This window comes from Mycobacterium sp. 4D054 (assembly GCF_052245755.1).
Lineage (GTDB): Bacteria > Actinomycetota > Actinomycetes > Mycobacteriales > Mycobacteriaceae > Mycobacterium.
Genome location: NZ_JBQQCF010000037.1, coordinates 1 through 53,171 on the forward strand (window position 1 = coordinate 1; position 53,171 = coordinate 53,171).

Below are 53,171 nucleotides of genomic sequence, written 5' to 3' on the forward strand. Positions count from 1 at the left end.
GGCCGGGCGGCCAGTCCTTTCAAGCCGCACCACCAGGGCCGGCTACGACCATGCAGCCTCACCCGACCCACCCGGGTCACAGCCCAACGTAACAACACGAAGTAACTGCAACTACGAACTTAAGGACGACTGTTCATGGGACGCGTTCAAGGCAAGGTCGCCTTCATCACAGGGGCGGCACGCGGTCAAGGCCGCAGCCACGCCGTACGGCTCGCCGAAGAGGGCGCCGACATCATCGCGGTCGATCTCTGCGAGAACGTCGACACCATCGGGTATCCGATGGCCACGCCCGAAGATCTGGAAGAGACCGCGGCGTTCGTCGAGAAGACCGGGCAGCGCATCGTCGCCGCGAAGGCCGACGTGCGTGATGCCGCACAGCTGAAGAAGGCCCTCGAGGACGGTATCGCCCAATTGGGCGGTGTGGACATCGTCATCGCCCAGGCCGGCATCGCCGGCATGAAGGGAACCCCGCCCATGCAGGCGTGGACCGACGTGATCAACACCAACCTGGTCGGCACCATCAACGCCATCCAGGTCGCGTTGCCGCACCTGAAGGAGGGCGCATCGATCGTGGCAACCGGCTCGACCGCGGCGCTGATGGATGCGCACAACAAGCCCAATCCGGGCAACGATCCCGGCGGCATGGCTTACATGACCTCGAAACGTCTTCTCTCGCAATACGTGCATGATCTCGCGACTGAGCTCGCCGTCCGCGGTATCCGCGCCAATGTCGTACATCCGACCAACTGCAACACCGACATGCTGCAGAGCCCGCCGATGTACAAGTCGTTCCGGCCGGACCTGGAGAACCCTACCCGGGCCGACGCCGAGCCGGTCTTCGGTGTGCAGCAGGCGATGAAGGTCAATTTCATCGAACCGGAGGACATCAGCAACGCGATCCTGTGGCTGGTGTCGGACGAGGCCAGGTACGTCACCGGAATGCAGTTGCGCGTCGACGCCGGCGGCTATCTGAAGTGGTACGACTACCACGCGTGAGCGGCACCATCGAAGTTGAGGAGGCGAGGCCGTGAAGGTTTGGGTTGATTCGGGACGGTGCCAGGGGCACACGCTGTGTTCGATGATCGCACCGGATTCCTTTGAACTCAGCGACATCGACGGTACCGCCTCGCCGGTCAACGAGATCGTCCCGGCCGACCAGGAGGACGCCGTGCGGGAGGCCGTGCAGTCCTGCCCGGAACAGGCGATCTCGATCGAAGAGTGACTGTGACCGCAGTCCTCCAGCCGGAATACACAGGGAGAGCAGACCTTTGAGTGTCGACGACGTCGTGAGCGGCACCGCCGACGACAACCGCAAGAAGAACACGTACTACTTCGACAGGCACACCCCGGAGTACCGGCTGCAGTTCGAGAAGATCACCGAGGAGATGCACGCCAAGTGCCCGATGGCGTGGTCGGAGACCTACAACGGGCACTGGGTGGCCGCCGACAGCAAGCACGTGTTCGAACTCGCACGCTGTCCTGCGGTGTCGAATCACCACGACATCTCCGGTGAGACGCCGTTCCAAGGCATCACGATCCCGAAAGCAAGTCGTGCCACTGTGGTTCGCGGGGGCATTCTGGAGATGGACGAGCCGGAGCACAGCGCCTACCGCGGTGCGCTGAACCCTTACCTGTCCCCCGCCGCGATCAAGCGCTGGGAACCGTTCATCGACGAGATCACCCGCGCCGCACTGGATGAGCACATCGAGTCGGGCCGAATCGACTTCGTCGACGATCTGGCCAATGTGGTGCCCGCGGTGTTCACCCTGGCGATGATGGGCATCCGGCTCGACAAGTGGAACGTCTACAGCGAGCCGACACACGCGTCGGTGTACACGCCCGAGCATGCGCCCGAACGCGAGAAGATCAACGAGCAGCATCGCGAGATGGGCATCGATCTCATCAACAACATGATGGAGATCCGCGAGAACCCGCGTCCGGGTCTGGTGAATGCGCTACTGCAGTTACGGATCGACGGCGAGCCGGCACCGGACATGGAGATCCTGGGCAATCTCGGGTTGATCATCGGCGGCGGGTTCGACACCACCACCGCGCTGACGGCGCACGCCCTGGATTGGCTCGGCGAGCATCCGCAGGAGAGGGAACGTCTCAGCAAGGAGCGGGCCACGCTGCTGCATCCGGCCACCGAGGAGTTCCTGCGGTTCTTCACCCCTGCCCCCGGGGACGGCCGCACCTTCTCCGAGGATGTCGAGGTCGAGGGTCACCAGTTCAAACGATATGAGCGGCTGTGGCTGTCTTGGGCGATGGCCAACCGGGACCCGTCGGTGTTCGAGCGCCCCCACGAGGTGGTGCTGGACCGCAAAGGTAACCGCCACTTCAGTTTCGGGATCGGTGTACATCGCTGCGTCGGCTCCAACGTCGCACGCACGGTATTCAAGTCGATGCTCACCGCGGTGCTGGACCGCATGCCCGATTATGTGTGCGACCCCGAGGGTACGGTGCACTACGACACCATCGGTGTCATCCAGGGCATGCGCAAGCTTCCGGCCACGTTCACCCCGGGCAAGCCGCTGGGTCCCGGCCTCGAAGAGACCCTGGTCAAGCTCCAGCGGATCTGCGACGAGCAGGAGCTCGCCCGACCGATCACCGAGCGTAAAGAAGCGGCCGTCATCGACTAATCGGCCCCGGATGTCACGCCGGAATGGTTCGATGAGTGACGGCGAAAGCTGGGAGGACAGCGATGAAGTTCCGCATGATCGCGACGATGGTTGCCGCATTGATGTCGGTGGCGACGCTTCTCGCACCGCCGTCGTCGGCAAGCTTTGCCATCGGCAACTACGACCTGCTGACCAACAGGTACACCCGCGCGTCATGGTTCTGGTTCGTGTCGCTGTGCATCCCGGAGAAGGACCCGAACTGCCTCAACGTCGCCGCGCGACCGCGGTTGGCGTACTACCAGTACTACGAGAGCAAGGTCTGGCTCGACAACGGCCGCTATACGTTCACTGTCGATGTGCCCGACGGGCTCCAGTGCCCCGGGCATGTGATGCCGACCCGCGAGACCTACTCGTGGGATGCCCAGACACTACTGGGAACCATCGACTCGAAGTACGACGTCGGGTGCTTCAACGGCCCTCCGGGCACCCAGTTCTGGACATTCGCCCTGCAGCGCTTGTAGTTCTTCTCCGCGACCGTGCGTGTCTGCGGGCGACATGCCGCACCCAACCGCAATTTCGCGCACTCTCGCCGCGTCTTACCGCAGGGAATGCCGCCGCGGCGCAGCAGTGAAACCGCAGCGCATCCGGGGCGGGCACCCCGGGCGGGGCCTCCTACCGGGGCCCGCATCGCTTACCGCCGCGGCAGCCCCAGCACCTGCTGGGCGATGATGTTGCGCTGGATCTCCGAGGTGCCGCCGGCGATCGTGCCGCCGAAGCTGCGGCAGTAGCGCTCGAACCAGCTGGCGAAGTAGTGGTCGAGGTTCAGGTGCTCATAGGGTCCCGAGGTGGCGGGGTGTACCAGCCCGTCAGGTCCGGCGGCCTCCAGGGCGAGGCCCTCGATCCGCTGTTCGGCCTCGGCGCCGAGCAGCTTCGGGATGGACACCGAGGCCACATCCACCTCGCCGCGCGCCGCCTTGGCGATCCCCACCGATCCGAGCAGGCGTAGCGCCTGGTAGTCCATGATGCTGGTGGCCAGCGCGTCGCGCTCAAGCGGGTTCTTCGGCTGGAAGTCGGCGATGCAGTTGGCGATCCGGTCGGCGAAACCCAGCCACATCATCGTGCGCTCGTGTCCCAGTGAGCCGTTGGCCACGCCCCATCCGCCGTTGAGCGGGCCGACCAGGTTCTCGACCGGGACCCGGACGTCGGTGAAAAACACCTCATTGAAGTCGAGGTTGTCGATGCCGGTCATGTCGGCGAACGGCCGGCACACCACCCCGTCGAGGTCGGTGGGGATCAGCAGCACGCTGATTCCCTTGTGCTTGGGCGCATCAGGGTCGGTGCGCACGAACGTCAGCAGGAAATCGGCGTCATGCGCCCCCGACGTCCACACCTTTTGACCGTTGACCACGAATACATCACCGTCGCGAACCGCTTTGGTGCGCAACGACGCAAGGTCGGAACCGGCGCTGGGCTCGCTCATGCCCAGCGATGCGGTGCGTTCGCCGCGCAGCACCGGGACCGCCCACTGGTGTTTCTGCTCGTCGGTGCCGAACGTCAGCAGGGAGGCGGCGATGATGTTGACGCCCTGCGGGTTGAAACTGTGGTAGATCCGGCGCCGGCACAGTTCCTCGGCGTGCACGAAGGTCTGCAGCACCGACGCGTTGCGGCCACCGAATTCGGGCGGCTGCGCAGGAAGCAGCCACCCGTTGTCGAACAACAGCCGCTGCCAGTCCCTGGCCCATTGCGGCATGTGTGAGACCGAGCGTGGACGCTCCAAAGTCTCTGCCGCAGACGGCGTGTGCTCGTCGAGGAAGGCGGAGAACTCGGCGCGGAAATCCTCCACATCGGAATCAAAGGTCAGCTGCATCAAATTCCTCCGCGATCATCGCCCGGTGCTCGGCGGCCCCGCCGAGCATCAACTCGCCCGCCTTGGCCCGCTTCAGCGCGAACTGAAGGTCGTTCTCCCATGTAAAGCCCATGGCCCCGAACAGCTGCACGCCATGCCGGAACACCAGCGACTGGCACTCGCCCGCCGACGCCTTGGCCATCGCGGCCGCCAGCCGCCGGCGCGGGTCGTCGGCGGCGATGGTCAGCGCCGCGAAGTACGACAGCGCGCGGGCTCGTTCGATCGCGACGAACATGTCGGTTGCCTTGTGCTGGACCGCCTGGAACGTGCCGATCGCGACGCCGAACTGCTGACGGCTCTTGGCGTGTTCGAGCACCAGGTCGAGGATGCGCTGGCACGCGCCGACCATCGTGATCGCCATCCCCATCAGCGCCACGTGGCGCGCGCGCTCGGTGTTGACGACCAGCCGGTCCGAATCGGAGACCTGGGCGCCGACGAACGACACCTCGGCGACGTGCAGCACGGGGTCGAACACGTCGACGCGCCGGGTGGTGACATTGACGGAGTCGGCCCGCGGATCGACACAGAAGACACCAGCGGGCGTCACCACGGCAAGCCGGTCGGCGCGGTCGCCGTCCAGAACGAAGCGGTCGGTCCCGGAGAGCACCCAGCCCCGCGCGTCGCGGTTGGCGGTGACACCCGAGTACACGGCGGTGCCCGCTCCGCTGGGGTCGTAACGGTCGCCGACGAGCGGCGCGAACTGCGTGAGGGTGGCCAGGAACGGCGTCGGGTCGGTGACCCGCCCGAGTTCTTCGAGCACGATCGCCAACTCGACCGCGTTCTCCGAATCGGTCAGCTCGGTCCATCCGGCGTCGAGGTAGCTGTTCCACAGCGGCGTCGGGTCGACACCGTTCTCTGCGATATCCCGGATCAGCGACGCCGGGCACTGTTTGGACACCGCGTCACGCACGGTCTCCTGCCACAACCTCTGATCAGCATCGAACTCAAGTAACACCCGCACGCCTCCTGACGACCGACCAGACCGGAGAATAACATTCTCGAAGATGATCCAGCCATTCTCCTGCCGCGGGTATCCATTCTCGCCCAATGTCAGCTGAGCACCCGACCAGCAACGCGTCCTACCTGCACGAATATTAAGCGGTACGCTGGAGAACAGAATTCTTGCTAATGAAGAACAACGATCTACACTGAAGCTGTTGACGGCCGCGCCCTCGGCCGCGGAAGTGAAGGACAGAATTCGGTGAAGGTTCTCAGTGACGGCTTTACCGGCGCCACGGACGCGCAGGTGAAGGTGCCCGTCATCGATGCCAGCGTGCACATCTTCTGCCAGTCCAACAAGGACCTGCGCCAGAACTTCCTGCAGGAGCCCTTTCGCAGCCGAGGTTTCCCCGACTACGAGATGGACTGGTACGGAGCGCCCGGCGGCGAATACGCCGACAGGTCAACCGGTCCGGACGGTCAGTATCCGGGTTCCGACCCGGAGGTGGTGGCAAGACATCTGTTCACCGACAGAGGTGTCGACATCGCCGTTCTGCATCCGATGACGCGCGGCATCATGCCCGACCGCCACCTCGGCACGGCGCTCGCCGCCGCACACAACGAGATGATGGTGACCCGCTGGCTGGACCATCCCCAGCTGGGCGAGAAGTTCCGCGGCACGTTGCGGGTGAACCCCGACGACGTCGCGGGCGCATTGCGCGAGATCGACAAGTATCGGAACCATCCGCGCATCGTGCAGCTGGGCATCCCGCTGCAGTCGCGCGAGCTGTACGGCAAACCGCAGTACTGGCCGCTGTGGGAGGCGGCCGTGGACGCCGGGTGGCCGGTGGCCGTCCACTTCGAGGTGGGGTCGGGGATTCAACTTCCGCCCACCCCGTCCGGCGTCACCCGCACCTACGAGCAGTTCGTGGGCTTCACCGCGCTGAATTTCCTGTACCACCTGATGAACATGATCGCCGAGGGGGTGTTCGAGAGGATGCCGGCGCTCAAGTTCGTCTGGGCCGACGGCGCCGCCGACCTGCTGACCCCGTTCATCTGGCGGATGGACTGCTTCGGCCGCCCGCACCTGGAGCAGACGCCCTGGGCGCCGCGGATGCCCAGCGACTACCTGCCCGGCCACGTCTATTTCGTGCAGGGCGCGTTGGACGGGCCCGGAGACGTCGACTTCGCCGGCGAATGGGCCGGTTTCACCGGCAAGGACGACATGGTGATGTACGGGTCGAGTTATCCGCACTGGCAGCTCAACGAGTTGTCGGTGCCCGGCGCCTACACCCCCGAGCAGCGCGACAAGCTGTGCTGGCGAAACGCCGCGCAGTTGTACGGCATCGAAAGTGCCGACATTGCCTCCGTCACGGCGACGGCTGCGGCACAGTAGAGGTTTGAGAGGAGCGCACCATGACCGTCACCGCGAACCCCCGGGTACCTGCGGCCGAGCGCATCGCCGTTCGGTGCGTCGACTCCGACGTCCACCCGTCCCCCCGGCGTGGAGAACTGGTCGATTACATCCCGGAGCCGTGGCGCAGCAAGTACTTCCTGACCCGCAAGGTGGGCGACCAGATTTACTACGACGCACCCGACTACGCGCACTCGTATGCGATGCGCGTCGACGCCTTCCCGTCCGATGGCGAATTCGCCTGTAGCGACCCCGATCTGGCGTTCAAGCAGCTGATCATGGAAGCCGGGGCAGACCTCGCGATCCTCGAGCCCGCGGCCTACCCCGCCCGACTTCCCGAGGCAGAGCATGCGATGGCATACGCGCTCAACGACTGGCAGGCCAACCACTGGCTGGACAGCCACAACAACTGGCACGAGCGCTGGCGCGGCTCCATTTGCGTCGCGATCCAGCAACCCGAGGAGAGCGTCGCCGAGATCGAACGCTGGGCCGGACACCCCTACATGGCGCAGATCCTGATCAAGGCCGAGCCGCGCCCCTCGTGGGGCAACCCGAAGTACGACCCGATCTGGGCCGCGGCAACCAAGCACGACATCACGGTGAGCTGCCACCTGTCGCGCAGCCACTACGACGAGCTGCCGATGCCGCCGGTCGGTATGCCCAGCTACAACCACGACTTCATGGTCACGTACTCGCTGCTGGCGGCCAACCAGGTGATGAGCCTGATCTTCGACGGCACCTTCGATCGCCATCCCAACCTGCGCATCGTGTTCGTCGAGCACGCGTTCACCTGGATCCTGCCGCTGATGTGGCGCATGGACGCGCTCTACAAGGCCCGCAAGTCGTGGCTGGACATCAAGCGCAAGCCGAGCGAGTACGTCAAGGACCACATCAAGTTCACCACCCAGCCGCTGGACTACCCCGAGGACAAGACTGAGCTCAGCCGGGCTTTCGAGTGGATGGAGTGCGAGAAGATCCTGCTGTTCTCCAGCGACTACCCGCACTGGACGTTCGACGACCCGCGCTGGCTGGTCAAGCACCTGCCCGAGCATGCCCGGGAGGCCGTGATGTTCAAGAACGGCATCGAGACGTACAAGTTGCCGGACACCGTGCCTGCGCTCGAGGGCCAGGTACGGGTTTTCTGAGGACATGGACAAGGACAAGACGCCCCGGTTGGCGCAGGGGCGCGAGCACGTCGTTGCCACAGTGGACGAAATCCCGCCGGGCACACACAAATTGGTGCCCATCGGCCGGCACGGTGTCGGCGTCTACAACGTCAACGGCACGTTCTACGCGATCGCCAACTACTGCCCGCACGAAGGCGGCCCGCTGTGTTCGGGCCGCGCCAGGGGACGCAACATCGTCGACGAGACCGTTCCCGGTGACGCGGTGATGGTCCGCGACATGGAGTACATCTTCTGCCCGTGGCACCAGTGGGGGTTCGAACTCGCGACCGGGACCACCGCGGTCAAGCCCGAGTGGAGTATCCGCACCTATCCCGTCCGGGTCGTCGGCAACGACGTCCTGGTACAGGCCTAGAACCCACTCGAGCCCCTGAAATCGGAGAGAAGTTGCCCAACAAGTCAATCGAGATCAACGGCGGCAACGTCGTCTACGAAATCCTCGGCAAATCGGGGGATTTCATCGTCCTGACCCCGGGCGGCCGGTTCAGCAAGGACATTCCCGGCCTCAAGCCGCTGGCCAAGAAACTGGTCGAGGGCGGCTACCGGGTGCTGTTGTGGGACCGGCCGAACTGCGGGCAGTCCGACGTCCAGTTCTACGGCCAGAGCGAATCGCACATGCGCGCCGAGACGCTGGCCCAGTTGATCACCAAGCTCGAGATCGGGCCGTGCATCATCGCAGGCGGATCCGGCGGGGCCCGCGACTCGATGCTGACCACGATGCTCCACCCCGAACTCGTCACCAAGCTGGTGGTGTGGAACATCGTCGGCGGCGTCTACGGCTCGTTCGTGCTGGGGTCCTACTACATCGTGCCAAGCATCCTGGCCGTCCGCGGAGCGGGGATGGAGGCGGTGGCGAAGGTCGCCGAATGGCAGGAGCGCATCGCGGAGAACCCGGACAACGAGGCCCGGATTCTGGCCCAGGACCCCGATGCGTTTCTCAAGCTGATGTTGCGCTGGCTCAACGCGTTCGTGCCCAAGCCCGGCCAGACCATCCCCGGCGTCGAGGACGAGATGTTCGACAACATCACCGTGCCCACGCTGATCATCCGCGGCGGTGAGAACGACCTCGACCATCCGAAGCGGACCTCGCTGGAGATCAGCTGCCTGATCAAGAACTCGACCCTGATCGACCCCCCGTGGCCCGAGGATGCGTGGGAGCGCGCGGGTGAGGCGCGTGCCTCGGGGAAAGTCAAGCGGTTCAACATGTTCGACACGTGGGTGCAGGCGGCGCCGGCGATTCTGGACTTCCTGAGGCGCTGATGGCTGCCGTGCTGCACTCCCCCGTCTCAGCTCTCCGCTCAGCCGGTCACGACGATACGGACCTCGCAGTTGGTGGACGCCTCCAGCGCCGTGTGGATGCGACTCTCCGGGATGCGCTGCAAGTCGGCCTTGGCCAGGGTCACCGTGATGATGTCCCAACCGGCGTCGCCTGCCGCCCGCTCGACCACGCCGGTGAGTCCGAAGCCCGCGAGCACGCCGTACGCATCGTCGTCGGTGCCGTGGCTGACGAACGTCAACACGCCGAGCACCGGGTCGGTCGGAAACGCTTTGGCGCACAGCCCGATACCCGCGGACTGCAGGGCCTCCGGGTCGTCGCCGCGCATCAGCAGCTCGACCTCCCGACGCTTGGGCGGCAGCGCGGCGAGGTTGTTGTCGATCAGCTCGGCCCCCGCCTCGGCAGCCAGCCGCCCCAGTTCGGCCATACCGGTCGCCAGCTGGTCGGCGGTCAGCTCGCCGGCCAGGTCCACGCCGACGCGTACCACCGCTGTTCGCATGCACGGAAGGGTAGCCGGAAATGAGTACGGCGATGAACACCGAACTGACCGTCGCGGCATGGCCCGGGATGACACCGCGACTGCTCCGGTCCGAACCAGGCACCGAATCGGCGGCGCAGTACCGTGATGCGGGGGGTTACCTGCCGTTGGCCGACGTCGACGCGCTGCACGACGCGATCGCGCATGCGGGCGTGTTGGGACGCGGTGGTGCGGCCTTTCCCGTGGCGGTGAAGCTGTCCACCGTGCGCCAGGCTGCCCAGCGCGGTGCCGACACCGTGCTGGTGGCCAACGGCGAAGAGGGCGAACCGGCTTCGGTCAAGGATCGCTGGTTGCTGCGGCACCGGCCGCATTTGGTGCTCGACGGCTTGCGGCTGGCGGCCCGGATCGTCGGCGCCCGCCACGCGCACGTGTACATCTCGGACGAGCGGGCCGCTGCCGCCGTACGCACAGCGCTCGACGAGTTGACCGCCGACGCGCTCGACGGGGTCACCGTCAGCATGCTCAGGGTCGATCCGGCGTATGTCGCAGGCGAGGAGACCGCGGCGGTGCGCGCCATCAACGGTGGGCCGGCGAAACCGACCGACAAGCCGCCGCGCCCCTACGAAGAAGGGGTGGGGGGCCTGCCCACCGTGGTCAGCAATGTCGAGACGTTGGCCAATCTGCCCTATGTCCACCGGCGTGGTGCACCCGCCTACCGGGAGCTGGGCACCGATCGTTCACCCGGGACGTTCCTGGCGACCCTCACCGGCGGCGGCCGCGCCCCGGGCCTCTACGAAGTCCCGTTCGGTGTGTCGGTCGCGGAACTGGTTGCGTTGCACGGGGTCGACGCCGGACGGGTCCGCGGCGCGCTGATGGGCGGGTACTTCGCCGGACTGCTGGACCGGCGTGTCCTGGACGGTGCGCTGGACCACGACTCGCTGCGCAGCGCGGGCAGCGGGCTGGGATGCGGCGCGGTGTCGCTGATCACCGACGAATGCCCTGTGGCGGTCGGTGCGTCGGTGCTGGCCTACTACGACCACGAGAACGCCGGCCAGTGCGGTTCCTGCTTCAATGGCACCGCGGCGATGGCCGCCGCGGCCACCGCCCTGCGGGACGGGATCGCCGGCGCCGACGATTTGGCCCGCCTGCAGCGGTGGTCGGTCGTCCTGCGGGGCCGCGGTGCGTGCGCCACCCTGGATGCCGCCTGCAACATCGCTGCGAGCCTGCTCGCCATGTTCCCCGACGACGTCGCACGTCATCTGAACGCAGAGTGCGCGCAGTGCAGCGCAGGCGCTTTCACTGCCACGCGCCCATTCGAAGTGGAGTCATCGTGACCGACAAGATGCGGATCAAGCTCGACCGCACGCTCTGTGACGGCTTCGGGATCTGCGCCAAGCATGCCCCGGGATACTTCTCGCTGGACGATTGGGGATACGCCGTTCTCGTCGGCGACGGCAACATTCCGGACGAGGACAGGGACGCCGTGCAGCGCGCGCTGCTGGACTGCCCGGTCCACGCCATCTTGGAGATCGGTGAGCGCCGGCCGGATGAAACTCCGATGCAGCCCCTTCGGGAGCCCGACCTGGAGAACCTGAAGACCGAGGACAACGAGGCCGAATGGGGGTTTTCCCGATGAGCGCTTGCGCGAAGAAAGATGGGAAGCGATGAGCCGACTTCCACTGCCGCAGTTGACATTCGACAACGAGTTCTTCTGGACATCGGGCGCCGACGGGGTGCTGCGCATCCAGGAGTGCGGAGACTGCAAAGCGTTGATCCATCCACCGCAGCCGGTGTGCCGCTACTGCCGCAGCCACAACATGGGCCCTCGCGAGGTGTCCGGCCGCGCCGTGTTGTCGGCGTTCACCGTCAACCACCGGTTCTCCATCCCGGGGCTTCCTGCCCCGTATGTGGTGGCGCAGGTGGCGATCGAGGAGGACCCGCGGGTTCGCCTGACCACCAACATCGTCGACTGCGACCCCGACGAACTCGAGTTGGGCCGCGTCGTCGAGGTGGTCTTCGAGCAGAACGACGACGTGTGGTTGCCGCTGTTCCGGCCGACCCCCGAGCCGGAGACGGCGCCCCTGCCCGACGACGAGATCGCGCCGCAGGACTTCCCGAAATTCGTCCGGCCGATGCTGACGACCGAGAAGTTCGAGGACGCGGCCGCGATCACCGGCATCGGCGCCTCGAAGATGGGGCGGCGCCTGATGGTGTCGCCGTTGTCGCTGACCCTGCAGGCGTGTGAAGCGGCGATCGCCGACGCCGGGCTGACCCTGGCCGACATCGACGGGCTGTCCACCTATCCGGCGATGGACGCGATGGGCATGGGCGAAGGCGGCGTCACCGCGCTGGAGGGGGCGCTGGGCATCCGGCCGACCTGGATCAACGGCGGCATGGACACCTTCGGCCCCGGAGGATCGGTGATCGCGGCGGTCATGGCGGTCGCGACGGGGATGGCCCGGCACGTGCTGTGTTTCCGCACGCTGTGGGAGGCCACGTTCAACCAGCTGATGAAGGAAGGCAAGGTCTCACCGCCGGGTGGCGCCAGGGTGAACAACTGGCAGGCGCCGTTCGGCGCCACCTCGGCAGCTCACACACTGGCGCTCAATGCGCAGCGGCACTTTCACCGCTACGGCACCACGAAGGAGACCCTCGGCTGGATCGCGCTGAACCAGCGCGCCAACGCGGCGCTCAACCCGACCGCCATCTATCGCGACCCGATGACGATGCAGGACTACCTCAACGCACGGCTGATCACCACCCCGTTCGGCCTCTACGACTGCGATGTGCCGTGTGACGGTGCCGTCGCGGTCGTCGTCTCCGCCGTCGACGCCGCCGCCGACGCCCCCAAGACGCCGGTGTACTTCGAGGCGGTCGGCACCCAGATCATCGAGCGCACCGACTGGGATCAGACGACGCTCACCCACGAGCCGCAGGTGCTCGGGCAGGCCGCGCACCTCTGGACACGGACATCGCTGCGGCCTGGCGATGTCGACGTCGCCGAGCTGTACGACGGGTTCACGTTCAACTGCCTGTCCTGGCTGGAGGCGCTGGGATTCTGCGGTATCGGGGAGTCCAAGGACTTCCTCGACGGCGGCACCGCGATCGCCCGGGACGGGGTGATCCCGCTCAACACCCACGGCGGCCAGCTGTCCCATGGCCGTACGCACGGCATGGGCCTGGTCCACGAGGCCGTGTCTCAGCTGAGGGGCGAGGCAGGCGACCGGCAGGTCGCCGATGCCCGGGTGGCCGTCGTGAGCAGCGGCGGGCTGACGCCGAGCGGTGTCATGCTGCTGCGGACCGGTACCTGACCGTGGCTCCACGTCCACGGGTCGTCCTGATAGACGGGATCCCGATGTCGGCTCTCGTCGCGCAGGCGCCGGATCCCCGCGCGGTGATCGTCGCCGTGCACGGAGGCGCGACCTCTTCGGCGTACTTCGACTGCCCCGGCCACCCGGAGCTGTCGCTGTTACAGCACGCTGCCGCCGCCGGTTTCACCGCGCTCGCGTTGGACCGCCCCGGTTACGGCACCTCGGCGGTCTATGCCCGCGAGTTCACCGATCCGGCCCGCCGGGTCGCCGCCACTTCCGCCGCGGTGGACAAGATTCTCACCGGGACCGGTTGCGGCGCCGGGGTGTTCGTGCTCGGGCACTCGGCAGGCTGTGAGCTCGCGCTGCGGCTTGCGACCACTCGCGACGACGTCCTCGGCGTCGAGTTGTCCGGCACCGGCCTGCGGTACAGCGACGCGGCCAAGGACATCATCGCCTCGGCGACGGTGACGAACCGGCCCGCCGGCCTGCGCGATCTGCTGTGGGAACCGGCTGACCTCTACCCCGCCGAGGTGCTCACCGGCGCACTGTCCTCGCCCGGGGTGGCCTACGAGGGAGAGGTGACGGCGCACTGGGCCCGACGGGATTTTCCCGCGATCGCCGCCGAGGTGCGCGTGCCCGTGCAGTTCAGCATCGCCGAGCACGAGAAGGTCTGGCAGACCGATTCGCAGGCTGTCGCGGCCATTACTGAATTGTTCGCCGCCGCGCCGCGGGTGAAGGTCAACGAGATGCCGGGCAGCGGGCACAACCTGTCCGTCGGGCTGACCGCCGGCGAGTATCACCGAAAAGTGTTGTCGTTCATCGAAGAGTGCATCGCGGACATACAGGACCGCGATCGAGATCACGTGGAGGCGAGCTGATGCGGGTCGGATTCATCGGGCTGGGCAGCCAGGGAGGTCCCATGGCGCGTCGGATCGCCGAGGGAGGGTTCGAGACGACACTGTGGGCACGGCGGCCCGCCAGCCTGCAACCGTATGCCGACACGCCCGCCAGGACGGTCGCCACGCCGGCCGACCTCGGCGCCGCCAGCGACCTGGTGTGCCTGTGTGTGGTGGGTGACGACGACGTCCGCGAGGTGCTCTACGGGGATACCGGCGTGCTGGCCGGGCTCGCCGAGGGCGGGATCATCGCGATCCACAGCACCGTCCATCCCGACACGTGCCGCGAGATCGCGGACAAGGCAGCCGCGCAGGGTGTTTCGGTGATCGACGCCCCGGTCAGCGGTGGCGGGCCCGCGGTCGAGCAGGGCACGCTGCTGGTCATGGTGGGCGGTGACGAAGACGTCGCCGAGCGGTGCCGGCCGGTGTTCGCGACGTACGCCGACCCGATCGTGCACCTGGGTCCGCTCGGCAGCGGTCAGAACACCAAGATCCTCAACAACCTGCTGTTCAGTGCGAACCTGGGGAGCGCCGTGAGCACCCTGGAGCTCGGTGAGTCACTGGGTATCCCCCGCGACAAGCTCGTCGAGGTGCTCAATCGGGGTTCGGCGACGAGCAAGGCGGTGGGCAGCATCTCGGTGTTCGGTGGCACCCTCGACGGGTTGGCGCCGATCGCCGGGGCGCTGCTGCAGAAGGACGTCAGGCACGCCGCCAGCCTGGCGGCGGCGGCAAAAGCGCCGGAGGGAGCGGTGTTCACGGCGGCCGACGCGGCGCTGGAGGCAATGGATCACCGGCGATGAGCGCTTGCGCCGCGACGAGCGGTCGAGCGAAGAGCGGAGAGCCGCGATGAGCACCGTCGGATTCGTCGGCGCGGGCCGCATGGGCGCTCCGATGGTCGAGCGGCTGGTCCAGGCCGGCCACGCCGTGCGGGTGCTGGGCAGGACACCCCAAAAACGTGCCGACATCGAGGAGTTGGGCGCTTCGCCGGTGGCCGGGGTGACGGCGTTGGCCGAGGACGCCGACGTGGTTGTGGTGTGCGTGTTCACCGACGAGCAGGTGCGCGAGGTGTGCGTGGACGACGGCCTGCTCGCCGCCATGCCGGCGGGTTCGGTGCTGGTCGTCCACACCACTGGGAGCCCGACCACCGCCGGGCTGCTGGCCGCCCGGGCGCCTGAGGTCGCCGTGGTGGACGCACCGGTCAGCGGCGGCCCTCACGACATCGCCGCCGGACACATCACGCTCTTCGTGGGCGGTGAGGACGCGGCCGTGGAGCGGGCGCGCTCTGTACTCGCCGCGTACGGTGACCCGATCCTGCATATGGGCGGGCTCGGCGCCGGCCAGTGGATGAAACTGATCAACAACACGCTGTTCGCGGCGCAGCTCGGAATGCTGAGTGAGGCAGCAGCGTTCGCCGCGCGGGTGGGTGTCGACGAGACCGCGTTGCTCGACGCGCTCGGCCACGGCAGCGGCGCCAGCCGCGCCGCCGAGATCGTCGGCACTCGCGGGTCGGTGCGGTCGTTCATCGACTCGGTCGGCGAGTTCCTCGGCAAGGACGTCGCGGTGGTGCGTGAGGTCGCGGCAGAAACCGGAGCGGACCTGGGGGCGCTTGAGGGGCTCCTCGACACCGTCGTGGCCACGCCGAGCGGTGGCAGACCACGCCGATAGCAAAGCCGCAGAATCCTGTGCTGGATCACAGCAACTGTTAGCGTTACGGTTGAGACACTTCCCGTAAAGCTTCCGGCCTCCAGCCCGCCGTGAAGGAGGAACACCCCATGACCGCTCCTGAACTCCGTTTCGACCCGGTCTCTCAGGACTATTTCGACAACCCGTACGAGATCTACCGCAGGATGCGGGACGAGGCGCCGCTCTACTACGACGCCGAAGGCGATTTCTACGCACTGACCCGCCATGCTGACGTCGCGGCCGCGCTCAAGGATCACGAGTCGTTCTCGTCGGCTCGCGGATGCGATCTCGCGATGGTGCGCTCGGAAGAGGGTCCGGTGAAGTCGATAATTTTCATGGACCCGCCGGAGCATCGCCACATGCGGAGCCTGCTGAACAAGGCGTTCACTCCCCGAGCCATTCAGTCTCAGCGGGACACCATCATCGAGCTCGTCGAGCACTACCTGTCCCAGGTCGATCCCGACAATTTCGACGTCGTGCAGGACTTCTCCGGGCCGTTCCCCGTCGAGGTGATCACCCGGATGGCCGGAGTTCCCGAGGAGTTCCGGCAACAGGTTCGGCACTGGATCGACAAGGGTCTCGAGCGCAAACCCGGCCAGCTCGAATGGTCCGACGAGAACATGCAGGCCAACATCGACTCGGGTGTCTACTACTACGGCCTGGTTCAGGAACGGCGGCAGAACCCGCAGGACGACATGATCAGCCGCCTTATCGAGGCGGAGATCCCCGGCGAGAACGGGCAGATGCGCAAGCTCGACGACATCGAGATCACCGGTTTCACCACGCTGCTCGGCGGGGCCGGCGCGGAGACCGTCACCAAGCTGGTCGGCAGCGCCGTTGTGGAGTTCGCCCGCCACCCCGAACAGTGGCAGATGTTGCTCGACAACCGCAGTCTGGTACCGGACGCGGTCGAGGAGCTGCTGCGCTACGTCGGGCCCGTGCAGTACAACGTCCGCTACACCGTCAAGGAAGCCCACGTCCCCAGCGGCACCATCCCCGCGCACAAGCCGGTGTTCCTGATGAAGGCGGCGGCCAACCGTGACCCGCGCGCGTTCGACGACGCCGAGACCTTCGACATCACCCGCGACCGCACGCAGGCGCAGAACCTCGGTCTGGGCTATGGCATCCACAGCTGCCTCGGCGCCGCGCTGGCCCGGCTGGAGACGACGATCGCGCTCGAGCATCTGCTTGATTTCATGCCCCGGTTCGAGGTTGATTTCGACGGACTGGAGAAGGTGCACATGCAGAACGTCGCCGGGTACCACCACGTGCCGGTGCGGGTGTTGAGGTGAGGGCCTGCGCGACGAGGAGGACACTTCAGTGACTCAGAAGATTGTCGTCGACTTCGGCCTCTGCGAGAGCAACGGGGTGTGCATGGGCATCATCCCGGAGGTGTTCGATCTCGACGAGGACGACTATCTGCACGTCCTACAGGATGAGGTGACGCCCGAGAACGAGCACGGCGTCAGGGAATCCGTCCGGCAGTGCCCACGGCAAGCGATTTCGATACAGGACGTATGACCGCTACCGAGCTCGTCTTCGACCCGTTCTCCGAGGAGTTCTTCAACGGCCCGTGGGAGATCTATCGGCGGCTACGCACCGAAGCGCCGGTGTACTACAACCCCGAGTACGACTTCTACGCGCTGTCCCGGCATGCCGACGTCGCCGCGGCGTTCAAGGACTACGAGACATTCTCGTCGGCCTACGGTCTCGATCTGGCGATGGTGAAATCCGGCGAGCCGCTGCCGATGAAGATGATCATCTTGATGGACCCACCGGAGCATCGCCAGATGCGCAGCCTGGTCAACAAGGTCTTCACACCCCGCCAGATCGCGAATCTCAAACCCATGGTCATCGAGACCATCGACCGGTGCTTCTCGTCGGCCGACCCGGACCGCTTCGACGTGGTACAGGATTTCGCGGCGTTCTTCCCGGTCGAGGTGATCACCCAGATGCTGGGTGTGCCGGCCGAGAGCAGGCAACAGGTACGCCAGTGGGTGGACACCTCGCTGCACCGTGAGCCGGGCCAGATCGAGATGTCCTCGGAGGGTCAGGAGGCCATCGCGCAGGCGATGGGGCTGTACTACAAACTGATCCAACAACGGCGTGCCGAACCGCAGGACGACATGTTCACCCGCTTGGTGCAGGCCGAGATCGAACGTGAGGACGGTCAGAAGGAACGCCTGGACGACTTCGAGATCGCAGGATTCGCAACGCTTCTGGGCGGCGCCGGTGCCGAGACCGTGACCAAGCTGATCGGCAACGCCGCTGTGATCTTCGCCCAGAACCCGGACCAGTGGCAGAAGCTGCTCGACGACCGCGGCAAGATCCCGGCCGCGGTCGAGGAACTGCTGCGGTACGAGGCGCCGGCGCAGTACAACGTGCGGCGCTCGATGAAGGAGGTCACGCTGCACGGTGTGACCATCCCGGCGGGCAAACCGGTGTTCCTGCTTGGCGGTTCGGCCAACCGCGATCCGGAGGCCTTCACCGACGCGGACACGTTCGACATCGACCGCGACCGCACCGAGGCGCAGAACCTCGGCTTCGGCTACGGGGTGCACAGCTGCCTCGGCGCCGCGCTGGCGCGGATGGAGAGCGCGATCGCGTTGGAACGGTTGCTGGACTTCATGCCCCGCTACGAGGTGCTGTGGGACCAGTGCCGGCGGGTGGCGATGCAGAACGTGGCGGGCTGGTCGCACGTGCCCGTCCGGGTACTCAGGTAGCCCGATGCGATTCGTTCTTGTGCACGGCGGCTTTCACGCTGCATGGTGCTGGGAACGCACCGCCGTCGAGCTGAGGCAGATGGGCCACGACGCGGTCGCCGTCGACACCACCGCGAGCGTGCGTGTCTGCGGGCGACACACCGCTGCGGACAAGCATTTCGCGCACGCTCGGCGGCGGTGTTAGCACGCCGAGCGTGCATCAGAAGCAGATCAGATGCAGGTCAGATACCGGCGACGATGACGCCGTTGCAGTCGGCGGCAGCCTGCCGCAGTTTCGCCGCGGCCTGATATTCGTCGGAGTAGTACCACTCCTTGGCCGCTTCCACGGATTCGAACTCCAGGAGCACGGTCTGGGTGCCGTGCCACTGTCCCTCAAGAACTTCGGCAGGCGGCCCGAACGCCAGCACCTTGGCATTGGCCATCGTCTGGCTGGCGAGCTTGCCGTACTCGGCCATGCCGGCCGGGTCCTTGATGTCCTCGGTGATGATCACATAGCCCTTGGCCACAGTTGAATGCTCCTGCTCTTCAGTCGATTTCGCGTATTGCTCGTTCGGGACAGTTGTCGATGGCCTCGCGGGCAGCCGTTTCCAGGCCGGCGGGCACCGTCTCGGGATCGGCGACAGCCCAGCCGTCGTCCGTCATCTGAAAGACGTCAGGGCACAGCGTCAGGCACATTCCGTGGCCGGCGCAGCGATCTTCGTCGACCGTCACCTTCATCGGACGTCGAACTCCAGGTGCAGTTCGGTGAGCCCTCGCAGGATGTAGGTCGGGATGTACTCGTAGCGCCGGTTGCCGGCCGGGCCGTGCTTACTCTCCGAGATACGGATGTCGGTGGTGCGGTCCAGAAGTCGCTCCAGACCGACGCGGGTCTCGGCGCGGGCCAGCGGCGCCCCCGGGCAGCTGTGGATTCCCCGGCCGAAGGCAAGGTGCTGGCGCGCGTTCTTGCGCTCGGGGTCGAAGGTGTCGGGGTCCTCGAACCGGCGCGGATCCCGGTTGGCGGCGCCGTTGATGACCATCACGGTGCACCCCGCTCCCAGCGGCTGGTCGCCGACGGTGGTGGGAACCCGTGACAACCGGAAATCCCCCTTCACCGGGCTTTCGATGCGCAGGCACTCCTCGATGAAGTTCGGCAGCAGACTGCGGTCGGCGCGCAGCCTCTCCTGGATGTCGGGCCGGTCGCCCATCACCTTCAACGCCGTGCTCAGCAGCCGCACCGTGGTCTCCTGCCCTGCAGAGAACACGTTCGTGGCCACGCGCACCACGTCGCCGACCTCGGGCAGGGTGCCGTCCGGGAACGTCGCCGTGGCCAGTCCGGTGAGCACGTCGTCCCGGGGTTCGGCGCGTCGGTCCTCGACATAGGTCGCGAAGACCTCGTAGAGATACTCCAGCGGCGTTTTGGTCAGCGTCTTCTCGGCGTTGCCGAGCCCGCCGCCGTGGGTGCCCTTGGCGAGCCGTTCGAGCAGTTCCGGTCGGTCCTCGTCGGGGACACCGAGCAGGTCGGCGATCACCCGCAGCGTGAACGGAGCGGCGAAGCCCTTGATGAACTCGCCTTCACCGGGCGTCAGGTAGTCATCGAGGATGTCATCGGCGAGCTGCCACATCGCGTCTTCGTTCTCTTTGAGACGCTTGGGTGTGATCAGGCGCATCAGCAGCGCGCGGTGGTTGGTGTGCGTCGGCGGGTCCAGCGTGGGCAGCTGGTCGCTGAACGGGATCTCGTCGCGATGCTCGACGATCAGGTCGGTGATGTCGTCCATGCCCTCGGTCGATACCGGGAACCCCGGGAACGGGCCGGTCACCGAGATGCAGGACGAGAACGTCTCCGAGTCGTTGTAGACGTCGACGGCCTCCTGCCAACCAGTGACCATCGTGACGCCGTAGTGGTCTTCCCGGGCGACCGGGCATTTGTTGCGCAGTGCTTCGTAGAACGTGTACGGGTCGTCCGTCAGGCGGCTGTCCCTGAAGAAGTCGACCGTGGTGAGGTCTTCGGCCATGCTCGCTCCGTTCGACGGTCTCTCGCTGCGAGAACGTGATTCTCATTCTTGCGTATCAGGTTTTCATACCGGCCGCGTGGCGTCAACGAGGACTCCTGTCAAAGCCCCTCCGGCTGTATGCCCAGGACGTTCACTGCCGTGCCGAGCAGTTGGTAGCAACCGACGGTGAAGATCAGGTCCATGACCTGCCGCTCGTCGAACTGTTCACGTAGCTCCGACCAGGTTTCGTCGCTGAGCGCGTTGGTCGCGTCGAGTTCGTCGACGACGCGCACGAGCAGCCGGTCGGCCGGGTGGGCGGGCTCGCCCGCGGCGATCGAGTGGATCTCGGCCGCAGTCAGGCCGGCGCGCAGGGCGATGGGCACGTGGTGGTCCCAGAGGTAGTCCGAGCGACGGACGTGCACGGCGCGCAGCAGGGCCACTTCCCGCTCGCGGGGCGACAGCGCCGAACCCACCAGAAGGTGCGCGTTGAATGTTAGATAGGCCCGGGTCAACGCCGGGTGGTGGACGAGCGTGCCGAGCACATTGCCCGCGTCGCGGAGGTTGGCTCGCTCGGCTGGGAGCAACGGGCGCAACGAATCTCGGGCCCTGTCGTCCCACTGGTCCTCAGGCAGCGGCGCCACCCGCGGCACATGGAGATCGGCCATAGGATCGGCCATCGACTACTGGATCGGCTCGTCGCCGAGGACCGTGGTTCGCAGCATCTCTCTCGGCGAGTCGGGGTCGTACGGCGCAGCGCGGTGCAGCACGCCGTTGTTGTCCCAGATCACGGTGTCGCCGACGGACCAGCGGTGGCTGTACACCAGCTCGGGGCGGGTGGCGCGGTCGAGCAGGTCGGCCAGCAGCGCCTGCCCCTCGTCGCGGTCCATACCGACCACGTAGTGCGCCGACGCGCCCAGCACCAGCGACTTGCGGCCACCACGGTGCGTCCACACCAGCGGATGCTCGTGGGTGGGACGGGAGCGCCAGCGCGTGAGCTCTTCGGGCGTCGGGTTCGGGTTGACCCGGCTCTGCGAGGCTTCCAGCGAGTGGACGACTCTCAACCGCGAGAAGCGCTCCTTCTCGTCGTCGGTGAACGCCTCATAGGCCGCGTACGAATTGGCGAACTCGGTCTCGCCGCCGCGCTCGGCGACCTGGACGGCCGACAGCACCGTGGCCTTTTGCGGGCACTCGTCGTTGGTTGGAGTGCAGCCGTCGATGTGCCAGTCGAAGGTGGCGCGCAGGTAGGCGGCCGACTTGTTCTTCGACTTGTCCAAAGTGATCGGGTAGATGCCGGGAACGGGGTGGTGACCGTCGGAGGAGTGGTCGACGGCACCGAGCCGGCGGCTGAACGTGACCTGCGCCTCCGGATCGAGTCCGAGATCCGGGAAGACCAGCACCCCGTTGTCCTCGAGTGCGTCCAGCACCGCCGCACCCAGTGAGTCGTCCGAGGCGAGCCGGTCAGGATCCACGCCGAGGACTTCGGCACCGACCGAGGGTGTCAGCTTGTTGACCGTCAGCAAAGTCATGGGCGTCCTGTCCGTTGCGGAGATGGGTCTGTCACGGCACCGGTGCGCTGACGCGGTCGATCACGGCGTCGGCGGAATCGGCGGGTTTCTGAGTGCCGAAGACCTCGACGGCCATCGACACCATGATCATCGAGTAGACGAGGTGCAGCAGGTTGAGCACGTCGTCGGGCAGCTCGTCGAGCGGGAACTTGTCGCAGTAGTCGATGGCTTCCTCGAAGCGCGGCGAGAACGCGTCGTAGAACGCGTGAATCTCCGGCATCGGTGTGCTGAGGCGGGGCTCCCACCGTTCGGGTTCGGTTGCCAGGCACCACTTCTCGGCGAACGGTTCATACTCGGCGAACGGGTCGGGTAGGCGCGCCATGGTCACACCCCCACCGCGTCGCGTTCGGCTTTGTATCGCTTCACCCAGTCGACAGCGACATGGTGGAGGTGACGGACCAGGATCTCCTGATCATTGAGCGGGTAGTCGTCGACTACCGGCTCGTTCAGGCCGTACTCCAGTGCCGCCTGGGTGCCGCCGAGCATCCCGGCGTCCTGCAACGCGAATTCCTTCAGCACGACGGACGCGACCTCGTGCTCGATCCGTTCGCGCACGGTGCGGGCCGGGTGGAACGCGTTGTAGGCCTCAAACTTGTGCGTATTGTGCGACGTCGGCCAGTACCGGTACAGCAGGTACCAGCCGTGGTAGATCAGGATTTCCAGGTTCGGGAAGATCTGGAAATTGGTGATGCCCCACGGCTCGATGCCGCCCGGGTTCAGCCCGGCCGACTGATGGGTCTCCGGGGTCCGCCACGGTCCCACCAACCCACTGCGCGTGGCCCTTTCGACGGGGTACATGTACTCGGGTGCGAGCAGCCATCGGCGGGTGCCGGCCGTCGACACGAGACGGTGCGGCCCGTCGATCTGGAAGTGCCCGCACTCGAAAGTCGCGTTCGGCTGGCGCACCTCGGTCGGCACCTGCTGCGAATGCAGTGACGGCACGTGGTAGTACTCCTGGAACGCGTCGGCGAAAATCTTCCAGTTGCTGTTGTTGTGCGCGACGAAGTCGTAACGCTCGGTCATCAATTCGAACGGATAGTCGTCCAGCGCGGTGATCATCGGGCCCAGAAACTCGCGCAGCGTCTGACGGGGCTCCGGATCGAAGTTGATGAAGATGAAGCCGTTCCACACGTCGCAATGCACGGGTTTGAGGCCGTACTTCGTGGTGTCGAGGTCGAAGAACTCGCCGGGCTGCTGGACGAATTTCAGTTCGCCGTCGAGACCGTAGCGCCACCCGTGGTACTTGCACGTGAACTGGCGGCACGCGCCCTTGACCTCTTCGCTCGGGAAGTCGTTCCACACCAACTTGTTTCCACGGTGCCGGCACAGATTGTAGAAGGCGCGGATCTGCTCGTCGCGGCCTTTGACCACGATGACCGACGTCTTCGCCGCGTCGATGTCCTTGGTCAGATAGCTTCCGATACGCGGCAGTTCCTCGACGCGGCCGACATTCAACCACGCCCGCTTGAACACCGCCTCGCGCTCCAGTTCGTAGAACTCCGGCGAGATCGAGTCGCGGAACGACACCGGTCCGGTACCGAGCTCTGGATAGTGTTCCGTCCAGCTGCCCTCAGCGGGCTTGGGCCACTTGGCCATTCGAACCCCTCCCCCTTGTCGTCGTGCCGCGAATGTCTATCGCCTTGCGCATGTCGGCGGTAGTGCGCCTGGCCGTCGTCATCCCATCACCGCCCCGCCGTTGACACCGAGGGTCTGGCCGGTGATGAACCCGGCCTCCTCCGAGCACAGGAACCCTACGGCGGCCGCGATGTCGTCGCCGGTGCCGAGGTGGCCGACTGGAATGCTGGCCGCCATCTGCTCGTTGGGCGGCAGGAACCCGGCCGCCTGGGACTGACGTTGCATGGGCGTCTCGATGCCCGATGGCGGGACGTTGTTCACCGTGATTCCCAGCGGTCCGTACTCCCGCGCCAGCGAACGGGTGAACGAGATCAGCGCCCCCTTGGACGCCGCGTAGTGCGCCATGCCCGGTGAGCCGCGCTGCGCGCTGGACGACGAGATCATCACGATGCGACCCCAGCGGGCGTCGAGCATGTCCGGGATTGCCAACTGCGCACAGTGGAAGGTGCCGTTGAGGTTCACGTCGATCAGGCGCTGCCACGATTCGGGCGTGATCTGCAGGAACGGCGCGAAGTCGACGAGGCCCGCGCTGGTCACCAGGATGTGCACCGGCCCAAGTTCGGTGCGTACCTTGGCGAAGGCCTCCTCGAGGGCCGCACGGTCGGTCACGTCGACCGCGATACCGAGCGCGGTGACGCCGTCGGCGCGTAGCTCCTCGGCAACCCGCTGTGCCGCTTCGCCGTTGAGGTCCAGCACGGCCACCTTGTGCCCTCGCCGGCCCAGCTCATGGCAGGTCGATTCGCCCATGCCGGAAGCACCGCCGGTCACGACCGCTACGCGCGTCATCGTCTGCATCTCATCGATACGCTCCTACTCATAGATCACGTGGACTGTGCGGCTGGTCGGCAGAGCCTGACACGTCACCACCCAGCCCTCCTCGACCTCGTCCTCATCGAGTGCGTCGTTGTTCAACATCCGCGCACTGCCCTCGACCACCTTGGCCATACAGGTTCCGCAGGAGCCGGTTTCGCAGGACGCGGGCGCCTTCAGCCCCTTCTGCCGTGCGGTCTGCAGCAGTGTGTCACCTTGCCGGTAGGCCGCGACGGTCTTTCGGCGGTCCAGTTCGATGACGACTTCCTCGCACACCTGCGCGGTGTCGTCGGTGACGCCGGGCGGCACCTCGGCCAGCGTGAAACGCTCGAGATGCAGGCGTTGCTTCGGCACACCGGCGCCGAGCAGGGCCGTCTCGACGGTGTCCATGAACGGGGCGGGCCCGCAGATGTAGAAGTCCGCATCACCGACACCAGCCACGAACGACCCGACGGTCGAGGCCGTGAGCACGCCGCTGTCCTCGTCGTAGTGGTGTTCGATCGTTATCCGTCCGGCGTGCTGTTCGGCCAGGCGCGCCAGCGGTTCGGAGAAGATGACCGACTCGCGGCTACGGTTGGCGTAGAGCAGTCTGATCGGCCGCCCGGAATCGGCGAGCGCACTGCGCACCAGAGACATGATCGGCGTGATCCCGCTGCCGCCGGCGAACGCGACCAATGGCCTCGTGTTCGAAACTTCCTCGGCCAGAACGAATCTGCCCGCAGGCGGTGCGGCGTGCAGCGCGTCACCCTCTGCGGCGGTGTCGTTGATCCAGTTCGACACCACCCCGCCCGGGTCACGCTTGACGGTGATGCGCAACTCGTCGTCGACCGGCGCCGACGACATCGAGTAGCACCGGCGCAGGTCGCGCCCTCCGACGGTGACCTGCAGCGTCAGGAACTGGCCCGCCTTGTAGCGGAAGCGGTGCGAGCAGTGCTCCGGCACGTCGAGTACCAGCGACACGGTATCGCTGGTTTCGCGCACCACGCGCATGATGCGCAGTGGCGCAAACCCTGCGGAATCCCCGACTGTCAGTTCCTCAGCCATCCACGCCAGGATATCAAGTACTTGTCATTAATCTCAAGTGCTTGATACTCAACCCGCCGAAACTGCATTCCACGCGCCCATAACCGCGAAATGACCGCGCGGAATGCGATTTCGGCGATCAGGTGTCGATGTGGTCGGCGTACAGCTCGTGGCCGGTGCCCTGCTCGACCACCCGGCCGAGAAGCTCGCGCAGCGTGTCCTGCTCGGCCTTCGACAGCACGCCGAACACCTTGTCGTGCGCCGCGATCGCATCGTGGACCACCGCCGCGGCCACCTTGCGTCCGTCATCGGTCAGGAACGCCTGCAGGATGCGACCGTGCGCGGGATTCTGCTTTCGTTCGACCAGACCACGCTTCTCCAAGGCCGTGAGGGCCAGTTGCACGCCCTGCGGGGTGATCAGCAGCCGCCGGGCGAGTTCTGCACCGGACAGGCCGGGTTCGTTGGACAGCTGCCGCAACACCCCGATCTGGGCGGTGCTCACCCCGTGCTCGCTGACTGCCTCGTTCACGCTGGTCAGCGAGAAGTAGAAGGCCTGTTTGAGCAGCCAGAGGATGTTGTCGGTGAGCTCGATAGCCGCCACGTCACGCGCCTCCATGCCTAGACGTTAGCCGTCTGACCGCCGCTTTGGTCACCCCTTGTGGACGACGCCGTCCTTCATCACGAAACGCACATTGAGCATCGTCGTGATGTCGTCGCTGGGATCACCGTCGACCGCGATGATGTCGGCAAGGAACCCGGGAGCGAGCCGTCCGAATTCGTCGTCGGCCTCGATCAGTTCCGCGCTGGTCATCGTCGCAGCGCGCAGCGCCTGCATCGGCGTCATCCCACGGGCGACGAGGGCACACAACTCCTTGGCGTTCTGCCCGTGCGGGACCGCCGGAGCATCTGTGCCGCAGGCGATCCGCACTCCCGCGGCGATCGCCTTGGGCAGCATCGACTGCGCCTGCGGGAAGACGACCTCGGCCTTCTTGCGCAGCTCCGGTGCGATCCGGTCGACGGCCATCGCCTCGGTGAGGTAGGTGGTCGAGACCAGGAATGTGCCGTGGTCGACCATCATCTGGATGGTCTCGTCGGTCGCGAGGAAGCCGTGTTCGATGCAGTCGATACCCGCGCGGATGCATGCGCGGATCGCCCTGTCCCCAACGGCGTGTGCGGCGACCCGGACGCCGGCGCGGTGCGCCTCGTCGGCGATCGCGGCGAATTCGTCGTCGGAGTACTGCTGCGCGCCGGGAGCGGTGCTGTGCGACATCACCCCGCCCGACGCGGACACCTTGATCAGCTTGGCGCCGTGGCGGATCTGATAGCGCACGCATGCCCGGACGTCGTCGACACCGTTGGCGATGCCCTCGGCGACCGACAGTGGCATGATGCCCGGAGCCAGGCGCTGGAACACCGTCGGGTCGAGATGTCCGCCGTAAGGGGTGACCGCGTGCCCGGCCGGGTAGATCCGCGGGCCGACGTGCCACCCCTGTTCGATCGCGCGCTGCAGCGCGACGTCGAGCAGGTATCCGCCGGTCTTGACCATCAGGCCGAGGTTGCGCACCGTGGTGAAGCCCGCGTCCAGCGTGGTGCGCGCATTGACCGCGCCGCGCAGGGTGCGATAAGCGGGGTCGTCCTGCACCCCGTGCATCGGGCTGGGCAGTCCCTCCGGACCGCCCGGGCCGCCGATGAGCAAGTTGAGCTCCATGTCCATCAGCCCCGGCACCAGGGTCATGTCGCCGAGGTCGATGACCTCGGCGTCGACCGGCGGCTCCTCGGCCGGATCGACCGTCCGGATGCGGTTGCCGTCGACCACCACGACCGCCGGCGACCGGACCACCCCGGCCTCGACGTCGACCCACCGGGCCGCCTTGACGACCGTCGTGGTCACGGGACGGGTTCTACGTCGCAGTCCAGCGACGTGGCGCCGGTGTCGGGCACCTTCGGCTGCTTCCAGCACTCGACCGGGAACGACGCCTGGATCATCGAATACAGCATGTGCATCAGGTTCAGCACGTCTTCGGGCAGATCGTCGAGGGAGAACTTGTCGCAGTACGCGATGGCCTCCTCGGCCCGCGCGGTGATCGCGTCGTAGAAGGCCTGCAGCTCGGCCATCGTGCTGTTCAACCGCTTCGCGTAGCGCTCCGGTTCCGAGCCCAGGCACCAGTCGGAGAACTCCTCGAGATCGGCGAATTCCGGGGGCAGTTTCGCGGTCCCGGCCACACCGTCGATGTCGACGCTCATCGTCACACCCCCGCCGTCTTGCGCCGGTAATCCTCGACCCACGCGGCGGTTTCGGCATGGAGGTGCCGGATCAGGACCTCCTGGTCGCACAGCACGAAGTCGTCCAGCACCCGCGATTCGACCATCGACTGCGTGGCCTCGAGCGTGTTGGCGTCCTGCAGCCCGTACTCCTTGAACGACACTGCTGCGAGCTCTTGGGCGATGCGTTCCCGCGGGGTGCGCGGCTGCGGGAAGTACACGGTGCCCTCGAACAGGTGGCTGTTGTAGGACGTCGGCCAATAGTGATAGGTCAGATACCAGCCCTGCCCCCAGAACAGGATGACGAAGTTCGGGAACAGCTGGAATGAATCCAAGCCCCAAGGATCACATTTCGCCGGGTTCAGGCCGGCGGGCATCTCGCCCAGATCCGGCTTGTCCCACGGCCCGAAGAGCCCGCTCTGACAGATGTCCTCGATCGGCTTGCGCATCTCGTCGGCCATCTCCCAGGCGCGGACGCCGGACGTGCTGACGAGGCGGTGCGGCCCCTCGATGCGGTAGTGCGGCGCCTCGAAGCCGGCCTCCGCCGCGGCCTTCGAATATGCCGTCGGCGACTGGTTCGCGTGCAGTACCGGTGCGTGATAGAACTCCTGGAACGCGTCCATGTACAGCTTCCAGTTGGCCTTGACCTCCGAGCGGTAGTGGAAGCGCGAGGTCATGCGGTCAAACGGGTAGCCCTCCAGGTTCGTGATCATCGGCCCGAGGAACTCGCGCAGGGACTGCTCGGGCTCGGTCGCGAAATTGACGAAGATGAAGCCTTCCCACACATCGCAGTGCACCGGGACCAGGCCGTAGCGACTCTTGTCGAGGTCGAAGAACTCGCCCTCCTGCTGCACGAAGGTCAGGTTGCCGTCGAGGTCGTAGCGCCACGCGTGATACTTGCAGGTGAACTGGCGGCACACGCCGCTGGTCTCTTCCAGTGGCATATCGTTCCACACCAGCTTGTTGCCGCGGTGTCGACAGATGTTGTGGTAGGCCTTCACCTCGCCCGACGTGGTGCGCACGACGATGATCGACGTGTTGACGACCTTCATCTCCTTGGTGAAGTAGCTGCCTTTACGCGGGATCTGATCGACGCGGCCGACGTTCAGCCAGGCGCGCTTGAACACGGCCTTGCGCTCGATCTCGTAGAACTCCGGGTCGATGGAGTCCTCGTAGGACACCGGTCCGGTGCCCAGCTGCGGGTAGTGCTCAGTCCAGCTGCCTTCTGGCGGTTTGGGAAATCGGGCCATCGTCGTCTCCTGTTGACTGCCATCACTGCCGCACCGCCCCCTCGCGAAGCGACCGAACCAGTCTCGCAGGCAAACACACAGGCGCAGCTGCCTTTTCGCCATTTCGCAGGAGACGACACCGCCGACGGTATAGGGTTTGCCCGGCAATCACAAGTAGTTGATATTCGTATCGATCTTCATGCCGGCCTTGACAGGGAGGCGACGGTGCTGCACGACGAGCCTTTCATCGGCGGTGCCTGGCAGAGCCCGAGCAGCCATCGGCGCATCGAGGTGGTCTCCCCGCACACCGAGGAGTCCGTTCGCCTCCGTCGCGGCCGCCGCACCCGCAGACGTCGACCGTGCCGTCGCCACCGCACGCGAAACGCGTTCGACCGCGGGCCGTGGCCACGGACCGACGTCGCCGAACGCATCGCCAACGACTCCCCGTACCCTTTCGCGCCGTTCGGCGGGGTGAAGGCCAGCGGCCACGGCCGCGAACTCGGCCGTGAGGGCATCGACTCCTTCACCGAGACGAAATCCGTTGCGATCGCGCCGCGTTAGGCCTCGTCTTCGATGCCGAACGTCTCGATGGCCATCGCCAGCGTGCCGTAGCCGCCAGCCGTGAACACCAGGTCCATCAGCTGCTGCTCGTCGAGGTGTTCGGACAGCCGGCGCCAGGTGTCCTCGCTCACGACTGCGCGTGAGTGCAGTTCGTCGACGGCGGCGAGTACCGCTGCGTCGATCGCCTCCGGTAGAACACCGGACCTGATACCGTCCACTTCGTCGTCGGTGAGCCCTGCGCGCGTGGCGAGCGGCACGTGGTGGTCCCACAAGTATTCCGACCCGCGGCACACCGCCGTGCGCAGCACGACGGTCTCGGTGATCCGCTTCGGCAGCGTCGTCGTCACCAGCAGGTGCATGTTGAAGGTCAGGTACGCCTTCGTCAGCCGCGGGTGGCGCGCGAACGTCGCGAGCATGTTGCCGACCTTGTCGGGCTGCGCCCGCTCGGGCGGCATCATGACCGAGAGGGCACGGACGACGTCGTCGTCCCACTGCTCGGCCGGCAGCGGCGTCAGCCTCATTTCAGGCAGCTGCCCAGATCGATCGGCATCGACACCCCGGTGACATAGCGCGAGTGGTCGGAGGCGAAGAACATCACGGCATTGGTGATGTCCCCGACCTCCACCCACGGCCGCGGCATGCTGTGGAACATCTGGCAGATCGGCGCGATGTCGTCCGGACCCGGGTTCTCCAGATCGGGACGGAACAGCCGGAAGGTCTCATCGTTCATCACCATCGGCGAGTTCACGTGTGTGGGGTGCACGCTGTTGACTCGGATCATGTGGGGTGCGAGTTCGACCGCGCAGGAGCGCATCAGCCCGACGACGCCGTGTTTGGCCGAAACATATTGGCTCATCTGCGGATATGCCTTCATTCCGGCCACCGAGCTGGTCAACACGATCGATCCTCCGCGCCCGCCTTCGACGATGTGCGGAATGCCTGCCTTCACCGTCTTCCACACGCCGGTCAGGTTGATGTCCATCATCGTCTGCCAGACGGCTTCGTCCAGCGTCTCGACAGTCTGCCCGCCGTTGCCGATGCCGGCATTGGCCAGGATGATGTCGAGGCGCCCCAACTCGGCGACACCGCGGTCGACGACCGCCTTCATCGCGTCGAAGTCGCGGACGTCGACCTCCTCGGCGACGATGCGCCTGCCCAGCGCCTCGACGCGCTCCTTGGTTTCCACCAGATCGCCCAGGGTCGCCATCTCAAGTTGTACGTGGTCGACGTTCTTGCAGACGTCGATGGCGATGATGTCTGCGCCTTCTTCGGCGAACTTGATCGCGTGGCTTCGCCCCTGACCCCGCGCGGCGCCCGTGACGAAAGCGACCTTGCCCTTTACCCGTCCGGTCATCGGTTCACCTCCGCCGGCATGCTGTCCCAGCCACGAACCGCCGACGACGACGAGAAGACCGCGGCGTCGAGGTCGACCTCCCAGTCGGGGAAGCGGTTGAGGATCTCTTCGAGCGCGATGCGGCCTTCGATGCGCGCCAGCGCATTGCCCAGACAGTAGTGGGCCCCGACCCCGAAGGTCAGATGCTGCCGCGGCGACCGCGTGACGTCGAAATCCTCTGCGCGCTCACCGAACCTGCGTTCGTCGCGGTTCGCCGCACCGATCAGGGTGAGGATCGCACTGCCTTCCGGCACCGTGATTCCGTGGAAGACGACGTCGCTGGTCACGTAGCGCGCGGCCTGCAGCGCGGGCGGCTCATAGCGCAGGATCTCCTCGATCGCGCCCGGCAGCAATGACCGGTCGGCGGCGAGTCGGCGACGTTGATCGGGATGCTCGGACAGCAGCTTGCCCGACCATCCGATGAGCCGTGTCGTCGTCTCCGCGCCCGCCACCGCGACGACGTTCATAAACATCAGCAATTCGTCGCGGCGCAGCCTGCGCGTCACCCCCGTCTCGTCCTCGAACTCGGCGTTGAGCAGTTCGGTCGTGAGGTCGTCGGCGGGATGGTCGGTGCGCCAGTCGATGAAGTCGGCGAACACCTCTCCGTCGGTGAGCCCGCCGTCCGGGTTGTCGGTCATCCGCCCGCCGCGCTCGGTGCGCACATGCCGGTCACCGTCTTCCTGCACCCGGCGCTGGTAGTCCTCCGGTATCCCGAACAGCATGCCGACGACACGCAACGGCATCACCGCACCGAGATCCTTGACGAAGTCGAAGCGGTTGGCACCGGCCACCGGATCGAGACACTTCTTGGTGAACTCGCGGATCATCGGCTCCAGCGCATTGATCTTGCGCGGGGTAAATGCGCACGCGAGCAGCCCGCGGTGGATGTCGTGGATCGGCGGGTCTTCGAAGATGAGCAACCCGGGCGGAATCTCCATGCCGGACTTGATGATCTCCAGCACGACACCGCGGGCGGAGCTGAAATTCTGGTGGTCGACCAGCGTGCGGTTCACGTCGTCGAAGCGGCTGAGAGCATAGAAGTCGTGAGTCTCGTTGTAGTACAACGGCGCTTCGTCACGGAACCGTTTGAACATCGGGTACGGATCGGCATTCAGGTCGGCATGCCACGGGTCGTAGTAGAGCTCATCGGTCGCGCTGGCCGTCATCGCGGGACCCCTTTCTCGACGGTGGTCAGAGCGTGATGCTGTGCTTCTCGAAGTGCCGGGCCAGGGCCTGCATATACCCGTCACCGTGGAAGGGGCCCCTGGCTCCGATTGCGGCCTCAAGGAAGGGGCCGTACTCCTCGTCGTTGACGTAGGTGGACCAGTGCACGATCTGGCAGTCGTCGTTGGTCTCGACGAAGCTGATGGAGTAAAAGCCCATCGTCTCGCCCGTGTTGACGTTGGTTCCCTCCCAGCGGTACCGCTGCACGAACCCGTTCTCGGCAGGCCACACCTTAAAGTCGACCGGCTTCCAGTCGGGGAAGGTGACACCGTAGGCCTTCGCCTCGATCGTGGCGGCGGTGTCCCAGTGGGTGGCGACGTCCTTGAGGACCAGTTCCTGCTCGGCGACGAAGTACGGCGAGGTATACACCGCGTCGTCGGCGAACTCCCACTCGTCGTACGTCTCGCCCTCCTGCACCTTCTGCAGGACGTACTTGTCGCGGTAGCTCTCGGCCATCCGGCGGTGTTTCGCGATCCGCTCTACCAGATCCATTGCGTGTCAATTCCTTTCATCAACCGACCGGGCGCGAACCGGCTGCGGCGACTCCGACGCCTGCTACGTTGAATATACAGCGGTGTATTCCAGATACAAGAATGAATAAATTTCTTCAAAGGGGTGCGCCACCGGAGGCAGGCCCGGGTTGGGAGAATGACCAGATGGCAGAGCGGTGGACGAGGCAACGGCGTGTCGAGCACACCCGTTCGCTGCTGCTGGATGCCGCCGAAGAGGTCGTCGCACGGCAAGGTTTTGGCGCCGCGGCGCTGGAAGTGATCGCCGATGCGGCCGGGTACACGCGGGGCGCCATCTACTCGCATTTCGGCACCAAGGAGGAACTCTTCCTGGCGGTGATGGAGCGACAACTGCAGAGGTTCCTGGACGGTTTCACCGACATCGTCGAGTCGTTCCAGTCGCTCGACGAGATGGATGTCGACAAACTCGCCGAGCGATGGCGGGAGTTGACGATCGGCAATCCGGACCGTGCCGCACTGGGATACGAGTTTACTCTGTTCCTGGTGCGCAATCCCGAGGCGCGGGCCAGGGTCGCCGAGCAGCGGCGGCAGACAGCCGATTCTCTGGCCGAGTACATCACCAGCCATGTCGAGAAGATCGGCGGCCGGATGCGCATACCCGCGACCACCCTGTCCCGAGTCCTGATCGCGACCAATGAGGGTGTCACGCTGGGCAGCCACATCGACGGCGAGGATCTGTCGCGGCCGTTTCTGGAGATGATCCTCGCCAACGTCGAGCCGGCCAATTAGGCTTGTGAAATGTCTGACGAGATATCAATGCCCTCATAGCCTTTGAGCAGATCGGCCGACGGAAGCGCCATCTGAAGGTAGACGTCGATGCGACGCACTCTGCCGTCCGCGGTGAACTCGTACACCGACAGCGAGTTGACCACACTGTGGAAATCGCCCACCGAGCTACGCTCTTCGAGCTCGAGGAAAACGACACCGTCGTTCTCTGTCACCCGTTTGAACGTGCAGTCCCATTCCGCGTTGGGCGCCCAGTTGGTCAGGAATGCGGCGTAGTCATCCCAGTCCATCACTTCCTTGAAGTTGCCGACGCGGACGAACTCGTCGGTGGCGATCAAGTCGCGCAGCGGATTCCAGCTCTCGATGGAGAACCCCGGCCCCTTGGCGCTGTCGACGATCTGCTTGGTCGTGATCGCGTACTGCAGGACCGTTCTAGCGTTCCCACGGTGCTGCTCCGCGATTTCCTGCAGGCTCACGGCGCCACCCCCTGTGCCGCATCGAGATAGCGGTCGATGACCGAGTGGTAGTGGGCGATCACCACCTCTTCTTTCACCAGCGACATGTGGTCGAGCTGTTTGTTCCGCAAGCCCAACTGCTGTCGCGGCATCTGCTCGTAATCTTGTTGCAGCGCAGTGAAGTACTTGTACTCGCCCGGCTCGGTCACATCGATGCGCTGGGCGCGCAGCGCTTCTTTGTACTCGTCGGGCAGCCACATCACACTGATGATGTGCCAGTAGCACTTGTTGGGGTCACCGCTCTCGTGCGGCTGGGCCAGGATGACGGTCGCCTCACCGGCCCGCACGGTCATGAAGAAGTTCGGGAACAGCACCCACCCGTGGTTGTCACTCATCTGGGCATCGGTGAGCGCACTGACATCGAACCCCATGCCGGTCAGCGTCTCGCGGGTCGCGCGCTGCAGCAGGGTCCTCGGAGTCACACCGTCGGGGAGCTTCAATTCGCCGCCACCGTCGCGGTAGTCGGCGACCAGCTCCTGGAAGCGCGGCAACACGGCCGTTACCGACGGGAACGTCTCGGGCAGGCTCATGATGCCCTCAAGCTGCTCCTCCAGACCGTACGCCTTGCCGGCCACCTCGAACGGAGCGCACGAGACGCTGTGCTTGTCGAAGAACTTGTAGCGGGTGGTGCTCGGGTCGATCATGATCACCTGCAGCAACTGAGGGTGTATCCCGGAGATGTGATAGCCCTCTTCGAAGGCGTCCATCACCACTTTCCAGTTGCAGTTCAGCGCTTCCCGTACATCGAGCACCGTGTCCATCTCGTCGAGGTGGTACGGGGAGAGCAGGTCGACGACCTCCTGGCCCAGAAACTCGACCAGCGGAGCGGCCTGGGGGTCAGGGTTGACGAAGATGAAGCCGCCGAAGCACTCGACCGAGACCGGGAAGAGGCCGAGCCCCTCCTTGTCGAGTGCGGTCAGCACATTCTCCTTCTCCCGTAGCACACCTTTGAGCCGGCCCTCGTGGTCGTAGCTCCACAGGTGGTACTGGCAGAGCAGGCCGCGCTTGGCATTCCCCCGGCCGACGCACAGCTTGTTGCCGCGGTGCCGGCAGGCGTTGACGAAACCGCGGATCTGGCCGTCTTTGCCGCGCACCAGTAGGAAGGACTGGTCGAGCAGGCGGTACTCCATCCAGTCGCCCACCTCAGGCAGTTCCGATGCCCGCCCGGCCACCTGCCATACGCGCATCCAGATGCTCTCGTGCTCACGCTGGACATAGTCGGGGTCGGTGTACCGGTCCGTGCTGATGTCCATGCGGTACCGGCTCAGGTCTATGTCCTCCAGGCCCATGCCGGTGTCGAACCACTCCCCCGGGCGTAATGGCTGTGTCGTGGTCATAGACGCGATCACTCCTGTGTGTCGGCGATGCCTGCCGACAACTATACACAGTCGTATTTCACATACAAGTATGTATTTTTTTAAGCCGAGCAGACACAAATTCGCATGAAAGTGGTTGTGAACGTGCGACTTTGCGTCTGCTCGCAACAGGCGAGCCCGAGATCAGTCCGGCAGCTTGATGACCGACGTGTACATCTCGACGATCGGGCGGTACAGGTCGACATCGTCGAGCTGGCTGCCCAGTACGACGGAATCGCTCGTCGCGACCAGCGCCTGAGCGAACAACCTCGGCGAGATCAACAGCGTCGCGCCGAGGCGCTCCATTCCTTCGTTGATGAATGACGCCAACTGCTCGACGACCTCGGCGCGCTTGGCTGCGACACGATCGCGCGCCTCGGGGTTGCGCAGCAGATACAGCGTGAACTCCATTCCGAGCGCGGCATGTTCGGCGCCCCGGTCGATGCTGAGTTGGCGCCAGCGGCCCGCGATCTCGTCGAGCTCGTGGGCGCCAACCCGGCTCGCACTCGACATCACCTCGGCGAAATTGTCGAAGTAGCGGCGCCAGTAGCGGTCACTCACCGCAAGGAACAGATCCTCCTTGGCGGTGAAGTGCTTGTAGATCGCACCCTTGGTGTACCCGGCGGCACGTGCGATGTCATCGAGAGTGGCTGTGGTGAAACCTTTTTCCGCAAAGACTTCTTCAGCGGCATCGAGCAGCACCGAGCGAGTGTGCTCCAGCCTGCGCTCCCGGGTCCACCGCTCCGCCATGCCGAAAAGTCTGCCACAGAATCTGAGCAACCCATTGGATTCTCAGATACCGATGAGTATATTCGCATCCGTCGGGTCGCCCCGCTGCGTTGCGAACGCGTGCGGACGACTGCCTTCAGCGAGGGGAAACCGGATGAGCGATCTGTCCAAGAAGCCGGCCGTCACCGAATCGGCCACCCCGATTGCCGAACTCGGGCACCAGAAGCCGTCTTCGTCAGGCGCTGTCAGAATCTGGGCGACGGTCGGCGCCGTGTTCCTGGCGTACACGCTCTATGTGTTCATCCGGTGGGTCACCGGGCCGTACTTCGAGTCGGTGTCGGGGGGCCCGACCGAGCCACCGATGTACATGAAAGTCCCGCTGATCGCCAACGCCGTCGTGCTGTGGATCGGCCTGCCGTTCGCCCTCTGGTTCTTCCTCATCCGGCCCTGGGTGCGGGAGAGGCGCATCACGCTCGACGGCATGCTGCTGGTGTCGATGGGCCTGATGATGTTCCAGGACCCGATGCTGAACTACTACAGCACCTGGTGCACCTACAACGCGTGGCTGTACAACCAGGGTTCCTGGGCCCCGCACATCCCCGGCTGGGTGGCCCACGAGGAGCCCGGCCACACTGTGCCCGAGCCGCTGCTCACCAACATTCCCGGCTACATGTACGGCGTACTGCTGCTGACCATCGTCGGATGCGCGATTATGCGAAAGATCAAGAACCGGTGGCCGTCGATCAGCAATCTGCGCCTCATCCTGGTCACCTACGCGATCGCGATCGTCTTCGACTTCATCATGGAGGGACTCATCCTCCTGCCGATCGGCTTCTACTCCTATCCCGGCGCCATCCAGTCGTTGTCGTTCAACGCAGGCACGTATTACCAATGGCCGATCTACGAGGGTCTCATGTGGGGTGGTGTCCAGGCCGCGCTGTGCTGCCTGCGCTTCTTCACCGATGACCGGGGCCGCACGGTGGTCGAACGCGGACTGGACAACATACGGGGCGGATTCGTCAAACAGCAGTTCGTCCGCTTCCTGGCGATCTTCGGCGGAGTCAGCGCGTGCTTCTTCCTGTTCTACAACGTGCCGGCCACCTGGCTCGGCATGCACGCTGATCCATGGCCGGAAGACGTGCAGAAGCGGTCTTACTTCAACCCCGGTATCTGCGGCGAGGGAACCGACCGACCCTCCCCGAATCCTGATTTGCCGCTTCCGACCAAGCATTCGGGATTCGTCAACCACGACGGTGAACTCGTGTTGCCGGAAGGGGTGACGTTGCCGCCGGTGGTGCCGATCCAGGGCGCGAACAGCGTTGACGGCCAGTAGAGCCCGGCCGGCGGCCGACGCGTCCTGCCCGCCACCGTTCTACCGCGCGTCCGGTCGCGAGGTCGAGGTGTTCCTCGCCGCGGCGCGCCGCGGGTCTTCGGTGCTGTTGAAGGCCCAACCGGGTGCGGCAAGACCCGGTTCGTCGAGGCGATGGCGTACCGGCTGGGACGCGACCACGGCTGGGAGCCGGGATCCGAGGCGCCGGGGAGATCCTGGAAAAGCAGGCGGGCACACCGAATCGGTTGCTGCTGGTGCTGTCCGACGGTCATCCGTACGACGACGGATACGAGGGACGCTACGCCGAGGCCGATTCCCGAAAGGCACTCGAGGAGCTGCGGGCCGGCGGCGCGGGCTGCCTGTGCCTGACGATCGGCGCGACCACCGACGCCGACGCACTGGCGGGTCTTCGGTTCGGCATGCCATGCCAGTGGGACGACACTGGCCGAATTGACCCCGCGGATGGACCAACTGTTTCTGGCCGCCCTGCGCGAACTCTCCGCCCCACGACCGACCTGCATATATGCTCGCCGAGGTTGACAAGTAGTTGATATACACCGCGGCGGAGGTTGCCAGATGCCCGATGACCTGTTGACAGCGGACGCACGCGAGCCGAACCTCGCCCAACCATGGGCGCCACACCGACTGAGGATCTACACCTACACCGGGATCATCACCTTCGCGATGTTCCTGTCGGTGACCGTGGGTGTCAGCGTAGGTCTCATCGCACCGACGTTCACCACCGACGTGGTCGTCAACCTGATCTTCGGCATCCCGGTCATGCTTTTGCCGTTCGTCATTTTGTGGAATGCGCCCGGCGAGAAGCGGACTCGGCTCGACAAGGCCGCCGAGCTGACGTTGTTCTATCTGCCGTACACCGCGGGTAGTCAGGTCGGCTACGAGTTGATGTTCCTCATCGGCCATCCGCTCGGCCTGTGGGCACCCACCACGGACCCGGGATGGAAATGGCTGTGGTGGCAGTACGGCCTGGCCGACACCCGGTATGTCAGCGGCAATCCGTGGATCTTCGCACTCGAGATCGTCGGGGTGCTCACCGGCGTCACCGTGTTCGTGATGTGGACCCGTCTGGTCCGCCCGGGACTGCCGGATGAGGCACGGATCAAGTGTCTGTGGATCACTTTTACGGGCTGCGCCGTACTGATGAGCAGCACAGCTGTGTACTTCCTGGCCGAGGTCGGCGCCGGCTTCAGCAACATCGGGCAGGGAGCGTTCGGACTCGGCTTCAAGTTCATCGGCGAGAACATCCCGTTCGTCGTCCTTCCGCCACTGGTTCTCTACTCGATCCACCTGCAGATCGACTACCTGACCCGGCGTGCGGGCGCCCGGGCCGCCGCCGTCACCGCACAGGCAGTCCGCGGCTCGGATGCGCTATGACTGAAGAGCGAACGGAGAGCACGCATGCTGCACGGTGAGAAGATCTTGATCACCGGTGCCACCGGCAAGATCGCGTATCCGATCGCACGCGCCCTGGCACCCCACAACGAGGTGTGGGGTGCGGCCCGTCTGCGCGATCCGGCCGACCGCGACAAGCTCACGGCGGCCGGTGTCACACCGCTTGCGCTCGATCTCAGTATCGGCGATCTGTCCGATGTGCCAAGCGACTTCGCGTACGTCTTCCATGCCGCGGTGGACCCGGGGCTAAGCGGCTGGACCCGGTGCCTCGAGACCAACGCACAGCGCTCGGGCGATCTGCTCTACCACTGCCGTTCGGCCAAGGGTTTCGTGCTGTGCTCGACCGGTTCGATCTACGGCTACCAGGGGCAGCGCCCGCTGACCGAGGACGACCCACCTGGGGTTCCACTGCGCGCAAACTACAGCTTCTCCAAAGTGGCCGCCGAGGCTGTGTGCGGATGGATCGCACACCGGCACGGCATCCCGCTGACGGTCATCCGCATCTGCTCGACCTACGGACCGGAGGGCGGCGCGCCGGCCGACCGCCTCGACGCGATCCTGGCGGGCAGGCCCATCCGGTTGCATCCGGACAGGCCCAACAACTACAACCCGATCTACGAAGACGATTATGTCGAGCTCGGCATCCGCGCCATGGAGGTCGCGGCGACACCACCGCAGGTCGTCAACTGGGCCGGCAGCGAGACGGTCAGCGTCGAGGACTATTGCCGCTACATGGGCGAACTCGTCGGTGTCGCGCCGATATTCGAGTACACCCCCGACGCGCACACTCCACTGTGGCCGGATGTCACCCGTATGCACGAGGTGCTCGGAACCACGAAAGTGCCGTGGCGCGAAGGCTTCCGGCGGATGATCGAGGCGCGGCGCCCCGAGATGCTACGTGCGGCCGCGGACTGAAGGGACCCGGCAATGCAGCTACCCGGCACACCCTCCGACCAAGTCCCTGGCGTCCTGGCCGAAGGTCGCGGAGATGTCACGACCCTGTTTGTGTCCATGGCCAGACGCCACCCCGACGGTACCGACGCCGATTATCTGCGCTGGCACACCCTCGACCACCGGCCCGAGCAGCACAGGATGTCGGCGGTCCGCGCATCGCTGCGGCTGGTGTCGACGCCCGCGTGCCGCTCCGCCCGCGCGTTCAGTCGCGACCGCCACGACGACATCGACCACGTGATGACGTACTTCTTCACCGATCCCGGCGGTATGGAGTCGTTCCTTTCCCTGTCGAAGGCGCTCGGTGAAGCCGGGCGGAAGCTCCCGCTGCTGCCGCCGGTCGAGCGCGGCGTCTACGACGTCGCCGAGAAGGTCGCCGCGCCGCGCGTCAAGGTCGGCGCGGATGTCCTGCCGTGGTGGCCGACGCGGGGCGTGTACCTGCTCCTCGAAACGGCCGGATCCGCGCCGACGGAGCTTCTCGATGTCGATGGCGTGGCAGGAGTGTGGTCGGCGACCACGCTGCCTGTCGGAGCGCGGCTCGCGAATGCGCCTGCCGGGCAGACCCTCTCGTACTGTTTCCTCGACGACGACCCCGTCGACACGGCGCGGCGGCTGGCGCCGGCACTGACCACGCGCTGGCAGGACACCGGTGCGCAGCCGCTGTTCGCCGCACCGTTCTATCCGGTGGTGCCGCACGAATGGGACCGCCATGTGCCGTGATCAAGGAGCGCCATGCGCATTGGCCTGATGGTCGGCTCCGACAAGGAGCGCCCCCGATCCGACCGCCTGGCGGGCCTGCTCGCCGACGGTGTTGCGGCGGAAGCCGCCGGGTTCAGCTCGTTCTGGTTTCCGCAGGTTCCGGGCTATCTGGACGCGATGACCGCGATGGCGTTGCTCGGCGCGTCGACCACCGCCATCGAGATCGGCACGGCGGTGGTGCCGATCCAGACACGTCACCCAATGATCCTGGCGCAGCAGGCCCTGACGACGAACGCCGCGTGCGGCGGCCGTTTCACGCTCGGCCTGGGGCTGTCCCACGACTGGATCATCAACGGACAGTTGGGCCTTTCCTACGACCGACCGGTGCGCAGGCTGCGCGCCGCGCTCGACGTCCTGCAGGGGGCATTCGGTGGGCCGGGTCGGGTCGACGTCGACAACGACGAGTACCACGTGCACAGTCCCGTCGACGTGACCGACGGCGCACCGCCGCTGCTGCTGGCCGCACTCGGACCGACGATGTTGCGTATCGCGGGGGAACAGGCCGACGGCACCATTCTGTGGATGGCCGATGAGCGTGCGATCGCCGAACACGTCGCTCCGCGCATCGCCGCCGCCGCCGAGGCGGCCGGCCGCCCGGCACCCCGCATCGTCGCCGGCGTTCCGGTCGTGCTGTGCACCAACGATCAGGCCGCCGACGCCCGCGCCCATGCCAGCGAGGTCCTCGGCCACGCCCACTTCTCCCCCAACTACGTCGCACTGCTGGAACACGGAGACGCCGAGGACGTCGGCGACACCATGGCGGCCGGGGACGAAGCGGCGGTGCTGGCACGGTTGCGCGCGTACCGCGACGCCGGCGTCACCGACCTCGCCGCACGGATCGTCCCGCTCGGCGACGACACCCACCGACGGCGCGAATCCAGCCAGCGCACGGCACAATTCCTGTCGGCAGCCCTCGCAGAGCTCTGACAGAAGCCTCGACAGACGGCGCCCGTCAGCGTCGCGACCGCACCACCGACACAATCACCGCAGCAGCCACCGACACTCCGACGGCGCACGCGAACACGCCGAGGATCAGATGGCGGGCCCATCCACCCGACGCGAAGGCCGCCAGCTGCAGGCCACCGGCGAGCAGCGCCAGAAAGGCGAACGCCGCCGCCGCAATCTTGAGAACCGCCACAGGGTCATTCTGCCGCGACCTGTTCGGACTGCCCGACGGCGTAGGTACCCCGCAACTCCAGCGGCGTGCCGCCGCCCGAGCACGGATCGGTCAGGTGCCCGCATGCTCGAACTACGTTAGTTAGACGCCGGTCAACTATTGGCAGCGTCGGCAGTACCTGTTAATTTCTCCACTGTGGCGGTGATCGAGCCTGAGGCAGCTGCTGACCGTGGTCAGCGCCGTGCCTCGTTCCAGCGTGCCCGGTCGCGTGAGACGAAACGGATGCTCGTCCAGGCCGCGATGGCTTTGTGGCGTACCAAGGGATACGGGTCGACGACGGTCGCCGACATCTGCACCGCAGCGGGCGTCTCGAAGGCGCTGTTCTACTTCTACTTCCCCCGTAAGGAAGACGTGCTCTTCGAAGTGGGCGTGCTGTCGACCCAATCGGCACATCGCACGATCCATGGCCTGCTGAAGAAGCCCTACGAGGTCGAATCCGTGATTGAGGCGGCGTTACGAGCCTTCGAGCAGTCGATGGCACGCAATCCGCGCGAGCTCATCATCGAGACCATCCTCGAGGGCTACCGGCACGAACACCGCATCCTCGCCGACGGCAGTCCACCAGAGTTCGACGCCGACATGTTCACCGAACTCTTCACCCGCGCGCGAGCCGACGGAAAGCTGCCCGCTGCGGTGGATGTGGCGCACCTCGCCTACCTGGCGCAGACCATGGTGAGTGAAGGCGCGCGGCACTGGGCGGCCGGCGCGTTCGGCCAGCGCTCGTTCGCCACAGTGGTCACCGCCGACATCACCACGTTGATCGACGGATTGCGTCACCGCACCACGCGATAACGACAAGGAGGCCGCCATGTGGGATTTCGAAACCGACCCCGAGTACCAAAAGGTGCTCGACTGGGCCGACGAGTTCGTCCGAGAAGAGGTCGAACCGCTGGACCTCGTGTGGCCGCATCAGCAGTTCACGCCGCTGGAAGGCAAACGGCGTGAGGCGATCGAACCCCTCAAACAGGAGGTGCGCAGCCGCGGGTTGTGGGCAACCCACCTGGGCGCCGATCTCGGCGGGCAGGGGTACGGTCAGCTCAAGCTCGCACTGCTCAACCAGATCCTGGGCCGTTCCCAGTGGGCACCGATCGTGTTCGGGTGTCAGGCTCCCGATACCGGCAACGCCGAGATCATCGCCCATTACGGCACCGATGATCAGAAGCAGCGTTACCTGCGTCCGCTGCTCGACGGCGAGCTGTTCTCCTGCTATTCGATGACCGAACCGCACGCCGGGGCAGACCCGACGATGTTCACCACGTCGGCAGTGCGTGACGGCGACGACTGGGTGATCAACGGCTGGAAGTTCTTCTCCTCCAACGCCTCGACCGCCTCGTTCCTGATTGTCATGGTAGTGACCAATCCCGATGTCAGCCCGTATCAGGGCATGTCGATGTTCCTGGTGCCCACCGACACTCCCGGGGTGAACATCGTGCGCAACGCGGGCCTGTACGGCGAAGGCGCCGAACACGGGTCACACGCGCTGATCCACTACGACAACGTCCGGGTGCCGGCCGACGCGCTGCTCGGTGGTGAAGGGCAGGCGTTCGTGATCGCCCAGACCCGTCTGGGCGGCGGCCGAATTCACCACGCGATGCGAACCATCGGGCTCGCCCGGAAGGCGCTGGACATGATGTGCGAACGGGCGCTCAGCCGCGAGACACAGGGCAGTCGGTTGTCGGACAAGCAGTTCGTGCAGGGCTACATCGCCGACTCGTACGCCCAACTGCTGCAGTTCCGGCTGATGGTGCTGTACACCGCCTGGGAGATCGACAAGTACAACGACTACAAGAAGGTCCGCAAAGACATCGCCGCGGTCAAGGTCGTGATGCCCACCGTCCTGCACGACATCGCGTGGCGGGCGATGCAGGTCCACGGCGCGCTCGGCGTGACCAACGAGGTGCCGTTCCTCGGGATGGTGACCGGCGCCGCGGTGATGGGCCTGGCCGACGGGCCCACCGAGGTGCACAAGACGACGGTCGCGAAGCAGGTGCTGCGCGATCACCAGCCTGCGGAAGGCACCTGGCCGTCGGAGTGGATCCCGGCCAAACGGCAAGCGGCACAGGCGAAGTATGCCGACTACCTCGAACACGAGGTGGGCAACCTGTGAGCGACATCGACACAGCACGCCTCGCCGATTGGATGGACCGGGCTGCGTTGCCGGGCAAAGGCGAACCGCTGAGTGCCCGTTTCCTGTCCGGTGGCACCCAGAACGTCATCTTCGAGATCAACCGCGGTGAACACCGCTGCGTGCTGCGGATGCCGCCTCCCGGCGCGCCGGCTGACCGGGACAAAGGCATCCTGCGGGAATGGCGCATCATCGAGGCGCTGGACGGGACCGACGTCCCGCACACCGCGGCGATCGGTGTCTGCGACGACTCCTCGGTGCTGGGCCGACCGTTCTACCTGATGGGCTACGTCGACGGGTGGTCGCCGATGGACACCCACGGCAGGTGGCCGGAACCGTTCGACAGCGACCTGTCCTCTCGACCTGGGCTCAGTTATCAACTGGCCGAGGGCATTGCGCTGCTGTCCAAGGTGGACTGGCGCGCCAGGGGCCTGCACGACCTGGGCCGGCCGGACGGCTTCCACGAACGTCAGGTGGACCGCTGGATCGGCTTCCTCGAGCGGGTCAAGAACCGCGAACTGCCGGGACTCGAGGTCGCCACGGGCTGGCTGCGCGCACACAAGCCGCTGGACTTCATCCCCGGCCTCATGCATGGGGATTACCAGTTCGCGAATGTCATGTACCGGCACGGGGCCCCGGCGCAGTTGGCCGCGATCGTCGACTGGGAGATGGGCACGGTCGGTGACCCGAAGCTCGACCTGGGGTGGATGGTGCAGTCATGGCCGTCGCTCACGCAAGGAGCGGATCGGGGTGAAGACACAGCCGACCCGGAGCCGTCGGAAATGGCGTATGTCGACATGGGCGGCATGCCGTCACGCGACGAGGTCGTCGCGCATTACGCGGCGGTGTCGGGGCGCCAGGTCGACGACCTTGACTACTACCTGGTGCTGGCGAAGTGGAAACTGGCCATCGTGCTGGAACAGGGCTATCAGCGCGCCGGTGACGACGAGAAGCTGCTGGCGTTCGGTCCGGTGGTGACGGAGTTGATGGCCTCGGCCGCCGAGCTGGCCGAGTCCACGGACTACCGGGGTTAGCCGCGCCGTGCGTGCTGCAGTGTGCCCGGTGCACGGGCCTCCCGAGGTGGTGCGCATCGAGGAGCGCACGACGCCCGGCGCCGCGCCCGGTCAGGTGCGCGTCCGAGTGGAAGCGGCGGCGGTCAACTACCCCGACGTGCTCCTGGTGGCGGGCACGTATCAGATCGAGGTTCCGCCCCCCTTTGTGCCGGGCAGCGAATTCGCCGGCGTGGTCGACGGAATAGGCTCGGGCGTCGGGGGTTTCGCCGTCGGTGACCGGGTGAGCGGGACCGGCATGTCAGGGGCGTTCGCGCAGGAGGTGGTGGTCGACGCGAAGGCCCTCGCGCACGTCCCGCACGGGATCGACGCGCGGACCGCCGCCGCGTCCGGGGTCGCCCACCGCACGGCCTACCATGCGTTGCGGTCAGTGGCGCGGCTACGCGCCGGCGAACGGCTGGTGGTGCTCGGCGCCGGTGGCGGGGTGGGTCTGGCCGCGGTGCAACTGGGTTCCGCACTCGGGGCCCATGTCGTGGCCGTGGCGTCCTCTTCCGAGAAACTGTCGGTCGCAGCGGAATACGGGGCGGCACAGGTGGTCGATCACCGAGAACGCGACCTGCGCGGCGCGCTCCGGGATTGTTTGCCAGCCGGTGCCGATGTGGTGCTCGACCCGGTCGGCGGGGCTCTCAGCGAGCCGGCGCTGCGCTCGCTGGGCCGGGGCGGGCGCTTCGTGACGATCGGGTTCGCGTCCGGCACGATTCCGAAAATCCCGTTGAACCTGGTGCTGATCAAGGGTATTCACGTGCACGGTTTCCAGTTCCAGGACGTGCCCGCCGACGAGTTCGACCGGAACGAGGCCGAGCTGCGTGAGTTGCTCGTCTCCGGCCGAGCGGTACCGCACGTCGGCGCGGTCTACCCGCTCGAGGAGACCGCGGCCGCACTGCGACTGGTCGCTGACGGTCGCGCCGTCGGCAAGGTGCTGATCGACCTGCGGTGAACCCTCAGCTGGCGGGTACCAGGTCGGCTGCCACCGAGGCCATCATGCCGCTACAGAAGATCTCGGCGGGGGCGATCGTCTGCCCGGCACCGGACGCCGCCGCCAGCGCCTGCGCTTTGAAGGCGCGGGCCGCCGCGCTGAGGCGGTGTTCGACCGGTCCCACGCTGCTGTTGAGATCGGAGGGCACCGGCCCACCCCACAGGGTCACCTCGGTGGCGCCCTGGTCGAGCGCGCCGAGCACTCCGCGACGGACGCGGTCGTCGCAGCCGAACAGGTCGGCGGCCACCGCGACGGTCTGCGGGTGCGGCCGCTGTTCCCACGACTCCAGCACAGACTCCAGGTCCGCGGTGTCGGCTCCGAGGATCTCCAGGGGGCGCACATCTTCGTCGCTGCCGACCAGCACGGTCACGTCCCAGCCCGCCATGACGCGGTCGTAGATCCAGCCACCGGCGAACCGCACCGCGTCCAGCACCGTCGGGGACACCACGTCCAGCCGGTACCTCATGTCGGTCTGGGCTGGGCCAGATCGCGGGCCAGCGACTCCGCGTACCCCTGGTACACCTCGGTCAGCGGGATTGAGGGATCGAGTAACCATTGGATCTCCATTCCGTTGATGAAGGCGAGAATCTCCGTGGCCTTGGTAGCCGCGTCGAAGTCATTGCGGTACAGCCCTTCTCGCTGACCACGAACGAGGAGGTCTTTGATGATGTCGGCCGCCGCGCGGTAACGCTTGTGCAGGCGATCGTGCAGCGGCGCATCGGGGGCGAGGTTCTCGGCCAGCAGCACCATGAAGGTTCCGACCAGCTCGGGTGACCGTTCGAAGCGTTTGGGCACCCGGGTGAGCTCGGCGATGAGGTCGCCGGACCGGTCGGCGTGCGCGTCGTCGTCGGCGTCGCGCGCGTCGAGCACCGCGTTGAGCAGTTGCTCCTTGGACTCGAAATGGTGCAGCAGACCTGCGGGCGTGACACCGGCTTCCCGGGCGATCTGCGCGAGAGAGGTGCTGCGCCATCCGTTGCGCGCCAGCAGCCTCTCCGCCACGGCCAGGATCCGCTGGCGGCGGTCCTCACCTTTGGCGAACAACGTCGCGTACGGCCTCCTGGGTGATCCCAGATCCGGTCCGGCGGGCTCAGGGGCTGACACTGGTCTCCTCGGCGCTTAACCAACCTAGTGAACACACAGTAGGTAGGTTTGGCCGCTGTGACAAGGGTCTCAGCACATTGGGTTTAGGCGGCCGTCACAGGGCCGACCAGCTGCAGGTCAGGCTGTTTGTCAGGCCAAATGCCAGTTACAGACCGAGCGACTTCGCGATCATCACCTTCATGACTTCGCTCGTGCCCGCGTAGATGCGGGCCACCCGGGCATCGGTGTAGAGCCGCGCGATCGGATACTCCATCATGTAGCCGTAGCCACCGAAGAGCTGCAGACAGCGGTCGACCACCCGCTGCTGCATCTCCGTGCAGAACAGCTTCGTCCTTGCCGCATCGGCGCCGGTGAGCTCTCCCTCGACGTGCAGTGCGATCGCCCGGTCGAGCATCGCCTGGGCCGCTTCCACCTCCGTCGAGCAGGCGGCGAGTTCGAACTTCGTGTTCTGAAACGACGCCACCGGCGTGCCGAACGCCTTCCTGCTCCGCGTGTACTCGATCGCGGCGGCGATGGCCGACCGTGCCTGGGCCACCGAACCCACCGCCACCGTGAGCCGCTCCTGGGCCAGGTTGTGGCCCAGGTAGCCGAACGCCTCGTCCACGTCACCGAGCACGTTGGCAGCGGGAACTCGGACGTCGACGAAGGACAGTTCGGCGGTGTCCTGGACCTTGCAGCCCATCTTCTCCAGCTCGCGTCCCCGGGTGAACCCCGCCATGCCGTCCTCGACCACCAAGAGAGTCAGCCCTTTGCGGCGGTTGTCGGGATCGGTGGACGTGCGCGCGACGACGATGACCAGATCGGCCTGCATGCCTCCGGTGATGAAGGTCTTAGCGCCGTTGACGATGTAGTCGTCTCCGTCACGCACCGCGGTCGTGCGCATACCCGCGAGGTCGGACCCGGTACCCGGCTCCGTCATCGCGATCGCCGTCAACAGCTTTCCCGACGCCAGCCCGGGGAACCAGCGGTCACGCTGCTCGGCATTCGCGTAATGCAGAAAATAGGGCAGGATCACCTCGAGCTGGGTGCGCACCGTCGACAAGGTGACGAGCGCGCGTGCCGCCTCCTCCTGCAGCACCACGTTGTACCGGTAGTCGGGTTGTCCTCCACCGCCGTACTCCTCCGGGATGGCCACGCCGAGTATTCCGAGCTCACCCATCTGCTCGAAGACCTCGCGCGGCATCCGGCCGCCCTTCTCCCACTGCGGATAGTGGGGAACGACCTCCTTCTCGACGAAATCGCGTGCGAGTTCGCGGAAAGCCTCATGGTCTTCGGTGAACAGATCCCTACGCATGTCAGGACTCCTTGCCTATTTGACGAGTTCGACCAAGGTGGCGTTCGCGGTGCCCCCGCCCTCGCACATGGTCTGCAGCCCATAACGAATGCCGTTGTCCCGCATGTGATGAATCATCCGTGTCATCAGCACCGCACCCGAGGCCCCGAGCGGATGGCCGAGGGCGATCGCGCCGCCGAGCGGGTTGAGCCTGGCCTCGTCGGCGCCGGTGTCGGCCAGCCAGGCCAGCGGTACCGGTGCGAACGCCTCGTTGACCTCGTACACCCCGACCTCGTCGAGACTCACGCCCGCCTTGTGCAGCACCATCTCAGTGGCGGGAATGGGCCCGGTGAGCATCAGTATGGGGTCGGCACCGGTCACCGCTCCGGCACGGTACCGGACCAGCGGGGCCAGGCCCAGGTTCACCGCGTTCTCCATCGTGGTCACGAGCAGCGCCGCGGCGCCGTCGGAGATCTGCGACGAGTTGCCCGCGTGGATGACCCCGTCCTCGGTGAACGCCGGCTTGAGGCCGGCCAGTTTCTCGACGGTGGTGCCGCGCCGGATGCCTTCGTCCTCGGTGACCACACTGCCCGCGACCTTGCCGTCCCCGTCCGTCCCGCCCGTGGCTGACTCGCTGGTGTGCGCGATGAAGACGGGCACAATCTGGTCCCTGAACGCGCCCGCGTCCTGGGCCGCTGCGGCACGTTCGTGGGACTGCGCGGAGTACTCATCGAGACGGGTGCGGGAGAAACCCCACTTCTGCGCGATCATCTCGGCCGAGATGCCCTGATTGAACGAGAAATCGTCATAGCGGGCAAGGACTTTCGGCCCGTACGGCATGCCGGTGGCGCGTGCGGCGCCCAGCGGGACACGGCTCATCACCTCGACCCCGCCGGCCACCACCATGTCCTGCTGCCCGGACATGACGGCCTGCACGGCGAAGTCCAGCGCCTGCTGGCTCGACCCGCACGCCCGGTTCACTGTGGTGCCCGGGATGTGTTCGGGCCAGCCGGCGGCCAGCACCGAATACCTGCCGATGTTGCTTGACTGGTCCCCCACCTGCGAGACACAGCCCCAGATGACGTCGTCGATCATGTCCGCGCCCACCCCGGTGCGTTCCACGAGTTCGTTGAGTACCACTGCCGACAGGTCGGCCGCGTGCTGTTCGGACAGACCGCCCTTGCGCTTACCCACCGGTGTGCGCACGGCACCGACGATGACCGTCTCCCGCATGATCTCTACTCCTCATCCTTGTCGGTGGCGTCGTCATACAGGGCCCACGCCCCGGTGAACGCCGGATCGCGCTTGGCCGCGAACGCGGCGTAGGCCTCGCCCGAATCCGCGGTCGCGAAGTTACCCGGTTGCGCGCGCGCCTCGTTGGCCAGCGCCTCGCGCAGTGTCGCGTTGGCGCCGTCGTTGAGCAGAGCCTTGCTCTGCGCCAGCGCGAAGGGGGGCCCGCCGGCCAGCCGGCCGGCGAGGTCGTCGACGAACGCGTCGATCTCGTCGCCGGACTTGACCCAGGTGACGAGGCCCAGCGCGTGCGCCTCGTCGGCGCCAATCATGTCGGCGAGCAGCACCAGGCGTTTGGCCTGCTGCAGTCCGACGAGCCTGGGCAGCAGCCACGAACCGCCGAGGTCGACGGACAGCCCGCGTTTGGAGAAGATCTGGCAGAACCGTGACTGCGGCGTGGCGACCACCAGATCGCAACCGAGCGCCAGGTTCCAGCCCGCACCGACGGCGATGCCGGTGACCTTCGCTATGGTCGGCACGGCGAGCTCGTGCAGCGCCAAAGCCACGTCGGTGAGGCGGTCCAGCTTGTAGCGCGGATGGATCTGCTCACCGGTACCGATGTCGGCTCCCGAACAGAACGCGCCACCGGCACCGGTGAGCACCAGCGCCCGGATGCCGCGGTCCCGCTTGAGCTGCCGCAGGGCATCGGCGAGTTCGACCCACAGCCGGGCGTCGAGCGCGTTTCGCCGCTCGGGGCGGTTCAACGTCAGCGTGCGGACCCCGTCGCGGTCTGACGACAGCAGCACCTCCTCAGCCACGGTAGGCCGGCCCGATCACGCCGTCTGCCCGCAGCCGGTTCAATTCCTCTGCGCTGACCCCGATCTCGGTGAGCACGGCGTCGGTATGCTGCCCGAGTCCGGGGATCGCGCCCATCGGCTGTTCGAAGTCGCTGATCACCGGCGGTGGACGCAGCGCCTGGATGTCGCCTTTCGGTGTGGCGACGGTGCGCCACCGGTCGCGGGCGGCCAGATGCGGGTGCACCACGACCTCGCTTGGCTTGTTGTAGCGGGAGTTCCCGATCCCGGCCGCGTCAGCCGTTTTCTGGATGTCGGCCAGATCATGCCTAGCACACCAGTTTCCGATCGCTTCCTCGAGAATCTCGCGGTGCGCGCACCGATCGGAGTTGGTCGCGAAACGGGGATCGTCGGCCAGATCGGGGCGGTCGATGATCTCGCGGGCGACCCGCTGCCACTCGCGGTCGTTGGTGGTGCCGAGCACGACGGTCTGCCCGTCCCGGGTCGAGAACGCGCCGTAGGGCGCCACCGCGGGAGACCCGACGCCGAGCGGTTCCTGGTCGATGCCCGAATGCTGGGTGTAGGTCAGCGCGTACCCCATCACATCGGTCATCACGTCGAAGAGGCTCAACTCCACCGACGGTGCGGGCGTTGCCCCCGGTCGGTGGGCCCGCCCGTACAGCAGGGCCAGGATCGAGATCGCCGCGTACAGACCCGTGCTGAAATCAGCCATCGCGGGACCAGGTTTGGCGGGCATGCCCGGATAGCCGGTGATCGCACACGAGCCCGATTCCGCCTGCACCAGAAGGTCGTACGCCCGCTTGTGCGAGATCGGCCCGCCCGGGCCGTACCCGTCGATCTCCACCGGAATCACGTCGGGGTGCCGCACCGCGAGGTCTGCCGGGGCGATGCCCAGCCGCGCCGTCGCGCCCGGGGCCAGGTTGGACACGAACGCGTCGGCGCGGTCGAGCAACCGGTGCAACAGCTCCAGGCCCGCCGGCGACTTCGTGTTCAACGTGACCGATTCCTTGCCACGGTTGCACCACACGAAATGCGCGGCCAGGCCGCCGGGCCCGTTCACGACGTCGTCGTAGTCGCGGGCGAAGTCACCGCCGTTGGGGTTCTCCACCTTGATGATCCGGGCGCCGAAGTCGGCCAGCACACGGGTGCACATCGGAGCGGCCACGGCCTGCTCCATCGCGACGATGGTGACCCCGGCCAGGGGTGCCGCGCCGGTCTGAGGACTGCTCACCTGTTCAGATAACCATGCGGCCGTCGACCGGCGGCACCTGCCCGGGGTGCCGGGACGCCACGATCGTGCAGACCCACCTAGTAGCTCCTGGGCAGGCCGAGCACATGCTCGCCGAGGAAGTTCAGGATCATCTCCTGGCTCACCGGCGCGATCTTCATCAGGCGTGACTCACGGAAGTAGCGGGACACGTGGTACTCCTCGGAGTAGCCCATGCCGCCATGCAGCTGCAAGGCACGGTCGGCTGCTCCGAACCCGGCGTCGGCGCACAGGTATTTCGCTGTATTCGCCTCACGCCCGCAGGGTTTGCCGTTGTCGTACAGCCAGGTGGCTTTCCGCAGCACCAGCTCGGCGGCGTCCAGGCGGGCCAGCGAGTCGGCGAGCGGGAATTGCAGTCCCTGGTTCATGCCGATGGGCCGGTTGAACACGTGGCGCTCGTTGCCGTACTTGACCGCCTTCTCCAGCGCGACCCGTCCGATGCCGAGCGCCTCGGCTGCGATCAGCATCCGCTCGGGGTTGAGCCCGTCGAGGATGTACTTGAAACCCTTGCCCTCCTCGCCCACCCGGTCCTCCACCGGCACCATCAGGTCGTCGATGAAAAGCTCGTTGGAGCTCACCGCGTTGCGGCCCATCTTGTTGATCGGCCGGATGTCCACGCGGTTGCGGTCCAGGTCGGTCAGGAACAGGGTCATACCGTCGGTCTTCTTGGTCACCTGGTCATACGGCGTGGTGCGGGTGAGCAGCAGGATCTTCTCGGACTCAAGAGCTTTGGAGATCCACACCTTGCGGCCGTTCACCCGGTAATGGTCACCTTCGCGCTTGGCGGTGGTCGTGATGCGCGAGGTGTCCAGCCCCGCACCGGGTTCGGTCACCCCGAAGCACACGTGCAGGTCGCCGTCGACGATCCGGGGCAGGGTGCGGGCTTTGAGCTCGTCGGAGCCGTGCTTGACGACGGGCTGCATGCCGAAGATCGACAGGTGGATCGCGCTGGCGCCGTTCATCGCCGCACCCGAACGCGACACCTCTTCGAGCAACAGCGTGGCCTCGGTGATCCCGAGACCGTGTCCGCCGTATGCCTCGGGGATGGTCATACCGAGCCAGCCGCCCTTGGCGATGGCGTCGTAGAACTCCTGCGGGAACTGGTGGGCCTGGTCCTTCTCCATCCAGTAGTGGTCGTCGAACCTGCCCGCCAGTTCCGCCACCGACTTGCGGATCAACTCCTGATCCTCGGTCAGTTCGAAACTCATACCGCCCGGCATAGCTGCCTCTCCTCTGCTTCAAACCGCCGAAATTGCATTCCAGTAGCGAAAGTGCGAGTGCTCACCTGCTGGAATGCGATTTCGACGGTGGTTTGCTCAATCTTTGTTGCCGGTGATCGACTTGGCGCTGGCCGCGAAGTCGGCGAAGGTGGCGCCGGTCTTCTCCTTGTGGGATAGGGCTTGGATGGAGACGTCGTGTCCTTCGGCGGCTTTGCGTAGGGCCCCGACGGTGGCCTGGTCTTTGGGGATGTGGCTGAACGGGTCGAAGTGATACCAGCGCATCGCGTTCTGGTAGGTCATCTTGTCGACCTCGTCGTCGGGCACGTTGTTGGCCTTGAGGACCTCGTCGAGCTGCTCAGGCGCCCCGGGCCACATCGAATCACTGTGCGGGTAGTCGGCCTCCCAGCAGATGTTGTCCACCCCGATCTGATGGCGGGTGGTGACACCGACGGGGTCGGCGATGAAGCAGGTCAGGAAATGCTCGCGGAACACCTCGCTGGGCAGCTTGC

The 53,171-nt window shown here is 66.1% G+C and carries 60 protein-coding genes and 3 pseudogenes; 31 read left to right on the plus strand and 32 right to left on the minus strand.

Going from position 1 to position 53,171, the window contains the following annotated elements:
• Positions 1–135: 135 nt before the first annotated feature.
• From ACTWP6_RS22315 to ACTWP6_RS22330, 4 genes are all read left to right on the plus strand, one after another.
• Positions 136–996, plus strand: coding sequence for a mycofactocin-coupled SDR family oxidoreductase (locus tag ACTWP6_RS22315; protein WP_443188796.1), 861 nt, complete (start codon positions 136–138; stop codon positions 994–996).
• Positions 997–1,027: 31 nt separating this feature from the next.
• Positions 1,028–1,222 (plus strand): ferredoxin, encoded by a 195-nt coding sequence (locus ACTWP6_RS22320; protein WP_443188797.1) that lies wholly within the window; start codon positions 1,028–1,030, stop codon positions 1,220–1,222.
• 46 nt (positions 1,223–1,268) lie between these two features.
• Positions 1,269–2,639: a cytochrome P450 gene (locus ACTWP6_RS22325; RefSeq protein ID WP_443188798.1), complete on the plus strand. Its 1,371-nt coding sequence runs from the start codon at positions 1,269–1,271 to the stop codon at positions 2,637–2,639.
• A gap of 62 nt (positions 2,640–2,701) precedes the next feature.
• Positions 2,702–3,139 (plus strand): hypothetical protein, encoded by a 438-nt coding sequence (locus ACTWP6_RS22330; protein WP_260754461.1) that lies wholly within the window; start codon positions 2,702–2,704, stop codon positions 3,137–3,139.
• 170 nt (positions 3,140–3,309) lie between these two features.
• Here the strand turns inward: ACTWP6_RS22330 and ACTWP6_RS22335 are convergent, their stop codons facing one another.
• Together ACTWP6_RS22335 and ACTWP6_RS22340 are read right to left on the minus strand one after the other, a co-directional pair.
• Positions 3,310–4,485: an acyl-CoA dehydrogenase family protein gene (locus tag ACTWP6_RS22335; protein WP_443188799.1), complete on the minus strand. Its 1,176-nt coding sequence runs from the start codon at positions 4,483–4,485 to the stop codon at positions 3,310–3,312.
• On the minus strand, positions 4,469–5,479 hold the full coding sequence (locus ACTWP6_RS22340) for an acyl-CoA dehydrogenase family protein (protein ID WP_443188831.1): 1,011 nt from the start codon (positions 5,477–5,479) through the stop codon (positions 4,469–4,471). Before ACTWP6_RS22340 ends, ACTWP6_RS22335 begins: the two co-directional genes overlap by 17 nt.
• Positions 5,480–5,725: 246 nt before the next feature.
• Here ACTWP6_RS22340 and ACTWP6_RS22345 point away from each other — a divergent pair, with 246 nt between their 5' ends.
• The 4 genes from ACTWP6_RS22345 to ACTWP6_RS22360 are packed head-to-tail and all read left to right on the plus strand — an operon-like array spanning position 5,726 to position 9,321.
• Positions 5,726–6,859 (plus strand): amidohydrolase family protein, encoded by a 1,134-nt coding sequence (locus tag ACTWP6_RS22345; RefSeq protein WP_443188800.1) that lies wholly within the window; start codon positions 5,726–5,728, stop codon positions 6,857–6,859.
• 20 nt (positions 6,860–6,879) lie between these two features.
• The gene (locus tag ACTWP6_RS22350; protein ID WP_260754464.1) at positions 6,880–8,022 is read left to right on the plus strand and encodes an amidohydrolase family protein; all 1,143 of its coding nucleotides are present in this window, start codon (positions 6,880–6,882) and stop codon (positions 8,020–8,022) included.
• A gap of 4 nt (positions 8,023–8,026) precedes the next feature.
• Positions 8,027–8,416 carry a Rieske (2Fe-2S) protein gene (locus ACTWP6_RS22355; RefSeq protein WP_260754465.1) on the plus strand — a complete coding sequence of 130 codons (390 nt, stop codon included), beginning with the start codon at positions 8,027–8,029 and terminating at the stop codon, positions 8,414–8,416.
• Positions 8,417–8,448: 32 nt separating this feature from the next.
• Positions 8,449–9,321 carry an alpha/beta fold hydrolase gene (locus tag ACTWP6_RS22360; RefSeq protein WP_260754466.1) on the plus strand — a complete coding sequence of 291 codons (873 nt, stop codon included), beginning with the start codon at positions 8,449–8,451 and terminating at the stop codon, positions 9,319–9,321.
• A 38-nt stretch (positions 9,322–9,359) separates the two neighbouring features.
• On the opposite strand, the gene ACTWP6_RS22365 is transcribed toward ACTWP6_RS22360, so the two are convergent.
• Positions 9,360–9,836 carry a hypothetical protein gene (locus ACTWP6_RS22365; protein ID WP_260754467.1) on the minus strand — a complete coding sequence of 159 codons (477 nt, stop codon included), beginning with the start codon at positions 9,834–9,836 and terminating at the stop codon, positions 9,360–9,362.
• A 20-nt stretch (positions 9,837–9,856) separates the two neighbouring features.
• On the opposite strand from ACTWP6_RS22365, the gene ACTWP6_RS22370 reads away from it, so the two are divergent.
• The 10 genes and pseudogenes from ACTWP6_RS22370 to ACTWP6_RS22415 all read left to right on the plus strand — a co-directional run.
• Complete coding sequence (locus tag ACTWP6_RS22370; protein ID WP_260754468.1) at positions 9,857–11,149, plus strand: NADH-ubiquinone oxidoreductase-F iron-sulfur binding region domain-containing protein; 1,293 nt, start codon at positions 9,857–9,859, stop codon at positions 11,147–11,149.
• An 8-nt stretch (positions 11,150–11,157) separates the two neighbouring features.
• The gene (locus ACTWP6_RS22375) at positions 11,158–11,451 is read left to right on the plus strand and encodes a ferredoxin (protein WP_260758202.1); all 294 of its coding nucleotides are present in this window, start codon (positions 11,158–11,160) and stop codon (positions 11,449–11,451) included.
• Between the two features lie 28 nt (positions 11,452–11,479).
• On the plus strand, positions 11,480–13,126 hold the full coding sequence (locus ACTWP6_RS22380) for a thiolase C-terminal domain-containing protein (RefSeq protein WP_260754469.1): 1,647 nt from the start codon (positions 11,480–11,482) through the stop codon (positions 13,124–13,126).
• 44 nt (positions 13,127–13,170) lie between these two features.
• Positions 13,171–14,004 carry an alpha/beta hydrolase gene (locus tag ACTWP6_RS22385; RefSeq protein WP_443188801.1) on the plus strand — a complete coding sequence of 278 codons (834 nt, stop codon included), beginning with the start codon at positions 13,171–13,173 and terminating at the stop codon, positions 14,002–14,004.
• Positions 14,004–14,822, plus strand: a complete 819-nt coding sequence (locus ACTWP6_RS22390; protein ID WP_260754471.1) for an NAD(P)-dependent oxidoreductase — start codon at positions 14,004–14,006, stop codon at positions 14,820–14,822. Before ACTWP6_RS22385 ends, ACTWP6_RS22390 begins: the two co-directional genes overlap by 1 nt.
• 4 nt (positions 14,823–14,826) lie before the next feature.
• Positions 14,827–15,687: an NAD(P)-dependent oxidoreductase gene (locus ACTWP6_RS22395; RefSeq protein WP_260754473.1), complete on the plus strand. Its 861-nt coding sequence runs from the start codon at positions 14,827–14,829 to the stop codon at positions 15,685–15,687.
• Positions 15,688–15,794: 107 nt separating this feature from the next.
• Positions 15,795–16,997, plus strand: coding sequence for a cytochrome P450 (locus tag ACTWP6_RS22400; protein ID WP_443188802.1), 1,203 nt, complete (start codon positions 15,795–15,797; stop codon positions 16,995–16,997).
• A gap of 28 nt (positions 16,998–17,025) precedes the next feature.
• A complete protein-coding gene (locus tag ACTWP6_RS22405; protein ID WP_260754477.1) occupies positions 17,026–17,226 on the plus strand; it encodes a ferredoxin in 201 nt (66 codons plus the stop codon).
• Positions 17,223–18,428 carry a cytochrome P450 gene (locus tag ACTWP6_RS22410; RefSeq protein ID WP_260754481.1) on the plus strand — a complete coding sequence of 402 codons (1,206 nt, stop codon included), beginning with the start codon at positions 17,223–17,225 and terminating at the stop codon, positions 18,426–18,428. Before ACTWP6_RS22405 ends, ACTWP6_RS22410 begins: the two co-directional genes overlap by 4 nt.
• A gap of 4 nt (positions 18,429–18,432) precedes the next feature.
• Positions 18,433–18,534, plus strand: a pseudogene (locus ACTWP6_RS22415) (alpha/beta fold hydrolase); the annotation flags it as partial.
• A gap of 115 nt (positions 18,535–18,649) precedes the next feature.
• Here ACTWP6_RS22415 and ACTWP6_RS22420 read toward each other — a convergent pair.
• From ACTWP6_RS22420 to ACTWP6_RS22480, 13 genes are all read right to left on the minus strand, one after another.
• Positions 18,650–18,934, minus strand: a complete 285-nt coding sequence (locus tag ACTWP6_RS22420) for a DUF1330 domain-containing protein (protein ID WP_260754482.1) — start codon at positions 18,932–18,934, stop codon at positions 18,650–18,652.
• Between the two features lie 19 nt (positions 18,935–18,953).
• Positions 18,954–19,145 carry a ferredoxin gene (locus ACTWP6_RS22425; RefSeq protein ID WP_260754483.1) on the minus strand — a complete coding sequence of 64 codons (192 nt, stop codon included), beginning with the start codon at positions 19,143–19,145 and terminating at the stop codon, positions 18,954–18,956.
• Positions 19,142–20,419: a cytochrome P450 gene (locus ACTWP6_RS22430; RefSeq protein WP_260754484.1), complete on the minus strand. Its 1,278-nt coding sequence runs from the start codon at positions 20,417–20,419 to the stop codon at positions 19,142–19,144. Before ACTWP6_RS22430 ends, ACTWP6_RS22425 begins: the two co-directional genes overlap by 4 nt.
• 98 nt (positions 20,420–20,517) lie before the next feature.
• Positions 20,518–21,075, minus strand: a complete 558-nt coding sequence (locus ACTWP6_RS22435; RefSeq protein WP_443188803.1) for a carboxymuconolactone decarboxylase family protein — start codon at positions 21,073–21,075, stop codon at positions 20,518–20,520.
• Between the two features lie 3 nt (positions 21,076–21,078).
• On the minus strand, positions 21,079–21,924 hold the full coding sequence (locus tag ACTWP6_RS22440; RefSeq protein WP_443188804.1) for a TauD/TfdA dioxygenase family protein: 846 nt from the start codon (positions 21,922–21,924) through the stop codon (positions 21,079–21,081).
• Between the two features lie 31 nt (positions 21,925–21,955).
• Positions 21,956–22,285 (minus strand): hypothetical protein, encoded by a 330-nt coding sequence (locus tag ACTWP6_RS22445; RefSeq protein ID WP_443188805.1) that lies wholly within the window; start codon positions 22,283–22,285, stop codon positions 21,956–21,958.
• Positions 22,286–22,287: 2 nt separating this feature from the next.
• The gene (locus tag ACTWP6_RS22450; protein WP_443188806.1) at positions 22,288–23,559 is read right to left on the minus strand and encodes an aromatic ring-hydroxylating oxygenase subunit alpha; all 1,272 of its coding nucleotides are present in this window, start codon (positions 23,557–23,559) and stop codon (positions 22,288–22,290) included.
• Between the two features lie 78 nt (positions 23,560–23,637).
• Positions 23,638–24,384: an SDR family NAD(P)-dependent oxidoreductase gene (locus tag ACTWP6_RS22455; protein WP_443188807.1), complete on the minus strand. Its 747-nt coding sequence runs from the start codon at positions 24,382–24,384 to the stop codon at positions 23,638–23,640.
• 24 nt (positions 24,385–24,408) lie between these two features.
• Positions 24,409–25,452, minus strand: coding sequence for a 2Fe-2S iron-sulfur cluster-binding protein (locus ACTWP6_RS22460; RefSeq protein WP_443188808.1), 1,044 nt, complete (start codon positions 25,450–25,452; stop codon positions 24,409–24,411).
• 118 nt (positions 25,453–25,570) lie between these two features.
• On the minus strand, positions 25,571–26,023 hold the full coding sequence (locus ACTWP6_RS22465; protein WP_260758203.1) for a MarR family winged helix-turn-helix transcriptional regulator: 453 nt from the start codon (positions 26,021–26,023) through the stop codon (positions 25,571–25,573).
• A 57-nt stretch (positions 26,024–26,080) separates the two neighbouring features.
• The gene (locus ACTWP6_RS22470) at positions 26,081–27,322 is read right to left on the minus strand and encodes a metal-dependent hydrolase family protein (protein WP_443188809.1); all 1,242 of its coding nucleotides are present in this window, start codon (positions 27,320–27,322) and stop codon (positions 26,081–26,083) included.
• Entirely contained in the window at positions 27,319–27,675 is a 357-nt protein-coding gene (locus ACTWP6_RS22475; protein WP_443188810.1) for a hypothetical protein, read from the minus strand. Before ACTWP6_RS22475 ends, ACTWP6_RS22470 begins: the two co-directional genes overlap by 4 nt.
• Positions 27,676–27,677: 2 nt before the next feature.
• Positions 27,678–28,943: an aromatic ring-hydroxylating oxygenase subunit alpha gene (locus tag ACTWP6_RS22480; RefSeq protein ID WP_443188811.1), complete on the minus strand. Its 1,266-nt coding sequence runs from the start codon at positions 28,941–28,943 to the stop codon at positions 27,678–27,680.
• A gap of 204 nt (positions 28,944–29,147) precedes the next feature.
• Here ACTWP6_RS22480 and ACTWP6_RS22485 point away from each other — a divergent pair, with 204 nt between their 5' ends.
• Positions 29,148–29,483, plus strand: coding sequence for an aldehyde dehydrogenase family protein (locus tag ACTWP6_RS22485; RefSeq protein ID WP_443188812.1), 336 nt, complete (start codon positions 29,148–29,150; stop codon positions 29,481–29,483).
• Here ACTWP6_RS22485 and ACTWP6_RS22490 read toward each other — a convergent pair.
• Genes ACTWP6_RS22490 through ACTWP6_RS22505 form a run of 4 tightly spaced genes read right to left on the minus strand, consistent with a single transcriptional unit; the run spans position 29,480 to position 32,592 of the window.
• On the minus strand, positions 29,480–30,004 hold the full coding sequence (locus tag ACTWP6_RS22490; protein WP_443188813.1) for a carboxymuconolactone decarboxylase family protein: 525 nt from the start codon (positions 30,002–30,004) through the stop codon (positions 29,480–29,482). The two genes, ACTWP6_RS22485 and ACTWP6_RS22490, sit on opposite strands and share 4 nt — an antisense overlap.
• On the minus strand, positions 30,001–30,837 hold the full coding sequence (locus ACTWP6_RS22495) for a mycofactocin-coupled SDR family oxidoreductase (RefSeq protein WP_443188814.1): 837 nt from the start codon (positions 30,835–30,837) through the stop codon (positions 30,001–30,003). Before ACTWP6_RS22495 ends, ACTWP6_RS22490 begins: the two co-directional genes overlap by 4 nt.
• Complete coding sequence (locus tag ACTWP6_RS22500; RefSeq protein ID WP_443188815.1) at positions 30,834–32,042, minus strand: cytochrome P450; 1,209 nt, start codon at positions 32,040–32,042, stop codon at positions 30,834–30,836. Before ACTWP6_RS22500 ends, ACTWP6_RS22495 begins: the two co-directional genes overlap by 4 nt.
• Positions 32,043–32,067: 25 nt before the next feature.
• Entirely contained in the window at positions 32,068–32,592 is a 525-nt protein-coding gene (locus ACTWP6_RS22505; protein WP_443188816.1) for a hypothetical protein, read from the minus strand.
• Between the two features lie 164 nt (positions 32,593–32,756).
• On the opposite strand from ACTWP6_RS22505, the gene ACTWP6_RS22510 reads away from it, so the two are divergent.
• Positions 32,757–33,359 carry a TetR/AcrR family transcriptional regulator gene (locus tag ACTWP6_RS22510; RefSeq protein ID WP_443188817.1) on the plus strand — a complete coding sequence of 201 codons (603 nt, stop codon included), beginning with the start codon at positions 32,757–32,759 and terminating at the stop codon, positions 33,357–33,359.
• Here the strand turns inward: ACTWP6_RS22510 and ACTWP6_RS22515 are convergent.
• From ACTWP6_RS22515 to ACTWP6_RS22525, 3 genes are all read right to left on the minus strand, one after another.
• A complete protein-coding gene (locus ACTWP6_RS22515) occupies positions 33,356–33,832 on the minus strand; it encodes a hypothetical protein (protein WP_443188818.1) in 477 nt (158 codons plus the stop codon). The genes ACTWP6_RS22510 and ACTWP6_RS22515 overlap by 4 nt on opposite strands.
• A complete protein-coding gene (locus ACTWP6_RS22520) occupies positions 33,829–35,208 on the minus strand; it encodes an aromatic ring-hydroxylating oxygenase subunit alpha (protein ID WP_443188819.1) in 1,380 nt (459 codons plus the stop codon). Before ACTWP6_RS22520 ends, ACTWP6_RS22515 begins: the two co-directional genes overlap by 4 nt.
• Before the next feature lie 162 nt (positions 35,209–35,370).
• A complete protein-coding gene (locus tag ACTWP6_RS22525; RefSeq protein ID WP_443188820.1) occupies positions 35,371–35,976 on the minus strand; it encodes a TetR/AcrR family transcriptional regulator in 606 nt (201 codons plus the stop codon).
• Positions 35,977–36,109: 133 nt separating this feature from the next.
• On the opposite strand from ACTWP6_RS22525, the gene ACTWP6_RS22530 reads away from it, so the two are divergent.
• The 7 genes and pseudogenes from ACTWP6_RS22530 (at position 36,110) to ACTWP6_RS22560 (ending at position 41,335) form a co-directional block, all read left to right on the plus strand.
• Complete coding sequence (locus ACTWP6_RS22530) at positions 36,110–37,288, plus strand: spirocyclase AveC family protein (protein WP_443188821.1); 1,179 nt, start codon at positions 36,110–36,112, stop codon at positions 37,286–37,288.
• A pseudogene (locus ACTWP6_RS22535) lies at positions 37,275–37,462 on the plus strand (CbbQ/NirQ/NorQ/GpvN family protein); the annotation flags it as partial. The gene ACTWP6_RS22530 and the pseudogene ACTWP6_RS22535, both read left to right, overlap by 14 nt.
• A gap of 2 nt (positions 37,463–37,464) precedes the next feature.
• A pseudogene (locus tag ACTWP6_RS22540) lies at positions 37,465–37,825 on the plus strand (VWA domain-containing protein); the annotation flags it as partial.
• A gap of 36 nt (positions 37,826–37,861) precedes the next feature.
• The gene (locus tag ACTWP6_RS22545; RefSeq protein WP_443188822.1) at positions 37,862–38,680 is read left to right on the plus strand and encodes an emopamil-binding protein; all 819 of its coding nucleotides are present in this window, start codon (positions 37,862–37,864) and stop codon (positions 38,678–38,680) included.
• Between the two features lie 24 nt (positions 38,681–38,704).
• On the plus strand, positions 38,705–39,613 hold the full coding sequence (locus ACTWP6_RS22550) for an NAD-dependent epimerase/dehydratase family protein (protein WP_443188823.1): 909 nt from the start codon (positions 38,705–38,707) through the stop codon (positions 39,611–39,613).
• Positions 39,614–39,625: 12 nt separating this feature from the next.
• Entirely contained in the window at positions 39,626–40,369 is a 744-nt protein-coding gene (locus ACTWP6_RS22555) for a hypothetical protein (RefSeq protein ID WP_443188824.1), read from the plus strand.
• A gap of 12 nt (positions 40,370–40,381) precedes the next feature.
• On the plus strand, positions 40,382–41,335 hold the full coding sequence (locus ACTWP6_RS22560; RefSeq protein WP_443188825.1) for a TIGR03564 family F420-dependent LLM class oxidoreductase: 954 nt from the start codon (positions 40,382–40,384) through the stop codon (positions 41,333–41,335).
• A gap of 25 nt (positions 41,336–41,360) precedes the next feature.
• Here the strand turns inward: ACTWP6_RS22560 and ACTWP6_RS22565 are convergent, their stop codons facing one another.
• Complete coding sequence (locus ACTWP6_RS22565; RefSeq protein WP_443188826.1) at positions 41,361–41,546, minus strand: hypothetical protein; 186 nt, start codon at positions 41,544–41,546, stop codon at positions 41,361–41,363.
• Between the two features lie 261 nt (positions 41,547–41,807).
• On the opposite strand from ACTWP6_RS22565, the gene ACTWP6_RS22570 reads away from it, so the two are divergent.
• From ACTWP6_RS22570 to ACTWP6_RS22585, 4 genes are read left to right on the plus strand one after another with little or no spacing between them, the layout of a single operon-like run.
• The gene (locus tag ACTWP6_RS22570) at positions 41,808–42,377 is read left to right on the plus strand and encodes a TetR/AcrR family transcriptional regulator (RefSeq protein ID WP_443188832.1); all 570 of its coding nucleotides are present in this window, start codon (positions 41,808–41,810) and stop codon (positions 42,375–42,377) included.
• A gap of 16 nt (positions 42,378–42,393) precedes the next feature.
• The gene (locus ACTWP6_RS22575) at positions 42,394–43,692 is read left to right on the plus strand and encodes an acyl-CoA dehydrogenase family protein (RefSeq protein ID WP_443188827.1); all 1,299 of its coding nucleotides are present in this window, start codon (positions 42,394–42,396) and stop codon (positions 43,690–43,692) included.
• 32 nt (positions 43,693–43,724) lie between these two features.
• On the plus strand, positions 43,725–44,744 hold the full coding sequence (locus ACTWP6_RS22580) for a phosphotransferase family protein (protein ID WP_260758205.1): 1,020 nt from the start codon (positions 43,725–43,727) through the stop codon (positions 44,742–44,744).
• Positions 44,745–44,751: 7 nt separating this feature from the next.
• Entirely contained in the window at positions 44,752–45,717 is a 966-nt protein-coding gene (locus ACTWP6_RS22585; RefSeq protein ID WP_443188828.1) for an NADPH:quinone oxidoreductase family protein, read from the plus strand.
• A 4-nt stretch (positions 45,718–45,721) separates the two neighbouring features.
• Here the strand turns inward: ACTWP6_RS22585 and ACTWP6_RS22590 are convergent, their stop codons facing one another.
• From ACTWP6_RS22590 to ACTWP6_RS22625, 8 genes are all read right to left on the minus strand, one after another.
• A complete protein-coding gene (locus tag ACTWP6_RS22590) occupies positions 45,722–46,222 on the minus strand; it encodes a hypothetical protein (protein WP_443188829.1) in 501 nt (166 codons plus the stop codon).
• The gene (locus tag ACTWP6_RS22595; protein WP_260754504.1) at positions 46,219–46,857 is read right to left on the minus strand and encodes a TetR/AcrR family transcriptional regulator; all 639 of its coding nucleotides are present in this window, start codon (positions 46,855–46,857) and stop codon (positions 46,219–46,221) included. The genes ACTWP6_RS22590 and ACTWP6_RS22595 overlap by 4 nt, the downstream gene beginning before the upstream one ends.
• A 145-nt stretch (positions 46,858–47,002) precedes the next feature.
• Entirely contained in the window at positions 47,003–48,151 is a 1,149-nt protein-coding gene (locus ACTWP6_RS22600) for an acyl-CoA dehydrogenase family protein (RefSeq protein WP_260754505.1), read from the minus strand.
• 15 nt (positions 48,152–48,166) lie between these two features.
• Positions 48,167–49,363: a thiolase family protein gene (locus ACTWP6_RS22605; RefSeq protein ID WP_260754506.1), complete on the minus strand. Its 1,197-nt coding sequence runs from the start codon at positions 49,361–49,363 to the stop codon at positions 48,167–48,169.
• Positions 49,364–49,368: 5 nt separating this feature from the next.
• On the minus strand, positions 49,369–50,166 hold the full coding sequence (locus ACTWP6_RS22610) for an enoyl-CoA hydratase/isomerase family protein (RefSeq protein ID WP_260758206.1): 798 nt from the start codon (positions 50,164–50,166) through the stop codon (positions 49,369–49,371).
• Positions 50,167–50,170: 4 nt separating this feature from the next.
• On the minus strand, positions 50,171–51,406 hold the full coding sequence (locus ACTWP6_RS22615) for a CaiB/BaiF CoA transferase family protein (RefSeq protein ID WP_396884593.1): 1,236 nt from the start codon (positions 51,404–51,406) through the stop codon (positions 50,171–50,173).
• Between the two features lie 77 nt (positions 51,407–51,483).
• Positions 51,484–52,650, minus strand: a complete 1,167-nt coding sequence (locus ACTWP6_RS22620; protein ID WP_396884594.1) for an acyl-CoA dehydrogenase family protein — start codon at positions 52,648–52,650, stop codon at positions 51,484–51,486.
• Between the two features lie 108 nt (positions 52,651–52,758).
• Positions 52,759–53,171: amidohydrolase family protein (locus ACTWP6_RS22625; protein ID WP_443188830.1), on the minus strand; the 413-nt coding region annotated here is incomplete at its 5' end.

Coding starts and splice junctions, on each gene's coding strand:
- ACTWP6_RS22315 (WP_443188796.1), top strand. CDS start 136: ATGGGACGCGTTCAAGGCAAGGTCGCCTTCATCACAGGGGCGGCACGC.
- ACTWP6_RS22330 (WP_260754461.1), top strand. CDS start 2,702: ATGAAGTTCCGCATGATCGCGACGATGGTTGCCGCATTGATGTCGGTG.
- ACTWP6_RS22335 (WP_443188799.1), bottom strand. CDS start 4,485: ATGCAGCTGACCTTTGATTCCGATGTGGAGGATTTCCGCGCCGAGTTC.
- ACTWP6_RS22350 (WP_260754464.1), top strand. CDS start 6,880: ATGACCGTCACCGCGAACCCCCGGGTACCTGCGGCCGAGCGCATCGCC.
- ACTWP6_RS22355 (WP_260754465.1), top strand. CDS start 8,027: ATGGACAAGGACAAGACGCCCCGGTTGGCGCAGGGGCGCGAGCACGTC.
- ACTWP6_RS22365 (WP_260754467.1), bottom strand. CDS start 9,836: ATGCGAACAGCGGTGGTACGCGTCGGCGTGGACCTGGCCGGCGAGCTG.
- ACTWP6_RS22370 (WP_260754468.1), top strand. CDS start 9,857: ATGAGTACGGCGATGAACACCGAACTGACCGTCGCGGCATGGCCCGGG.
- ACTWP6_RS22375 (WP_260758202.1), top strand. CDS start 11,158: ATGCGGATCAAGCTCGACCGCACGCTCTGTGACGGCTTCGGGATCTGC.
- ACTWP6_RS22380 (WP_260754469.1), top strand. CDS start 11,480: ATGAGCCGACTTCCACTGCCGCAGTTGACATTCGACAACGAGTTCTTC.
- ACTWP6_RS22385 (WP_443188801.1), top strand. CDS start 13,171: ATGTCGGCTCTCGTCGCGCAGGCGCCGGATCCCCGCGCGGTGATCGTC.
- ACTWP6_RS22390 (WP_260754471.1), top strand. CDS start 14,004: ATGCGGGTCGGATTCATCGGGCTGGGCAGCCAGGGAGGTCCCATGGCG.
- ACTWP6_RS22400 (WP_443188802.1), top strand. CDS start 15,795: ATGACCGCTCCTGAACTCCGTTTCGACCCGGTCTCTCAGGACTATTTC.
- ACTWP6_RS22410 (WP_260754481.1), top strand. CDS start 17,223: ATGACCGCTACCGAGCTCGTCTTCGACCCGTTCTCCGAGGAGTTCTTC.
- ACTWP6_RS22425 (WP_260754483.1), bottom strand. CDS start 19,145: ATGAAGGTGACGGTCGACGAAGATCGCTGCGCCGGCCACGGAATGTGC.
- ACTWP6_RS22430 (WP_260754484.1), bottom strand. CDS start 20,419: ATGGCCGAAGACCTCACCACGGTCGACTTCTTCAGGGACAGCCGCCTG.
- ACTWP6_RS22435 (WP_443188803.1), bottom strand. CDS start 21,075: ATGGCCGATCCTATGGCCGATCTCCATGTGCCGCGGGTGGCGCCGCTG.
- ACTWP6_RS22440 (WP_443188804.1), bottom strand. CDS start 21,924: ATGACTTTGCTGACGGTCAACAAGCTGACACCCTCGGTCGGTGCCGAA.
- ACTWP6_RS22445 (WP_443188805.1), bottom strand. CDS start 22,285: ATGGCGCGCCTACCCGACCCGTTCGCCGAGTATGAACCGTTCGCCGAG.
- ACTWP6_RS22450 (WP_443188806.1), bottom strand. CDS start 23,559: ATGGCCAAGTGGCCCAAGCCCGCTGAGGGCAGCTGGACGGAACACTAT.
- ACTWP6_RS22455 (WP_443188807.1), bottom strand. CDS start 24,384: ATGACGCGCGTAGCGGTCGTGACCGGCGGTGCTTCCGGCATGGGCGAA.
- ACTWP6_RS22460 (WP_443188808.1), bottom strand. CDS start 25,452: ATGGCTGAGGAACTGACAGTCGGGGATTCCGCAGGGTTTGCGCCACTG.
- ACTWP6_RS22475 (WP_443188810.1), bottom strand. CDS start 27,675: ATGAGCGTCGACATCGACGGTGTGGCCGGGACCGCGAAACTGCCCCCG.
- ACTWP6_RS22480 (WP_443188811.1), bottom strand. CDS start 28,943: ATGGCCCGATTTCCCAAACCGCCAGAAGGCAGCTGGACTGAGCACTAC.
- ACTWP6_RS22490 (WP_443188813.1), bottom strand. CDS start 30,004: ATGAGGCTGACGCCGCTGCCGGCCGAGCAGTGGGACGACGACGTCGTC.
- ACTWP6_RS22495 (WP_443188814.1), bottom strand. CDS start 30,837: ATGACCGGACGGGTAAAGGGCAAGGTCGCTTTCGTCACGGGCGCCGCG.
- ACTWP6_RS22500 (WP_443188815.1), bottom strand. CDS start 32,042: ATGACGGCCAGCGCGACCGATGAGCTCTACTACGACCCGTGGCATGCC.
- ACTWP6_RS22505 (WP_443188816.1), bottom strand. CDS start 32,592: ATGGATCTGGTAGAGCGGATCGCGAAACACCGCCGGATGGCCGAGAGC.
- ACTWP6_RS22510 (WP_443188817.1), top strand. CDS start 32,757: ATGGCAGAGCGGTGGACGAGGCAACGGCGTGTCGAGCACACCCGTTCG.
- ACTWP6_RS22520 (WP_443188819.1), bottom strand. CDS start 35,208: ATGACCACGACACAGCCATTACGCCCGGGGGAGTGGTTCGACACCGGC.
- ACTWP6_RS22525 (WP_443188820.1), bottom strand. CDS start 35,976: ATGGCGGAGCGGTGGACCCGGGAGCGCAGGCTGGAGCACACTCGCTCG.
- ACTWP6_RS22530 (WP_443188821.1), top strand. CDS start 36,110: ATGAGCGATCTGTCCAAGAAGCCGGCCGTCACCGAATCGGCCACCCCG.
- ACTWP6_RS22545 (WP_443188822.1), top strand. CDS start 37,862: ATGCCCGATGACCTGTTGACAGCGGACGCACGCGAGCCGAACCTCGCC.
- ACTWP6_RS22550 (WP_443188823.1), top strand. CDS start 38,705: ATGCTGCACGGTGAGAAGATCTTGATCACCGGTGCCACCGGCAAGATC.
- ACTWP6_RS22555 (WP_443188824.1), top strand. CDS start 39,626: ATGCAGCTACCCGGCACACCCTCCGACCAAGTCCCTGGCGTCCTGGCC.
- ACTWP6_RS22560 (WP_443188825.1), top strand. CDS start 40,382: ATGCGCATTGGCCTGATGGTCGGCTCCGACAAGGAGCGCCCCCGATCC.
- ACTWP6_RS22570 (WP_443188832.1), top strand. CDS start 41,808: ATGCTCGTCCAGGCCGCGATGGCTTTGTGGCGTACCAAGGGATACGGG.
- ACTWP6_RS22575 (WP_443188827.1), top strand. CDS start 42,394: ATGTGGGATTTCGAAACCGACCCCGAGTACCAAAAGGTGCTCGACTGG.
- ACTWP6_RS22580 (WP_260758205.1), top strand. CDS start 43,725: ATGGACCGGGCTGCGTTGCCGGGCAAAGGCGAACCGCTGAGTGCCCGT.
- ACTWP6_RS22590 (WP_443188829.1), bottom strand. CDS start 46,222: ATGAGGTACCGGCTGGACGTGGTGTCCCCGACGGTGCTGGACGCGGTG.
- ACTWP6_RS22600 (WP_260754505.1), bottom strand. CDS start 48,151: ATGCGTAGGGATCTGTTCACCGAAGACCATGAGGCTTTCCGCGAACTC.
- ACTWP6_RS22605 (WP_260754506.1), bottom strand. CDS start 49,363: ATGCGGGAGACGGTCATCGTCGGTGCCGTGCGCACACCGGTGGGTAAG.
- ACTWP6_RS22620 (WP_396884594.1), bottom strand. CDS start 52,650: ATGAGTTTCGAACTGACCGAGGATCAGGAGTTGATCCGCAAGTCGGTG.